Origin of the sequence: Pantoea sp. EABMAA-21 (genome assembly GCF_030053335.1) — a bacterium.
In the GTDB taxonomy this organism is placed as follows: Bacteria; Pseudomonadota; Gammaproteobacteria; order Enterobacterales; family Enterobacteriaceae; genus Pantoea; species Pantoea communis.
Genome location: NZ_JASGBX010000001.1, coordinates 1 through 57,671 on the forward strand (window position 1 = coordinate 1; position 57,671 = coordinate 57,671).

50 protein-coding genes (1 of these 50 running past the window's edge) are annotated in these 57,671 nt (G+C 55.5%); 28 read left to right on the forward strand and 22 right to left on the reverse strand.

The genetic code is table 11. The annotated features are described in order from the left end of the window. Positions 1–881: hypothetical protein (locus QMZ65_RS00005; RefSeq protein ID WP_283215145.1), on the forward strand; the 881-nt coding region annotated here is incomplete at its 5' end. Positions 882–886: 5 nt separating this feature from the next. Here the strand turns inward: QMZ65_RS00005 and araA are convergent. Then, positions 887–2,377: an L-arabinose isomerase gene (gene araA, locus QMZ65_RS00010; RefSeq protein ID WP_097117237.1), complete on the reverse strand. Its 1,491-nt coding sequence runs from the start codon at positions 2,375–2,377 to the stop codon at positions 887–889. A gap of 11 nt (positions 2,378–2,388) precedes the next feature. Then, the gene (locus tag QMZ65_RS00015; RefSeq protein WP_283215146.1) at positions 2,389–4,074 is read right to left on the reverse strand and encodes a ribulokinase; all 1,686 of its coding nucleotides are present in this window, start codon (positions 4,072–4,074) and stop codon (positions 2,389–2,391) included. 366 nt (positions 4,075–4,440) lie between these two features. Here QMZ65_RS00015 and QMZ65_RS00020 point away from each other — a divergent pair, with 366 nt between their 5' ends. The 5 genes from QMZ65_RS00020 (at position 4,441) to QMZ65_RS00040 (ending at position 10,217) form a co-directional block, all read left to right on the forward strand. After that, a complete protein-coding gene (locus QMZ65_RS00020; RefSeq protein WP_034827390.1) occupies positions 4,441–5,424 on the forward strand; it encodes an arabinose ABC transporter substrate-binding protein in 984 nt (327 codons plus the stop codon). Between the two features lie 144 nt (positions 5,425–5,568). Next, complete coding sequence (araG, locus tag QMZ65_RS00025) at positions 5,569–7,089, forward strand: L-arabinose ABC transporter ATP-binding protein AraG (RefSeq protein ID WP_097117235.1); 1,521 nt, start codon at positions 5,569–5,571, stop codon at positions 7,087–7,089. A 17-nt stretch (positions 7,090–7,106) separates the two neighbouring features. Further along, entirely contained in the window at positions 7,107–8,093 is a 987-nt protein-coding gene (araH, locus tag QMZ65_RS00030) for an L-arabinose ABC transporter permease AraH (RefSeq protein WP_034827386.1), read from the forward strand. A gap of 88 nt (positions 8,094–8,181) precedes the next feature. Beyond that, positions 8,182–9,099, forward strand: a complete 918-nt coding sequence (gene araC, locus QMZ65_RS00035) for an arabinose operon transcriptional regulator AraC (RefSeq protein WP_283215147.1) — start codon at positions 8,182–8,184, stop codon at positions 9,097–9,099. 77 nt (positions 9,100–9,176) lie between these two features. Continuing rightward, complete coding sequence (locus QMZ65_RS00040; protein WP_283215148.1) at positions 9,177–10,217, forward strand: oxidoreductase; 1,041 nt, start codon at positions 9,177–9,179, stop codon at positions 10,215–10,217. Between the two features lie 112 nt (positions 10,218–10,329). Here QMZ65_RS00040 and add read toward each other — a convergent pair whose 3' ends face one another. From add to malX, 3 genes are all read right to left on the reverse strand, one after another. Further along, positions 10,330–11,328 carry an adenosine deaminase gene (gene add, locus QMZ65_RS00045; RefSeq protein ID WP_283215149.1) on the reverse strand — a complete coding sequence of 333 codons (999 nt, stop codon included), beginning with the start codon at positions 11,326–11,328 and terminating at the stop codon, positions 10,330–10,332. Positions 11,329–11,446: 118 nt separating this feature from the next. Beyond that, positions 11,447–12,625, reverse strand: a complete 1,179-nt coding sequence (locus QMZ65_RS00050) for a MalY/PatB family protein (RefSeq protein WP_283215150.1) — start codon at positions 12,623–12,625, stop codon at positions 11,447–11,449. Next, entirely contained in the window at positions 12,622–14,211 is a 1,590-nt protein-coding gene (gene malX, locus QMZ65_RS00055) for a maltose/glucose-specific PTS transporter subunit IIBC (RefSeq protein WP_283215151.1), read from the reverse strand. The genes QMZ65_RS00050 and malX overlap by 4 nt, the downstream gene beginning before the upstream one ends. 179 nt (positions 14,212–14,390) lie before the next feature. Between malX and malI the strand changes: the two genes are divergently transcribed. Beyond that, positions 14,391–15,416 (forward strand): Mal regulon transcriptional regulator MalI, encoded by a 1,026-nt coding sequence (gene malI / locus QMZ65_RS00060; RefSeq protein WP_283215152.1) that lies wholly within the window; start codon positions 14,391–14,393, stop codon positions 15,414–15,416. 34 nt (positions 15,417–15,450) lie between these two features. Here malI and QMZ65_RS00065 read toward each other — a convergent pair whose 3' ends face one another. Both QMZ65_RS00065 and manA read right to left on the reverse strand, forming a co-directional pair. Then, positions 15,451–16,950, reverse strand: coding sequence for a YdgA family protein (locus tag QMZ65_RS00065; RefSeq protein ID WP_058960012.1), 1,500 nt, complete (start codon positions 16,948–16,950; stop codon positions 15,451–15,453). Positions 16,951–17,078: 128 nt separating this feature from the next. After that, entirely contained in the window at positions 17,079–18,254 is a 1,176-nt protein-coding gene (gene manA, locus QMZ65_RS00070; protein ID WP_283215153.1) for a mannose-6-phosphate isomerase, read from the reverse strand. A gap of 196 nt (positions 18,255–18,450) precedes the next feature. On the opposite strand from manA, the gene fumC reads away from it, so the two are divergent. Next, positions 18,451–19,848, forward strand: coding sequence for a class II fumarate hydratase (gene fumC / locus QMZ65_RS00075; RefSeq protein ID WP_283215154.1), 1,398 nt, complete (start codon positions 18,451–18,453; stop codon positions 19,846–19,848). Between the two features lie 82 nt (positions 19,849–19,930). On the opposite strand, the gene tus is transcribed toward fumC, so the two are convergent. Beyond that, positions 19,931–20,857, reverse strand: a complete 927-nt coding sequence (gene tus, locus QMZ65_RS00080; protein WP_097117227.1) for a DNA replication terminus site-binding protein — start codon at positions 20,855–20,857, stop codon at positions 19,931–19,933. A gap of 155 nt (positions 20,858–21,012) precedes the next feature. Here tus and QMZ65_RS00085 point away from each other — a divergent pair, with 155 nt between their 5' ends. Next, positions 21,013–22,212 (forward strand): MFS transporter, encoded by a 1,200-nt coding sequence (locus tag QMZ65_RS00085; RefSeq protein ID WP_097117226.1) that lies wholly within the window; start codon positions 21,013–21,015, stop codon positions 22,210–22,212. A gap of 159 nt (positions 22,213–22,371) precedes the next feature. Then, positions 22,372–22,857, forward strand: coding sequence for an RrF2 family transcriptional regulator (locus QMZ65_RS00090; protein ID WP_034827354.1), 486 nt, complete (start codon positions 22,372–22,374; stop codon positions 22,855–22,857). A 45-nt stretch (positions 22,858–22,902) separates the two neighbouring features. On the opposite strand, the gene QMZ65_RS00095 is transcribed toward QMZ65_RS00090, so the two are convergent. Genes QMZ65_RS00095 through QMZ65_RS00105 form a run of 3 tightly spaced genes read right to left on the reverse strand, consistent with a single transcriptional unit; the run spans position 22,903 to position 24,592 of the window. Continuing rightward, positions 22,903–23,157, reverse strand: coding sequence for a pentapeptide MXKDX repeat protein (locus tag QMZ65_RS00095; protein WP_160867222.1), 255 nt, complete (start codon positions 23,155–23,157; stop codon positions 22,903–22,905). 29 nt (positions 23,158–23,186) lie between these two features. Then, entirely contained in the window at positions 23,187–23,975 is a 789-nt protein-coding gene (locus QMZ65_RS00100) for a molybdopterin-dependent oxidoreductase (protein ID WP_097117223.1), read from the reverse strand. A gap of 2 nt (positions 23,976–23,977) precedes the next feature. Continuing rightward, positions 23,978–24,592: a cytochrome b/b6 domain-containing protein gene (locus QMZ65_RS00105; RefSeq protein ID WP_283215414.1), complete on the reverse strand. Its 615-nt coding sequence runs from the start codon at positions 24,590–24,592 to the stop codon at positions 23,978–23,980. A 137-nt stretch (positions 24,593–24,729) separates the two neighbouring features. On the opposite strand from QMZ65_RS00105, the gene QMZ65_RS00110 reads away from it, so the two are divergent. Further along, the gene (locus tag QMZ65_RS00110) at positions 24,730–25,449 is read left to right on the forward strand and encodes a response regulator transcription factor (protein WP_283215155.1); all 720 of its coding nucleotides are present in this window, start codon (positions 24,730–24,732) and stop codon (positions 25,447–25,449) included. After that, a complete protein-coding gene (locus tag QMZ65_RS00115; RefSeq protein ID WP_283215156.1) occupies positions 25,446–26,888 on the forward strand; it encodes a sensor histidine kinase in 1,443 nt (480 codons plus the stop codon). Before QMZ65_RS00110 ends, QMZ65_RS00115 begins: the two co-directional genes overlap by 4 nt. A gap of 45 nt (positions 26,889–26,933) precedes the next feature. Here QMZ65_RS00115 and oqxB read toward each other — a convergent pair whose 3' ends face one another. After that, positions 26,934–30,086 carry a multidrug efflux RND transporter permease subunit OqxB gene (oqxB, locus tag QMZ65_RS00120; protein WP_283215157.1) on the reverse strand — a complete coding sequence of 1,051 codons (3,153 nt, stop codon included), beginning with the start codon at positions 30,084–30,086 and terminating at the stop codon, positions 26,934–26,936. An 18-nt stretch (positions 30,087–30,104) separates the two neighbouring features. Next, positions 30,105–31,259 carry an efflux RND transporter periplasmic adaptor subunit gene (locus QMZ65_RS00125; protein ID WP_283215158.1) on the reverse strand — a complete coding sequence of 385 codons (1,155 nt, stop codon included), beginning with the start codon at positions 31,257–31,259 and terminating at the stop codon, positions 30,105–30,107. A 295-nt stretch (positions 31,260–31,554) separates the two neighbouring features. Between QMZ65_RS00125 and QMZ65_RS00130 the strand changes: the two genes are divergently transcribed. The 3 genes from QMZ65_RS00130 (at position 31,555) to QMZ65_RS00140 (ending at position 32,694) form a co-directional block, all read left to right on the forward strand. Beyond that, entirely contained in the window at positions 31,555–31,902 is a 348-nt protein-coding gene (locus tag QMZ65_RS00130; protein WP_034827340.1) for a helix-turn-helix domain-containing protein, read from the forward strand. An 88-nt stretch (positions 31,903–31,990) separates the two neighbouring features. Further along, positions 31,991–32,425 carry a ribonuclease domain-containing protein gene (locus tag QMZ65_RS00135; protein WP_283003512.1) on the forward strand — a complete coding sequence of 145 codons (435 nt, stop codon included), beginning with the start codon at positions 31,991–31,993 and terminating at the stop codon, positions 32,423–32,425. 2 nt (positions 32,426–32,427) lie between these two features. Next, positions 32,428–32,694: a barstar family protein gene (locus tag QMZ65_RS00140; protein ID WP_058959999.1), complete on the forward strand. Its 267-nt coding sequence runs from the start codon at positions 32,428–32,430 to the stop codon at positions 32,692–32,694. Here the strand turns inward: QMZ65_RS00140 and QMZ65_RS00145 are convergent, their stop codons facing one another. The 4 genes from QMZ65_RS00145 to QMZ65_RS00160 all read right to left on the reverse strand — a co-directional run bounded on the left by QMZ65_RS00145 (position 32,695) and on the right by QMZ65_RS00160 (position 40,714). After that, complete coding sequence (locus QMZ65_RS00145) at positions 32,695–35,067, reverse strand: virulence factor SrfC family protein (protein ID WP_283003510.1); 2,373 nt, start codon at positions 35,065–35,067, stop codon at positions 32,695–32,697. It lies immediately after the preceding gene. Then, on the reverse strand, positions 35,064–38,036 hold the full coding sequence (locus tag QMZ65_RS00150; RefSeq protein WP_211727867.1) for a virulence factor SrfB: 2,973 nt from the start codon (positions 38,034–38,036) through the stop codon (positions 35,064–35,066). Before QMZ65_RS00150 ends, QMZ65_RS00145 begins: the two co-directional genes overlap by 4 nt. Positions 38,037–38,038: 2 nt before the next feature. Next, positions 38,039–39,382, reverse strand: a complete 1,344-nt coding sequence (locus QMZ65_RS00155) for an SrfA family protein (RefSeq protein WP_283215159.1) — start codon at positions 39,380–39,382, stop codon at positions 38,039–38,041. 153 nt (positions 39,383–39,535) lie between these two features. Continuing rightward, the gene (locus QMZ65_RS00160; protein WP_283215160.1) at positions 39,536–40,714 is read right to left on the reverse strand and encodes a benzoate/H(+) symporter BenE family transporter; all 1,179 of its coding nucleotides are present in this window, start codon (positions 40,712–40,714) and stop codon (positions 39,536–39,538) included. 97 nt (positions 40,715–40,811) lie between these two features. Here QMZ65_RS00160 and QMZ65_RS00165 point away from each other — a divergent pair, with 97 nt between their 5' ends. The 3 genes from QMZ65_RS00165 (at position 40,812) to QMZ65_RS00175 (ending at position 42,443) form a co-directional block, all read left to right on the forward strand. Continuing rightward, on the forward strand, positions 40,812–41,357 hold the full coding sequence (locus tag QMZ65_RS00165; RefSeq protein WP_097117214.1) for a helix-turn-helix domain-containing protein: 546 nt from the start codon (positions 40,812–40,814) through the stop codon (positions 41,355–41,357). Positions 41,358–41,445: 88 nt separating this feature from the next. Next, a complete protein-coding gene (locus QMZ65_RS00170; RefSeq protein ID WP_097117213.1) occupies positions 41,446–41,871 on the forward strand; it encodes a MarR family winged helix-turn-helix transcriptional regulator in 426 nt (141 codons plus the stop codon). Positions 41,872–41,888: 17 nt separating this feature from the next. Next, positions 41,889–42,443 (forward strand): isochorismatase family protein, encoded by a 555-nt coding sequence (locus tag QMZ65_RS00175; RefSeq protein ID WP_097117212.1) that lies wholly within the window; start codon positions 41,889–41,891, stop codon positions 42,441–42,443. 110 nt (positions 42,444–42,553) lie between these two features. Here QMZ65_RS00175 and pqqU read toward each other — a convergent pair whose 3' ends face one another. The 4 genes from pqqU to QMZ65_RS00195 all read right to left on the reverse strand — a co-directional run bounded on the left by pqqU (position 42,554) and on the right by QMZ65_RS00195 (position 46,444). Next, positions 42,554–44,677, reverse strand: coding sequence for a TonB-dependent receptor PqqU (gene pqqU, locus QMZ65_RS00180; RefSeq protein ID WP_283215161.1), 2,124 nt, complete (start codon positions 44,675–44,677; stop codon positions 42,554–42,556). 336 nt (positions 44,678–45,013) lie between these two features. Then, a complete protein-coding gene (locus QMZ65_RS00185; RefSeq protein WP_306439518.1) occupies positions 45,014–45,235 on the reverse strand; it encodes a DUF3606 domain-containing protein in 222 nt (73 codons plus the stop codon). Positions 45,236–45,497: 262 nt separating this feature from the next. Further along, positions 45,498–45,737, reverse strand: a complete 240-nt coding sequence (locus tag QMZ65_RS00190) for a biofilm development regulator YmgB/AriR family protein (protein WP_097117211.1) — start codon at positions 45,735–45,737, stop codon at positions 45,498–45,500. Between the two features lie 89 nt (positions 45,738–45,826). Further along, the gene (locus tag QMZ65_RS00195) at positions 45,827–46,444 is read right to left on the reverse strand and encodes a TetR/AcrR family transcriptional regulator (protein ID WP_097117210.1); all 618 of its coding nucleotides are present in this window, start codon (positions 46,442–46,444) and stop codon (positions 45,827–45,829) included. Positions 46,445–46,744: 300 nt separating this feature from the next. Here QMZ65_RS00195 and QMZ65_RS00200 point away from each other — a divergent pair, with 300 nt between their 5' ends. Both QMZ65_RS00200 and QMZ65_RS00205 read left to right on the forward strand, forming a co-directional pair. Next, complete coding sequence (locus tag QMZ65_RS00200; protein WP_097117209.1) at positions 46,745–47,608, forward strand: NAD(P)-dependent oxidoreductase; 864 nt, start codon at positions 46,745–46,747, stop codon at positions 47,606–47,608. Further along, on the forward strand, positions 47,609–48,391 hold the full coding sequence (locus tag QMZ65_RS00205) for an AraC family transcriptional regulator (RefSeq protein ID WP_097117208.1): 783 nt from the start codon (positions 47,609–47,611) through the stop codon (positions 48,389–48,391). It abuts the gene before it with no gap. Here the strand turns inward: QMZ65_RS00205 and leuA are convergent. Then, complete coding sequence (gene leuA / locus QMZ65_RS00210) at positions 48,342–50,027, reverse strand: 2-isopropylmalate synthase (protein WP_097117207.1); 1,686 nt, start codon at positions 50,025–50,027, stop codon at positions 48,342–48,344. The two genes, QMZ65_RS00205 and leuA, sit on opposite strands and share 50 nt — an antisense overlap. A gap of 299 nt (positions 50,028–50,326) precedes the next feature. On the opposite strand from leuA, the gene QMZ65_RS00215 reads away from it, so the two are divergent. From QMZ65_RS00215 to pqqF, 8 genes are all read left to right on the forward strand, one after another. Beyond that, the gene (locus tag QMZ65_RS00215) at positions 50,327–51,259 is read left to right on the forward strand and encodes an ABC transporter substrate-binding protein (RefSeq protein WP_097117206.1); all 933 of its coding nucleotides are present in this window, start codon (positions 50,327–50,329) and stop codon (positions 51,257–51,259) included. A 78-nt stretch (positions 51,260–51,337) separates the two neighbouring features. Then, a complete protein-coding gene (locus QMZ65_RS00220; RefSeq protein ID WP_097117205.1) occupies positions 51,338–52,363 on the forward strand; it encodes a dipeptidase in 1,026 nt (341 codons plus the stop codon). 150 nt (positions 52,364–52,513) lie between these two features. Next, the gene (gene pqqA, locus QMZ65_RS00225) at positions 52,514–52,585 is read left to right on the forward strand and encodes a pyrroloquinoline quinone precursor peptide PqqA (RefSeq protein WP_010617686.1); all 72 of its coding nucleotides are present in this window, start codon (positions 52,514–52,516) and stop codon (positions 52,583–52,585) included. A gap of 55 nt (positions 52,586–52,640) precedes the next feature. After that, positions 52,641–53,567, forward strand: coding sequence for a pyrroloquinoline quinone biosynthesis protein PqqB (gene pqqB, locus QMZ65_RS00230; RefSeq protein WP_097117204.1), 927 nt, complete (start codon positions 52,641–52,643; stop codon positions 53,565–53,567). After that, positions 53,564–54,319, forward strand: a complete 756-nt coding sequence (pqqC, locus tag QMZ65_RS00235) for a pyrroloquinoline-quinone synthase PqqC (RefSeq protein WP_097117203.1) — start codon at positions 53,564–53,566, stop codon at positions 54,317–54,319. Before pqqB ends, pqqC begins: the two co-directional genes overlap by 4 nt. 1 nt (position 54,320) lies before the next feature. After that, positions 54,321–54,602, forward strand: a complete 282-nt coding sequence (gene pqqD, locus QMZ65_RS00240; RefSeq protein ID WP_064511334.1) for a pyrroloquinoline quinone biosynthesis peptide chaperone PqqD — start codon at positions 54,321–54,323, stop codon at positions 54,600–54,602. After that, positions 54,589–55,728 carry a pyrroloquinoline quinone biosynthesis protein PqqE gene (gene pqqE / locus QMZ65_RS00245; RefSeq protein ID WP_097117202.1) on the forward strand — a complete coding sequence of 380 codons (1,140 nt, stop codon included), beginning with the start codon at positions 54,589–54,591 and terminating at the stop codon, positions 55,726–55,728. Before pqqD ends, pqqE begins: the two co-directional genes overlap by 14 nt. Further along, positions 55,728–57,671: the 5' portion of a pyrroloquinoline quinone biosynthesis protein PqqF gene (gene pqqF / locus QMZ65_RS00250; protein ID WP_097117201.1), read on the forward strand. It continues 375 nt past the right edge of the window; 1,944 of the gene's 2,319 nt are visible here — the first part of the coding sequence; its start codon is at positions 55,728–55,730; its stop codon lies off the right edge, out of view. Before pqqE ends, pqqF begins: the two co-directional genes overlap by 1 nt.

A 57,671-nucleotide genomic window follows, 5' to 3' on the forward strand; every position in this document is an offset into this window, starting at 1 on the left:
CGAGGCTACAGGGATGTATTCACGCCGACTTTACGCAACGCCCACCTTTGTCGACTGAACCGCGCGTTTTTAGCCACAGCCCTCATCTTGGCAAGTTAGGTGGAGTTGCTGATGGTTGGTTGCGAAGCCCCCTAAAGGCCAGCCCGATCGCAAAGGAACCCCGCATCCATGCAGATCGGCCGCGCCATCCCTGGCGCGAACGCTTTGCTCTTCGGGCTGGCCTTTATGGGGCAATTGAGACTGTCATTGCTGTAGTCCCTGCAAACTTGAAAGTTCTGTTCAGTACTGAACTAATAAAACATCGCATCAAGCCTCCGTATAGAGACAACGGTGGTCAGGGCTCTTATTGCTGTAGTCAGTGTGAACCTGAGCGTTCGATTCAAATTCAGCGCCAAAAAACCGCAACGAACCTGCATAAAGGAGACAAAGGTGGGCAGTGGAGTAAAGCGTACGCCGCAGGGATGCGGCGTCCGAGGCTACAGGGATGTATTCACGCCGACTTTACGCAACGCCCACCTTTGTCGACTGAACCGCGCGTTTTTAGCCACAGCACCCATCTTTGTAAGTTAGCTGGAGTTGCTGATGGTTCGGTGCGAAGCCCCCTAAAGGCCAGCCCGATCGTAAAGGAACCCCGCATCCATGCAGATCGGCCGCGCCATCCCTGGCGCGAACGCTTTGCTCTTCGGGCTGGCCTTTATGGTGCAATTGAGACTGTCATTGCTGTAGTCAGTGCAAACCTGAAAATTCGATTCAAATTCAGCGCCAAAAAAACCGCAACGAACCTGCATAAAGGAGACAAAGGTGGGCGTTGCTATGCTGCCTGGATCGCAGGTTTTAGCCACAAAAAAGCCGCGACTCAACGCGGCTTCAACAGGTCATAACACGATCAGCGCGCTAACCGGTAATACGCCTCGTTCCAGCGCAATGCATCTTTAAACGCCGGCAAACGCGTATCCTCATCGATTACCAGAACCTCGATGCCGTTCAGCTCGCCGTACAGGTACATATCATCCAAATCCAGTGCCTGACTAAACACCGTATGGTGTGCGCCGCCGGCAAGAATCCATGCCTCGGAAGCGGTAGCCAGTGAGGGCTGGGCACGCCACAAGGCACGCGCGACCGGCAATTTCGGGAGCGGTTTCGGCTGCTCAATCGCATCTACCACATTCACCAGCAAACGGAAACGATCGCCCATATCAATCACACTGGCATTCACCGCGCGACCGGCTGGCGTGGAGAAAATCATGCGCGCCGGATCGGCTTTGCCACCAATGCCGAGGAACTGAACATCAATCAACGGCTTCACCTCTTTGGCAATCGATGGGCACACTTCCAGCATATGTGAACCCAGCACCAAATCATTGCCCGGTGAGAAGTGATAGGTGTAATCCTCCATAAATGAAGTACCGCCCGCACGATTCCCGGCTTGCACCTTCAAAATATGCAGCAGCGCAGCGGTCTTCCAGTCACCTTCACCGGCAAAACCATAACCCTGGCCCATCAAACGTTGAACGGCCAAGCCTGGCAACTGCGTCATGCCGTGCAGAGTCTGGAAATTAGTGGTAAAGGCTTTGCAGCCCTCATCATCGAGGAAACGCTTCAAACCTAATTCAATGCGCGCCGCATCCAGCACGTTCTGACGCTTCTCGCCATTCACGGCGGCAGCCTCGCTGAACAAATACTGGCTCTCGTATTCATCGATCAGCGCATGCACATCGCCATCGCTGACGCTGTTCACCACCTCAACGAGATCGCCGACGCCCCAACCGTTGACCGAATAACCAAACTGAATCTGTGCCGCCACCTTATCGCCTTCGGTCACCGCCACTTCGCGCATATTGTCGCCAAAGCGCGCCACTTTCAGCTGCTGACTGGCCTGCTTCGCTAGTGCCGCATTGATCCAGCGTCCGATGCGTTGCTGGCTGGTCTTATCCTGCCAGTGGCCGGTCACCACGCTGTGCTGTAAGCCCATGCGCGCGCCGATAAAGCCGAACTCTCGGCCGCCATGTGCGGTCTGGTTCAGATTCATAAAGTCCATATCCATACTGTCCCACGGAATTTCTGCGTTGAACTGGGTATGGAATTGCAGCAGCGGCTTATTCAGGATGCTCAGTCCACCAATCCACATCTTGGCCGGTGAGAAGGTGTGTAACCAGGTCATGATGCCGACACAACTATTGTCGTGATTGGCCTCGCGGCACAGCGCCAGCGCTTCATCCGGTGATTTCACCAGCGGCTTCAACACCAGCGGTACCGGCAGTGTGCCCGCTTGATTCAATCCGTCCATCACCTGGCGTGCGTGATGTTCAACCTGGCGCAAGGTTTCCGCTCCGTAGAGATGCTGCGTTCCAATCACAAACCAAACGTTCTGTTCCATTTCTCGCTCCTTTACTTAGCGGATGTGGCGCGGGCGGCATACTGAGGTTCAGCGGCCTGGCACCAGTTTTGATAGCGTTGATAAAGTTGTTGATAGCCCGCCACGCGCAGACTGTTGGGCTGCAAGGTCACGGCGATCGGACTCGCCATCACCTGCTGTGCGGCAGGCACATCGGCATACACGTTTGCGGCGACGGCGGCAAAAATGGCAGCACCCAGCGCGCAGCACTCGTCAGAAGCCACGATATCCAGCGGACGGTTCATCACGTCGCAACAGGCTTGCATAATGGCGGGGGACTTCCGTGCGATACCGCCGAGCGTCAGAATGCTCTCCACCGGAATCTGCTGCTTCTCGAAACACTCCATAATGGCGCGGGCACCAAACGCCGTGGCGGCCACCAGACCACCAAATAACGCAGGCGCGTCGGTGCCAAGATTCAAATCGGTGATCACGCCTTTCAGGCGCTGATTGGCATCCGGTGTGCGACGCCCGTTGAACCAATCGAGCACCACGGGCAGATGATCAAGCTGGGGATCGGCAGCCCAGGCTTCAGTAAGGGAGCGGATTAAATCCTGCTGCATCTCAGCAAGTTGCGGCTGCAACTCAGGATGGCGCACCACGGCCTGCTGCAGCGGCCAGCCCAGCAAGCGGCTAAACCAGGCGTAGATATCACCAAACGCTGATTGACCCGCTTCGCAGCCGATGGCGCCCGGCACCACGCTGCCATCGACCTGGCCGCAGATACCTTTGATGGCGCGATCGCCGACTTTCTCGCTGTCGGCAATTAAAATGTCGCAGGTTGAGGTGCCAATCACTTTCACCAGCGTATAAGGCTGCGCGCCCGCACCGACCGCGCCCATATGACAGTCGAAGGCCCCACCGGACAAAATTACCTGCTCAGACAATCCCAAACGCTGCGCCCATTCGCTGGAAAGCGTGCCCACCGGTACATCAGCAGTTAAGGTGTCGGTAAACAATGGAGAATCCAGCTGCTCGACCAACATCGGATCGAGTGCACGGAAAAAATCTGCGGGCGGTAAACCCTGCCATTCAGGATGCCACAGCGATTTATGCCCGGCGGCGCAGCGTCCGCGCCGCAGCTGCGTCGGGGCAGTGCGACCGCTCAACAGTGCCGGTACCCAATCGCAGAGTTCCACCCAAGACACTGCCGCATCACGCACTGCTGCATCCTGGCGTGACACGTGCAGAATCTTGGCCCAGAACCACTCCGACGAATACACGCCGCCGATATAGCGGGTGTAATCGGTGAAATGACCGTTGCGGCACAGCTGATTAATCTCTTCCGCTTCTTCAATCGCGGTGTGATCTTTCCACAACACAAACATAGCGTTGGGGTTGGTGGCGAATTCCGGGCGCAAGGCTAACACGTTGCCGTCACGGTCAATCGGTGCAGGGGTTGAACCCGTTGAATCCACGCCTATCCCCACCACGGCAGCGCGTTGTTCGGGAGTTAACGCTTGCACCACCGCGACCACCGCCTGCTCCAGCGCGTCGATATAGTCTTGAGGATGATGACGAAAACGGTTGGCATGTGCGTCACAGAATTCTCCCTTCGCCCAGCGTGGGTAGTTCACCACAGCCTTTTCCAGCTCTTTACCACTGTGGCAGTCCACGGCGAGGGCACGCACCGAGTCACTGCCAAAATCCAGCCCAATTGTTATGGCGCCAGCACCCATTGGGATTCTCCTGTGTGAGTTATCTGGCTCTATCCTGGAATGCGGGTGCATAAGCGGTTAGTCATCGCTGGCTGAGAATATGCACTTTTCTGTCATCGGAACCGTTCTGTGATCGGCAGCAAAAGTTAATGACTGGTTAATTTCGCTGAATATATGGAGGAATTAGTCATCGTTTTGGGATGTGATACCGCTCTACATTTTTCTTCGCCATTACCGCTACAACTAGCCCAGCGTTTGCACAGCCTTTGTACAACCTTTGAGCTAACGCGCTGATTTTGCGCTGTACCCAAACGTGAAATCCAATTGGTAGCGTTTACACCGATTCGTTATTAACAGCGATAAAACATCATTGTGCCGGAGAGCATCATGCATAAATTCACTAAAGCGCTGGCGGCGGTAGGTCTCGCCGCGGTTATGTCACAATCCGCTATCGCCGAGACCATGAAACTCGGTTTCCTCGTCAAACAACCGGAGGAACCCTGGTTCCAGACCGAATGGAAGTTCGCAGATAAGGCTGGCAAAGATCTTGGCTTTGACGTGATCAAAATTGCCGTGCCCGACGGTGAGAAAACCCTGAATGCCATTGATAGCCTGGCGGCGAGCGGGGCCAAAGGCTTCGTGATCTGCACACCGGACCCAAAGCTGGGTTCAGCCATCGTGGCGAAAGCGCGTAGCTATGGCCTGAAAGTGATTGCGGTTGATGACCAGTTTGTTACCGCCAAAGGCAAGCCAATGGACACCGTGCCGCTGGTGATGATGGCCGCAACCAAAATCGGTGAGCGCCAGGGCCAGGAACTCTACAAAGAGATGCAGAAGCGCGGCTGGGATGCGAAAGAGACCGGCGTCATGGCGATTACCGCCAATGAGCTGGACACTGCGCGTCGTCGCACTGGCGGTTCGATGGACGCCCTAAAAGCCGCCGGATTCCCGGAGAAACAGATCTATCAGGTGCCGACCAAATCCAACGATATTCCGGGGGCATTTGATGCCGGTAACTCGCTGCTGGTGCAGCATCCAGAAGTAAAACACTGGCTGATTGTCGGCATGAATGACAACACCGTGCTGGGTGGCGTGCGCGCGACCGAAGGCCAGGGCTTTAAAGCGCCCGACGTGATTGGCATTGGCATCAACGGTGTGGACGCGGTGAGCGAGCTGTCTAAAGGCGCACCAACCGGCTTCTACGGTTCGCTGCTGCCCAGCCCGGATGTGCACGGTTATAAGAGCAGCCAGATGCTCTACAACTGGGTGACCAAAGGCGAAGAGCCCGCGAAATTCACCGAAGTCACCGATGTGGTGCTAATTACCCGCGACAACTTCAAAACTGAGTTGGCGAAGAAAGGGCTGATGTAAGTCGCCTGATTGATAAACGCAGCCTCCATCCCGGGTGTTGCAGCAGGTTGGCCATCGCGTTTGCGCCCGTTTCATTGATGGCTGGGGCAAAGCGCGAAGACAACACAGCAACGGCGCGAAAGATGGAGGCGAAGAGGAGTTTCCATGGAAACTGATCAAGCTTTTCTGTCCTTTCATGGCATCAGTAAAACCTTTCCTGGCGTGAAAGCGCTGCAGGATATCTCATTCCAGTGCCGCGCCGGGGAAGTGCACGCGCTGATGGGCGAAAACGGCGCGGGAAAGTCCACGCTGTTAAAGATTCTCAGCGGCAGTTATCAGCCGACTGAAGGTGAGATTCGCATCAAAGGTGAAGTGAAAAGCTTCAACAACACCGTGGATGCGCTGGATGCGGGCGTAGCGATCATCTATCAGGAACTGCATCTGGTGCCGGAGATGAGCGTGGCGGAGAACATCTATCTCGGCCAGCTGCCGCACAAACGTGGGTTGGTGAATCGCAAACTGCTGCGCTACGAAGCGGATTTGCAGCTTAAAAATCTCGGCATGGATATCGATCCTGATATGCCGCTGAAATATCTGTCGCTCGGCCAGTGGCAAATGGTGGAGATCGCCAAAGCGCTGGCGCGCAATGCGCGCATTATCGCTTTTGATGAGCCGACCAGTTCACTTTCAGCGCGTGAAATCGAGCATCTGTTCCGCGTCATTCGTCAGCTGCGCGATCAGGGCCGTACGGTGCTGTATGTGTCGCACCGTATGGAGGAGATCTTTGCCCTGAGCGATGCCATCACCGTGTTCAAAGATGGTCGCTATGTGCGCACTTTCACTGATATGCCGAATACGCATCATGACGACCTGGTGCAGGCGATGGTCGGTCGTAACCTTGGCGATATCTACGGCTATGCGCCGCGCGCCTTGGGCAAAGTGCGTTTGCAGCTTGACCAGGTCGAAGCCAAGGGCGTGCGTATGCCGATTTCACTCACGGTACGAGCCGGTGAAATCGTCGGCCTGTTTGGTCTGGTGGGCGCAGGGCGCAGCGAATTGATGAAAGGGCTGTTTGGTGCCACCAAACTGCGCGGCGGTAGCGTGTCGCTGGATGGTAAAAAGCTCAACATCCGTCAGCCGATCGATGCGATCCGCGCGGGGATCATGCTGTGTCCCGAGGATCGTAAATCCGAAGGGATTATTCCGGTGCACTCGGTGCGCGACAACATCAATATCAGCGCGCGCCGCCACAATCTCACGGCGGGGTGTCTGATTAAACCCGGCTGGGAGGCGAAAAACGCCGATCTTCACATCCGCTCATTGAATATCAAAACGCCAGGCCCGCAGCAGCTGATCATGAACCTGTCAGGCGGCAATCAGCAGAAGGCGATTCTGGGTCGCTGGCTGTCCGAAGAGATGAACGTGATTCTGCTGGATGAACCGACGCGCGGTATTGATGTGGGTGCCAAGCATGAGATTTATAACCTGATATACCAACTGGCAAATAAAGGGATCGCGGTGCTGTTTGCCTCCAGCGATTTGCCCGAAGTGATGGGCCTGGCTGACCGCATCGTGGTGATGCGTGAAGGAGAAATTGCCGGAGAACTGCCACACGACGCGGCCACGGAGCAGTTGACGCTGAGCCTGGCGATGCCGAAAACCCCTCAAGCGGCCGCCGTGGCCTGATGTAAAGGAGAGCAACAATGGCTTCATCTACCACTTCCAACACTCCACCGGTGCAGCGTAACGGCCTGCAGCTGGGGCGTATTTGGGATAACTTCGGCATGCTGGTGGTCTTCGCGCTGCTGTTTATCGTTTGCGCCATCTTCGTACCCAACTTTGGCACGTTCATCAATATGAAAGGGCTGGGGCTTGCCATGTCGATGTCCGGCATGGTGGCCTGCGGCATGCTGTTCTGCCTCGCGTCGGGCGATTTTGATCTTTCCGTCGCCTCGGTCATCGCCTGCGCAGGCGTGGTGACCGCCGTGGTGATCAACATGACGGAGAGTCTGTGGCTGGGCGTCGCGGCCGGTTTAGTGCTCGGCATGGCCACCGGATTTATTAATGGCTTCGTGATTGCCCGGCTGAAGATCAATGCGCTGATCACCACGCTGGCGACGATGCAGATAGTGCGTGGTCTGGCCTATATCTTCTCTGACGGTAAAGCCGTCGGCATCGAGGATGAACGCTTCTTCACCCTCGGTTATGCCAACTGGCTCGGCTTGCCAGCGCCGATCTGGCTCACCATCGCCACCATGATTGTGTTTGGTTTCGTGCTGAATAAAACCACCTTTGGCCGCAACACGCTGGCGATTGGCGGTAATGAAGAAGCAGCTCGCCTGGCCGGGGTGCCGGTGGTGCGTACCCGCATCATTATCTTCATTCTTTCGGGACTGGTTTCGGCAGCGGCGGGCATTATTCTGGCCTCGCGCATGACCAGTGGTCAGCCGATGACTTCACTCGGTTATGAATTGATCGTGATTTCAGCCTGTGTGCTGGGCGGCGTTTCGCTGAAAGGTGGCATCGGTAAGATTTCGTATGTGGTGGCGGGCGTGCTGATTCTGGGTACGGTTGAAAATGCGATGAATTTATTGAATATCTCGCCGTTCTCACAGTATGTGGTGCGCGGTTTGATACTGTTAGCGGCGGTGATTTTTGACCGCTACAAACAGAAAAACAAAGCGGCCTGATTCCAGCCGTAAAAGATGAGGCAGGGCGGCCAAATGGTCGCCCTTCTGGCGCGCGGCACTGCGCATTTACAGGTTACCGTGAGGCACTATGTATCATCGTGAACCCCCTGGTGAGCAGCAGAACCCACTGCTACCCGGCTATCCCTTCAATGCCTGGCTGGTGGCGGGCTTAACACCGATCAATGCCAACGATCAGCTGGACTTCTTTATCGACCGACCGCTCGGCATGAAGGGTTACATCCTTAATCTGACCATCAAAGGTCAGGGCCGCATTTTTGATGGCGAATCGGCGTTTGACTGCGAACCCGGTGACTTGCTGCTGTTCCAGCCTAAAACCCCGCACTACTATGGCCGTTCACCAGACAGCCCATGCTGGTTCCACCGCTGGGTCTATTTCCGTCCACGGGCATACTGGACGGACTGGTTGCAGTGGCAGGATGAGAGCCAGGGCGTGGGGCGGTTACGCTTGCCGGAAGCGCAACGTGCCGAGTTTGATCGTCTGTTTGCCAGCATTGAGCAAACCCACAATTCAGGCCGTCGCTTTGCCGAGGAACTGGCGATGAATCTGCTGGAGCGCTTGCTGTTGCGTGCGGTGGAAGAAGATCCGCGCAGTCATCAGCAAATCCGCGATCCGCGCGTGATTGAAGCTTGCCAATACGTCACCAACCATCTGGCAAGCGAAGTAAAAATCGAGGAAGTGGCGCGGCATGTGTGTCTTTCCCCGTCACGACTGGCGCATCTGTTTCGCGAACAGATGGGGATTAATCTGCTGCGCTGGCGCGAAGATCAGCGCGTCATCCGCGCCAAACTGTTACTGCAAACCACGCAGGAGCCCATTGCCTCGGTCGGGCGCGAAGTGGGTTATGACGATCAGCTCTATTTCTCTCGCGTGTTCCGCAAACGGGTCGGCGTCAGCCCCAGTGATTTCCGCCGTCGCAGTCAGGATGCGCACGATGCCCTGGTGGCGCAGGAAAGCTGGCAACCGGCACGGAGTGCTATCTCCTGAGTTTTCAGGTGATTCCGCCTTGTTGTTACTGGCTGATTCGTCTTAAATCAGTCTGGTAACGAACAAGAGGAATGAGAATGAGCGATAAATTACGTGTCGGCCTGATTGGCTACGGTTTTGCCAGCAAAACCTTTCATGCTCCTTTGATCGTCGGTACGCCAGGCGTTGAACTGGCAGCCGTCTCCAGCAGCGATGCCAGCAAGGTGCATGCAGATTGGCCCTCGGTGCAGGTGGTCTCTGATCCACAAGCCCTGCTGGATGACCCGACACTGCAACTGATTGTGATACCGACGCCAAATGATACTCACTTCCCGTTAGCCAAAGCGGCACTGAATGCCGGTAAACATGTGGTGGTGGATAAACCGTTTACCGTGACACTGTCACAAGCGCGTGAGCTGGATGCACTGGCCAAGGCCAAAGGGCTGCTGCTCTCCGTATTCCACAATCGTCGTTGGGACAGTGACTTCCTGACGCTGAAAACTTTGCTGGCTGATGGCGCCTTAGGTGATGTGCGTTATCTCGAATCGCATTTTGATCGCTTCCGCCCTGAAGTTCGTCAGCGCTGGCGTGAGATGAAAGGCCCGGGCAGCGGTATCTGGTTTGATCTTGGACCGCATGTGTTGGACCAGGCGCTGCAATTATTTGGTCCGCCGGTGGCGATCAATGTGGATATGGCTGAACTGCGCCCGGGAGCGCAAACCACCGATTATTTCCACGCAGTACTGACTTATCCCACTCGTCGCGTGGTGTTACATGCCAGCATGTTGGTGGCGGCTGAATCTGCACGCTTTGTGGTGCACGGCACGCGGGGCAGCTATGTCAAATACGGCCTGGATCCGCAGGAAGATCGTCTGAAAGCGGGTGAACGTCCACCGCAGGAAGACTGGGGCTACGACATGCGCAACGGTAGCCTGACGCTGGCAGAAGGCGATGTGATGGTGGAGAAAGAGCTGCTGACGCTGCCGGGTAACTATCCGGCATACTACGCGGCAATTCGTGATGCGATTGCGGGCACCGGTGATAATCCGGTACAGGCTGAAGAGGCGATTCAGGTGATGGAGCTGATTGAACTCGGTTTACAGTCCGCTGAGAAGCGCCAGACGATGTCGCTGAAGTGATAAAACGAAAGCGCACCCTGCGGGAACCGATGCTATAAAAGCTCAGTTCACCCAGGTGCGGCTTGATTAAAAAGGTGCGTAGCAATGCGCACCTTTTTTACTTTAAGGCGCGTTATCCCGCCACGCGCTGACGCAGTGCAGCTTTCTCTGCATCGCTGAGGAAGGCAATTGTCACACCATTTTCCTGCGCCTGGCGCATCTCTTCGGTAGTGAGTCCTGCCTGCGGCGCAGCGTGCTCATACTCATGCGCCAGCTCAATACCCTGAACTGCCGGATCATCGGTGTTGATGGTGGCGAGAATACCGTGTTGCAGGAAGGCTTTGAGCGGATGAGTGGCCAGTGAAGCTACCGTGCTGGTCTGAATGTTCGAGGTCATGCAGGATTCGATACCAATGCGCTGCTCAGCCAGGAAATCCATCAGCGCGCGGTCTTCAATCGCTTTCACACCATGGCCAATACGCTCCGCGCCGAGTTCGCGAATCGCCTGCCAGATGCTTTCCGGGCCAGCAGCTTCACCGGCGTGCACGGTAATACGGAAACCAGCATCACGCGCGCGATTGAAGTGGCTGAGGAACTCACTGCCCGGGAAGCCGAGCTCATCACCAGCCAGATCGACGGCGGTAATGCCATCGCGGTGTGCCAGCAAACCTTCCAGTTCGCGCAGGCAGGCTTCATCACCAAAGGTACGGCTCATAATGCCGATCAGGTTCACATCCACGCCATACTGTTTTACGCCAGCGCGCACGCCATCAATCACGGCTTCCACTACACCGGCAATCGGCAGGTTATGCGTCATCGCCATATATCCTGGTGAGAAACGCAGTTCCGCATAGTGAATACCGGCGCGTGCGGCATCTTCCACGTTTTCCAGCGCAATGCGGCGGCAGGCATCTAAATCGCCCAGCACTTTCACGCCCCAATCCAGCTTCTGCAGGAAGCTCACCAGATCGGGTTCATTGGCCGTCACTTGCACATGCGGACGTAGATCGTCGAGCGAGTTGGCTGGCAGCGCGAGATTAAACTGGCGACCTAAATCAAGAATGGTTTGTGCGCGGATGTTGCCATCAAGGTGGCGGTGGATGTCGGTCAGGGGGAGTTTCAGGTCAATCATGTCGCACTCGCTAAAGTTTCATAAAGTGCAGAGCATTATAAAAACATCTTGCGCAACAGCGCCAGTGATTTGCGCAAGTCGTGAAATGGATGCTGAATTAATCAGCATCCGAGCGCATTTAATACGATTTTAAAGCCGCAATCAGGCGATCCAGCCCGTCATCCAGCTTGCTGCGTGGACAACCCGCGTTGAGGCGCAGATAACCGCGGCTGGCATCACCGTAAGTCGAACCCGGCATGATCGCCACCTTGTACTGATGAATCAGCTGCTGTTGCAGTGCCTGCTCATCAATACCGAGCGGAGTGAGATCAATCCATGCCAGATAGGTGGCGGCAGGGGGCTGCCAGCTCAGCGCAGGAAACGCGGCATTCAGTCGTTGCGCGATGTGCTGCATATTCGCCTGCAAATAATCGCGCAGTGCATCCAGCCAGGCTGAACCTTCACGATACGCGGCAATGGTCGCCGTGACGGCCATCACCGCCGGTGACGATAAACCATCCTGCTGCTTCAGTGCGTGGAACCACGCCTGGCGATCGGCTTCATGCGGAATGATGCCCCACGCGCCGGTCAACGCCGGAATGTTGAAACTCTTTGATGCCGACGTGAATAACGCCCAGGAAGATTGCGCCACCTGGCTCCACGGGGTGTGGTGTGCGTCGCCCAACACCATATCCATATGGATCTCATCGCTGATCACTTTCACATCGTGACGCGCACAGAGCGCGGCCATTTGCTGCAACTCCTCACGCCGCCACACTTTGCCGGTAGGATTGTGCGGGCTGCACAGCAGCATCACTTTGCAATCGGGTCGCGCCAGCAGCGGTTCCAGCTGCGCCATATCACACTGCCAGTCATTACCCTGGCGCTGTAGCGGCAGTTCCAGCACGCGGCGCTGATTACCGTTGATGGTGTGATAAAACGCATCGTAGGCGGGCGTATGAATCAGCACTTCATCGCCGGGTTTGGTCCAGTGGCGCAGCAATTGCGCCACCATGTAAATCACCGACGGGCCGTAAACCAGCGATTGCGCCTCAACCTCTGTGGCAAAACGATTCTTCATCCAATATTGAATGGCCGAGGTAAAGTCCTTGTGCTGCCAGCGGCTGTAGCCCAAGACGCCATGGTTTAACCGCTGTTGCAGGGCCTCAATGATGCAGGGCGCCGTGGCGAAATCCATATCGGAGATGGTGAAGGGCAATAAGCCCTCCACACCAAAGCGGTCCGCCACGAAATCCCACTGCGTGCACCAGCTGCCGTGGCGATCCACGGCCTGGTCGAAATCAAACCTCTGCATCATGACACCGTCGCGCTCATCAGGTGTGCCATTTCATCTTTCACCGACTGCACCTGCGGACCGATCACTACTTGCAGGCTGGTTTGGTTGAGATGCACCACACCAATTGCACCGTTGGCTTTTAACGCGGCATCGTCCACCTTACTCATGTCAGCAATGGTGAGGCGCAGACGCGTCAGGCAGTTATCCAGCGAGGTGATATTTTCCACACCGCCCAGAGCCGCCAGAATCGCCGGGGTGTTGTAGCCTGATTTCCCCACGCCCGCGCGGCTGACCTGCTGTTCCACGCTGCTGGTTTCTGCTTCACGACCCGGTGTTTTGATATTGAAGCGGGTGATAGCAAACCTGAAGATCGCGTAGTAACCCACGAACCACACCGCCGCAATCACCGGCACCCAATACCATTTGGTGGAGAGGCCGTGCAGCACGCCGAACACGAAGAAGTCGATAACGTTGCCGTCGGTGTTACCGATGGTCACGCCGAGTATCGCCATCACGGTGAAGCCCAGCCCCGTCAACAGGGCGTGGATCAAATACAGTACCGGAGCCACGAACAGGAACAGGAATTCGATCGGTTCAGTAGTCCCGCCGACCACGCAAGCCACCACACCCGAAATCAGCAGCCCTTTAATTTTGTGACGATTTTCAGGACGTGCGCAGTGATAAATCGCCAGTGCGGCACCCGGCAAACCACCGAGGAAGGCCGGCATTTTGCCTTGCGACAGGAAACGCGTGGCGCTTTCCGCAAAGCCGTGGGTATCCGGGCAAGCCAGCTGCGCCTGGAAGATGGTGAGGGCACCGCTGACGCTCTTTCCACAGACGTCGAGCGTGCCGCCCGCATCGGTGAAGCGAATAATTGCCACCAGAATATGTTGCAGACCAAACGGCAGCAGCAGACGTTCGCCGGTGCCGAAGATCATCGGGCCAAATTCACCCGCACTGTTGATCATCCAGCCGAGGCCGGTGATGGCGCGCGCAAAGAATGGCCAAATCAGAGGCACCACTAAGCCGAGTAAGCCCATCACCACGGTGGTGACAATCGGCACAAAGCGCGTACCGCCGAAGAAGGCCAGCGCATCCGGCAGACGGATATTGTGGAAGCGTTCATGCAGCCAGAACACCACCACACCAACAATCACCGCGCCGAGAATACCGGTGTCGATCGACTGAATGCCAAGGATGTTTTGTACGTTGTTGGCTTTCAGCACCGCTGCGTCGGTGGTTGGCAGAATGCCATTGATATTGAGCCAGAAGTTCACGCTCAGGTTTAGCACTGCGTAGCCGACAAAACCGGCAAAGGCAGCGACGCCTTTGTTCTCCCGCGCCATGCCCAGTGGAATCGCAATCGCGAACATCACCGGCAGATAACTGAAGGCAAATGAACCCAGCTTCGCCATCCAGATAAACAGATATTGCAGGAACGGCTGATCGAGCATCGGAATCAGCGTCAGCACATCGTGGCTGCTCAGTGAACTACCGATCCCGAGCAAAATGCCGCAGAACGACAGCAGGGCAACGGGCAACATAAAGGTTTTACCCAGACTCTGGAAAAATTCCCAAAGTGACATTTTGGGTCGGCTGGCGGACATAGTCTCTCCTGGTTAAAAAGCGGCAAATTATCAAAATGGTAAAGAATGATAAAACGTTTTACCAAGCAGTTTTGCGGCTATAGTCACAAAGCGTGACTAATCCCAGGCTTTATTTTTGCGTGAATCAGTGTAACGATTTACCTCTTTGTTTCTTCATCAGTTGTTGGAAACGGAACCGGATGTCACAGCCTAAAACCACTATTCACGATGTCGCGCAGGCGGCTGGCGTATCGGTATCGACAGTCTCTCTGGTGCTGTCCGGTAAAGGACGTATCTCTTCCGCCACGGCCGAGCGGGTTAATCAGGCGATTGAACAGTTGGGTTACGTACGTAACCGTTCAGCTTCCATCCTGCGTGGCGGTGAGAGTGGTGTCATAGGTTTGATTGTGCGCGATCTCAGCCAGCCGTTTTATGCGGCGATGACGGCGGGGCTGAGTGAAGTGCTGGAGCAGCAGGGAAAAGTGTTGGTTCTGACGCAAAGCGGACAACACGGGCAGCATCTGCAACGCTGCTTCGATTCCCTGGCCGCACAGGGCGCGGATGGCATTGTGTTGGGTGGTGCCGTTGCGCAGGCGGATACGCTGGTCGCGCAGGCGCATGAGCAACAGATTGCACTCATTTGCGCCGCGCGGGCCAGTAGCCTCGATAAGGTCGATTCCTTGCGTCCGGATAACAGCCAGGCGGCGCGCATCGCCACCGAATATCTGATCCGTCAGGGGCATCAGCGTATCGCGTGGGTCGGCGGATTGGGTTCTTCTCTAACGCGCGCGGAACGTATTGGCGGCTATTGTGCGACCCTGTTGCAATACGGCTTACCGTTTCGTCCAGACTGGATCATTGAGTGCGACGATCGGCAGCAGAGCGTATCGGCATTGACGCAGGAACTGCTGCATCACCATCCGCGCATCACCGCTATCATTGCCCATAACGCCAGTACCACGCTCGGCTGCTATTTTGGTGCGATCCACAGTGGACGCTCGCTGGGCGAAGATGCGGTGGACAGCTACTTCACGCAAAAGCTGGCGCTGGTCGGCTTTAATGACGATCCGCTACGCGAGTCGTATGACTCCTCGCTAACGTTTGTCAGTAGTGAAGCGCGTGATGTGGGAAGGCGAGCGGGGGAAAGGATGCTGCAACGACTGGCGAAACCGGATGCGGAAGTGCAAACGCTGATTGTGCCGCCGCAGTTGGTGCGGGGCGTTTAGCGGCGCGATAGCTCGCGCCGCGGGTATATCGCTGTTACTCAGGCATCCCTTCGCTGGTCTGCGCGCCCAGCATATAGCGTGACAGAAACTGCTCCAGTGACATCTTGTCGCCGTTCATAGTCACCTGACCGTTGCCATATTGCAGGCTGGTGGTGATGTTATCATCCTGCTGCTGCGTCAGACGGAACATCTGGCCCATTGCCGCCAGACCTTTCACCTGCTGATCCGCCAGCTTCTGCGCATCGTCGCTCTGATAACCTTCAGCCAGCCCCACATGACGCATCGCTTCGGTAGCCATTGGCATATTGATGTTCAGTTTGCCATCCAGAGTTTTCAGCACGCGATCCACTGCTGCGCCCAACGTCTGCGCTTCACCGGTGACGGTAGCGGGATCGTTAAAGCCGATGCTGAGGTTAAAGGTACTTTCCCCTTTATCGTTTTTCCAGCTCAGCGGCGCGATGCTGACGGTCGGTGAACCCTTCAGCAGCGTCGGCAGGTTATTCTTCAGGATGGTCTGCACGCTAGCCTGATAGCGGACGGGATCCTCGACTAAACCTGGCTGGTTCAGCAGTGCCTGCATCTGCGCGTTGTAGCTGTCCGAGAAGGTTTTCACCGCTTGCGCATCAAACTGTGCAAACTTCATCGCCAGCTTAGCTTCGCCGAACGGCTGCTTCTGCAGGCTGATGTTGCCGACGTTCATATTCAGATCGCCGCCGATTTTGCCATCTTTATTATCGAAGGAGGATTGGGTGTCCAGCTTCTGCAATGACAAACCTTCCTGACCGTTAATGCTGGCGTCGAGTTTATCCAGGCTGATGGACTGATCCCCCACGCGCACGCCTTCCGGGCTGAGATGGGTATCACCCTTCAGCTTCAGGCCATTAAGGGTAAACAGCACCGGCTGCTCAACCTGGTTTTTGCTGGTAACAGCGATGCTGGAGAAATCGCCATTCAGACTGACTTTATCGCCCTTGCTGTCGGCGCTGATTTCGAGGGTGCCGCCGTTGGTGGCAAGACGGTCGCCGGTCTGCGCGTTGTTATAATCCACCGCCAGCAGATCCAGTGCGGTATCAGTGGCACCGCTGTACCCGACGCGCGTATCAGCGGTCACCAGCGATTTACCGTTGGTGAGTTCAAACAGTTTCTTCACCGCATCGGTGTTTTCCAGCTCGGTATGCACCGAAGCCATGCTCGGAATCAGGCTGCCGCGCTTCAACTGCGCAAAGGGGAAGGGACCATGGTCGATGGTTTCGTTCAGCACGATGCTTTGACCCGGCTTCAGCAGCGGGTTGTCTTCCGTCTGTGAACTGGCCTGAATCACCAGTTTGGTTTTGCTGCTGAAGATGCCGCGCTGGTAATCCTGGTAGCTAAGCGTCAGGCGAGCGTTCGGTGCATAGGCATTAAGCTGGGTGTTGGCGTTCTGCAACATCTGATCCATATGGCTTTCCAGCTGCTTGCCGGTAAACCAGGCCGCGCCTGTCCAGATCACGCCGATCGCTACAATTACACCTACGGCAACCTTGGTCTTTTTCATCGCTGAGTCGTCCTTATCCTTGGGTCCGCACGCCGCTGCTTGGGGGCGGCGGTGAAGAAAAACGCCCGCAGGCGTTTTAAAGTAATAGTTTGAAAGAATAGCAGTTAATGCTGGTATCGTCAGCCGGATCAGCTGAGCGCGTTATAAACCCGCGCCAGGCGTCCTGTACCTGCGGCATTAACCGGGGATTCATTGGCGGCAACGAAGCATGATTCACCGGGCTTCAACAGCAGTTGCTCACCTGACTTCTCAATCACCGCCTGACCTTCGATACAGAACAGCAGCGCCGCACTCTGTTGCGCTAACGGCTGTGGTGTGGCGGAAAGAGCGTGGATGGCAAAGGCAAAATCGTCCACCGGAATTGGGAAGTTCAGCGTGTCGCCCACTTGCTGAGGCTGCGTCAACAGCGTGGCAGCCGGTTTGACCTCAAACTTCAGGTTCGCCATCAACTCTGGAATATCGATGAATTTCGGTGTCAGACCCGCGCGCAGAACGTTATCGGAGTTCGCCATGACTTCGAGTGCCACCCCTTTTAAATAGGCATGCGGCGTCTCGGCAAATAGAAACATGGCTTCGCCAGGCTGCAGGGTGATGACGTTCAGCAACAACGGCGAGAACAAGCCGGTATCGTCCGGATAATCAGCCGCAATGCTTTTGATGGTCTGCCAGGGTTCGCCACTACGCGAGTTAAGTGCAGATTTCAGCACCGCCAACGCCAGTGATTTAGGCTCGTCTTTTAACGACAGCAGGGTGGAGAACAGTTTGGCGAGGCTTGCCTCATCAGGTTTTTCGAGGAAGTGAGCGATCTGCGGATGGGCACCGGCCACCGGCTCAAGCAGTGAGACGATTTCGTGCATCTCGCGGAAGCCGTTCATCGCCTGGAATGGGGTCAGGGCATACACCAGTTCCGGCTTGTGATTCGCGTCTTTATAGTTGCGCTCAGCAGCGCCAATCGGAATACCGGCGGCATTCTCGCGCGCAAATCCCTCTTCGGCTGCGGCTTTGCTTGGGTGAACCTGAATCGATAAGGCCTGATCGGCACACAGCACCTTAAACAAAAACGGCAACTCACCAAAACGCTGTGCGACGGCCGCGCCTAAGGCTGCGGTTTGGTCATCATTGATGACATCGCGCAGGGAACGTGTTTCACCTTTGATCTCAACGGTTGACGGGCTCTTCGGATGGGCGCCCATCCACAGCTCCGCCATCGGTAATCCTTGTGGGTTCTCAATGCCGTAAAGTTCGGTCAGCGCAGTTTTGCTGCCCCAAGCGTAATTTTGCAGCGAATTGTTCATTTTTTGCATCGTTTACCCTTAATAACCGTAAGTAAATAGGCTTATTAAAGCAGAAAGTGCCATACAAAATACATCAACAAGTGCAATAAACGCGATGGGCTCGCATAATGTTAATTTCTTGTGTGTGACAATCTTGCTCGCTCAACGGCGTCGCGGGAAGACGACCTGAGCGGAAACCTCTAATCTGAGCTAAGGAGACGTAGTCATGGCAGCGAATCGCATTGAAAAAGATTCAATGGGACCGATCGAAGTACCGGCAGATAAGTTGTGGGGGGCACAAACCCAGCGTTCGCTGGAGCATTTCCGTATCTCAACCGAGAAGATGCCCGTTGCACTGGTGCATGCTTTGGCGTTGACCAAACGCGCTGCAGCACAGGTGAACCGCGATCTCGGCCTGCTTCCGGCTGAGCGTGCAGAAGCGATTATGAAAGCGGCTGACGAAGTGCTGGCTGATAAACACAGTGAAGAGTTTCCGCTGGCCATCTGGCAGACCGGTTCCGGTACCCAGACCAACATGAACATGAACGAAGTGCTGGCCAACCGCGCCAGTGAAATTCTCGGCGGCGAGCGTGGCATGTCGCGTTTGGTGCACCCAAACGACGACGTCAATAAGAGCCAAAGCTCCAACGATGTGTTCCCCACCGCCATGCACGTGGCCGCGGTCATCGCCGTGCGGGAGCAGCTGATTCCGCAGATTCATGTGCTGAAAAAGACCCTGAGCGAGAAGTCTGAAGCCTTTAAAGACATCGTGAAGATTGGTCGTACCCACCTGCAAGATGCCACGCCATTGACGCTGGGCCAGGAAATTTCTGGCTGGGTGGCAATGCTGGAACATAACCTCAAGCACATCGAACACAGCATTCCACACGTGGCCGAACTGGCACTGGGTGGCACCGCCGTAGGCACCGGTTTAAACACCCATCCCGAGTATGCGGTGCGCGTGGCGAAAGCGCTGGCCGATCTGACACAGCAACCGTTTGTGACTGCGCCGAATAAATTTGAAGCGCTGGCAACCTGTGATGCGCTGGTGCATGCACATGGCGCATTGAAAGGTCTGGCGGCTTCACTGATGAAGATCGCTAACGACGTGCGCTGGCTGGCATCGGGTCCGCGTTGTGGTATTGGCGAACTTGCCATTCCAGAGAACGAACCGGGCAGCTCCATCATGCCAGGTAAAGTGAACCCAACCCAGTGCGAAGCATTGACCATGCTGTGCTGCCAGGTGATGGGTAACGATGTTGCGGTGAATATTGGTGGTGCTTCGGGCAACTTTGAGTTGAACGTGTTCCGTCCAATGGTGATCCACAACTTCCTGCAGTCCATTCGCTTGCTGGCCGACGGGATGGACAGCTTCAACCATCACTGTGCAGTGGGCATCGAACCGGTGCGCGAGCGTATCGATCAGTTGCTGAACGAGTCGCTGATGCTGGTGACGGCGCTGAATACCCATATCGGTTATGACAAAGCGGCGGAAATCGCCAAGAAAGCCCATAAAGAAGGGCTGACGCTGAAAGGCTCGGCGCTGAAGCTCGGTTATCTGACTGAAGAGCAGTTTGACGAGTGGGTACGTCCTGAAGAGATGGTTGGCAGCATGAAGCAATAATTATTGCGATAACTGAGGGGTAATTCCGCTCAGTTCAGCGATGATTGGCGATGACAGAGGCGGCCTGAGGGCCGCTTCTTCATTAAAGCTTGTCACTCCACAAGTGCAGCCGTGGGATCACCAGATGCAGCGGCTGCGCTAGCGGCTTATGACGATGCGTGACGTTATCGGCATCGTAGTCCAGCAATTCCCCTAGAATCGGTACCTGAGTTTTATCCCGACACAGCACCAGCAGCGGTGAAGGGCAGGCGAGTTGCACCTGCTTCTTATTACTGGCGCGCCAGACGCGGGCAATCGGTTGGACCTTAACCGGGCGCTTGATCTTCAGTTTGGCATCGACGGGCAGTGACAAAATCATCTCCAGTTCTTGCTGCACCTTCTCGGCCCACTGTTCGCGCGTCCAGGGCGCTTGCGCACGGTTTGCCTTTAGGCTGCGTTCCAGCTGCTCGACCACGGCTTCACGGGTCAGGTTTTTAATGATGTTCTTGTTGGCCCAGCCAAAGCGCAGGCTATCCGGCGCGTGCAGCAGGGTCACACTGCGATAGGCGTTCAGGGTGATTAAACCGCGCAAATGTTGGTGAACAAATTCAAAGCGCGCCTCACTCGGCAGCCCCGACTCCACGGTAATCAGGTGTTCCAGGCGCAGCTTAAGCGCATTGATATTGGCCACCTGCTGACTGATGTGCTCGCTGACGGCTTCATCCGCTTCTATACAGATGGCGCCAGGCAAACGCACCGCAGCCTTGGTGCTGAGTTTTTCCGACTGATGCTGCATAAACAGACGACAGTAGTGAGCCAGCGCCATGTCTCGCGCTTTCTGCCCGAGATGTTGAGTCACTGCGATACGCTCAATTTCATCATTCTCGTGGCCTTTCTCGATTTCGGGCAAGCTGAATGCGCGCGCGATCAGCAACGGCTGCTGTTCGACTTGCTGGCGCAGGCTACTTAAACCGCGTTCCAGTGCGTTGACGCACTCGTGCAAATCAGCCACTAGATCATAGCGAGACATGTTACGCTCCATAGTTACAACATACCATTTACCTTATCGTATTTGGTGCCAATCTTCCACTCTGAAACGTGATTTCGCTAAGCAGGGCACACAAACATTTTTCCAGCAGGATGAACATGTTATAACAATGCTTTGCCTGCTAACGGAAACCTGTCGTGGAGCATCACCCTAAACCTGCGGTTCCTGCCATTGTGACACTGGGAGGCGTTCAAATCCTTTCGTGGGGCGGTTCGTTTTATCTTATGGCCGTGATGGCGAATCCGATCGTTGCGGAAACCGGCTGGTCGCAGCAGTGGGTGTATGGCGCATTATCCTTAGGTATTTTGGTTTCTGGCCTGCTAGCACCCTTAAGTGGCCGCCTGATTGCCGGCAGTTATGGCCGCGCGCTGCTGGCGTCGAGCGGGGCGGTGATGGCGCTGGGCCTGGTGATTATGGGATTCAGTCACCATTTGCTGCTGTTTCTGTTTGCCTGGCTGATTATCGGCATCGGAATGGCGATGGGTTTATATGACGCCCTGTTTGCCACCCTCGGAACGCTTTATGGTGGACAGGCTCGTGGCGCGATTACCGGCATTACCTTAATCTCCGGCTTTTGCACCACGCTGGTGTGGCCGGGGATTGCGCTTCTGATTCACTGGCTTGACTGGCGCGGCGCCTGTTTCGCCATTGCCGCGCTGTTATGTCTCACCGTGTTGCCAGCCTACTGGTATGCACTGCCTGCGCCGATTAAACCCATCGTGAAAACGGCGAAAAAGCAGCATAACGCCAGTGGTGAGTTGGCACCGGCGCTATTCTGGCTGCTATGCAGCATTTTTACCCTTGCTTCAGTGATCATGACCGCTATTTCGGTGCAGTTGATTAGTCTATTACAAGCCAGCGGCCACTCATTGACCGCCGCCTTAGCCATCAGCGCGATTCTGGGTCCTTGTCAGGTTGGGTCACGTATTGTGGATATCGCGTTCAAACGGGGACATCCGATCTGGACGACGTTTTTCTCGGTAGGACTGGTGGCCATCGGATTGTTGTTGTTGACCTTGTTTCCGCAGTTCGCGCTGGTCAGTATGGTGCTATACGGTGCTGGAAACGGTTTGCGGGCGATAGTGCGGGGAACTTTACCGCTGGTCATGGTCAAACCAGAGGCCTACGCCATTGTGGTAGGGCGCATGGCGCGTCCGGCTCTGATTGGTCAGGCATTAACGCCGCTGGTAGGGGGATATGTTTTTCAGCAGCTCGGGGCGAATGCCACATTGTGGCTGTTGTGCCTGTTGGCGTTAGTGAATGTGGTGCTGGTGGGCGTGCTAAAGCAAAAATTGCCCGCGCCCAATCCGCAACCGCAAAAGGGAGCCGTAAACTAAGCAGCCTGTGCGCTTCTGCCTGATCAAATGATGAATACGTGCCTTGATCCCAGCAGCTCGCTTCTAAAAAGCAACAGTGTTTGTTATATTTATTGCTCATTGATTACTCACTGCCGCGGCAAAAAAACAATAAGATAAACCGCAACTCAGGATACAGAAATGCTTGATTACCGCTTCCCGACAGCTTTGCAGATGGTTTTGAGCGTAGCGATGGCGGAGCAACTGGGCAAACGCTCGACCAGTGCTATTTTGGCGTATGGTCTTGAAGCGAACCCCAGTTTCATTCGGAAACTGATGGTTCCGTTAACTCGCGATGGCATCATTGTCTCTACGCTTGGCCGTACTGGTTCGATTCACCTCGGGCGTCCGGCCGCAGAGATCACGCTGCGCGATATTTATACCTCTGTGATTGAAGACAAAAAGCTCTGGGCTTCACGCCCTGATGTCGCACCGCGTTGTCTGGTGAGTGCCAACCTGTGCTGGTACTTCAAATCGATTGCTGAAGAGGCGGAAGAAGCCTCGTTGAAAGTGCTGGAGACGCGTACGGTGGCTGACGCACTGGCTGAGCTGAAAAAACACGACACCAGTAGCTGCGATGAACTGCCCGATCTCGAAATCGAAGACCTTTGTAAAAAATCCCGCTGATATTAGTATAACAGTTACCGGGCATACGCCCGGTAACTGACACTGTTACTTAGACATCCCGTCCTTAGACATCTCATCCTTCGCCATACCGTCTTTAGCCATGCCATCTTTAGACATGCCATCTTTCTTCATGCTGTCATGTTTCTTCATCGGTTTTTTCATGTGGTCTTTTTTCATGCCGTCGTGCGACATACCGCTTTCATTCTGCATACCATCTTTGGCCATATTGTCAGCAGCATAAGCGCCAGAGAAAGCCATCAACAGTGCGCCAGCGAATACAGTTGCAATAATCTTTTTCATCTTCATTTCCTTACAGGGTTTTGGGGAGATTAACTGCCGCCAAACCAGTTATAGCCCTGGTCTTCCCAGTAGCCACCGGTAAAGCGGTTGGTGATTTCAATTGAAATAATATGCTTGGGGTTTTTGTAGCCCAGTTTGGTCGGAATCCGTAATTTCATGGGATAACCGTATTCCGGCGGTAATATCCGACCATCCCAACTCAGTGCTAATAAGGTTTGCGGGTGCAATGCCGTCGCCATATCAATGCTGGTGTAATAATCATCGGCACAGCGAAAGCTGACATATTTCGCTTTGGTGTCAGCCCCAATCAGTTGCAGGAAGTCGCTGAATCGAACGCCGCCCCAGCGGCCAATGGCACTCCATCCTTCTACACAAATATGGCGGGTGATTTGTTCATGCTGAGATAATTTATATAACTCAGGCAGTCGCCAGCTGCGTTTATCACGTATCAGTCCGCTCAGTTGCAACTGGTAATCATCACCGTTTACCTGCGGAATATCTTCTTCACCGTAAAAGGCATTAAACGGGAAGGGCCGCGTAATATCTTTCAGGGTATATTCTGGCGCCATTTGATAACCGCTGAATAACCATCCCTGAATACGGTCATTAAAACGTGACATGCGGCTTAAAATATTTTCGATGTCAGGATTATTGTCGATGTCGCATCCGGTGAGTAACGCCACACCGCCCGCAGTCAAGCCCATGCGCAGAAATTGACGTCGTGAATGGCCAGACATTTTTTTCGCCAGAATAGTGGTGGCGTCTTTTAATAGGGCGTCAGTTTCACTGCTGGGACGTTCAATCTTTTTTATCGTCATTTTTAGCGTCCGCGTGTCATCAATAATAATGTTTTAGGTACCAGTGCCACCATGATCAGATGGATAACAACAAAGGCACATAAAAAGGCCATGGCAAAAAAGTGAATGAAGCGAGCCGTGTCATAGCCGCCCAATACTTCTCGCAAAAACGGAAATTGCACCGACTTCCACAAGACTAACCCTGAAAAGGCTAATAACATGCCATCAATGACCACCAGAAAATACGCAATTTTTTGCACCATATTATATTGGCGTAAATCGTGATGGCTAAGATGTCCTTTTAATGCAGATAGGCCATCTTTTACTAATTGAGTCATGCTTAAGGGCAGAAAACGTTGGCGAAAACGTCCGCTCAGAAGATTCAGCGTCAGATAGAGCACGCCATTACCGGCAAAAAGCCACATTGCCGCAAAATGCCATTGCAGTGCACCACCCAGCCATCCTCCCAGGGTATAGCTATTGGGAAAATCAAATGGAAATAAAGGAGACGCGTTATAAATCCGCCAGCCACTGAGAATCATTAATGTCATCGCAACGGCATTGATCCAGTGAGTCAATCTCAACCACAACGGATGAACCTTTTTATCGGGAGCACATTTCACTCTGCACCTCTGCATATTGCTATGCCGTCTGGAATGAAGAGACTTTGCGCCGATATTGATCACAGAGTCCTCACGCAGAGTTAAACAAAATGTGATAACTCCGGGGGGCAATTCTGTATAAGATTTAAAGGATGTTCATTGAGGCGGTCAACATGGCGAAGAATATCTTAATCGTTGAAGACGATGGCAATATTGCCGAGCTGTTGCACATTCATCTGCGTGACGAGGGCTTTGATATTACGCATGCTGCGGATGGTGATAGTGGCAGTCAACTGCTGGAAAGCCAGCGTTGGGATGCCTTAATTTTTGACATTATGTTGCCTGGTGTTGATGGGCTGGAACTGTGCCGTCGTGCACGCAATATGCCGCACTACACGCCCATTGTGATGATCAGCGCTCGCGCCAGTGAAGTGCATCGCGTACTGGGGTTGGAACTGGGCGCGGATGACTATTTGACCAAACCCTTCTCGATGCTGGAACTGGTGGCGCGCGTTAAAGCACTTTTCCGCCGCCAGGAAGCGATGAGCCAAAATTTACGTCAGGACGCGGGAAACCTGCGTCTTGGCAGCCTGAATATTGATCCGGTTGCCCGAGAGGTTCGGCTGGCTCAGACGTTAATTGAGCTGACGCCTCGTGAATTCGAGCTGCTCTACCATTTTGCCCGTCATCCAGGAAAGGTCTTTTCGCGACTTAGCTTGCTGAATCTGGTGTGGGGCTACCAGCACGAAGGTTATGAGCACACGGTTAACACCCATATCAACCGATTACGCCTCAAAATTGAAGCGACGCCAGCTGAGCCACGCTGGATTCTTACGGTGTGGGGACAGGGCTACAAATTCGTGGTGCCGGGTGAGGGAGATCAGGTTACATGAAACGTCTGTCACTCACTCAGCGTTTGACGCTGGTCTTTGCCCTGATGCTACTGATCAGTAGTGCGCTGATCCTGTTGATTCAGGACAACAACCGCCAGCAATACAGTGATGCCATGATGCAGAATTTATCGCGAGATCTGGCCGCTTCTATTGCCAAAAGTAGCGCATTGATGAATGCCGGAAACACCGATGCTCCGGTACTCAAGCAGCTGTTCGGCCAGATGATGTCCTACAACCCGAGCGTTGAAGTTTACCTGCTGGATGCGCAGGGACAGATTCTGGCCAATGATGCGCCAGCCGGCCATGTCCATCGCGATCGGGTCGACGTGCGTCCACTGCAAAAGTGGCTGAACGAGGCGCCACTGCCGGTGTATGGTGACGATCCTCGTTCACCTTCCGCGCTCAAAGTGTTCAGCGCTGCGCCTATTCTGGATGGCAACAGAACGGTGGGTTATCTCTATGTGATTTTGCAGGGGGAGAATTATCAACATCTGCAGCAGGGAGTAAAAATGTCCGTGCTGCGCAGCGCCATGCTTTGGTCGGTGGTGGTTATCGTCCTGCTTGGATTGATGGCGGGTGCAGCGGCCTATTATTGGGTCACAAGACCGGTGCGACAGCTGACACAAAAGGTGACAGCGGGTGAGGATGCGCTACAACGCCTTGCTACGCTACCTCATTCCCCGCAACAGGATGAAGTGGCGCAGTTGCAAAACGCCTTTATCGATATGGCGCAGCGTATTGACGTTCAGGTACAGACGCTGGAGTTGAAAGACCAGCAGCGTCGTGAGTTTGTCGCCAACATTTCGCATGACTTGCGCACGCCGCTGATGTCGATTCAGGGTTATCTGGAGACGCTGGCAGTTAAAGCTGGCAGCTTGACTGAAGCGGAGCGCAGCCGATATTTACAGATTGCCCTGACGCAAAGTGAAAAGGTCGGCATGCTCGCACAGCAACTGTTTGAGTTAGCGCGGCTGGAACATGGTGTTGTCACGCCACAGTACGAACGGTTTTCGCTGCCGGATTTGGTTCAGGACGTGATACAGAAATTTGAGCTGGCGTTGGAGAAATCCCGCCTGAATTTGTCGGTTGATATCGCGTCGGGTTTGCCCATGATCGACGCGGATATGTCGATGATAGAGCGTGTTCTGACCAACCTGGTGGATAATGCCATCCGTCATACGCCGTCGGGTGGGAACATTACCCTGCGTTTATGGCTGGAAGGGGAGAACGTGATGATGGAGCTGGAAGACAACGGCCCAGGTATCTCACCGGAAGTCAGTCAGACCCTGTTTGAACGCCCCTCCATTATCGATCCTGACCGTCGTGACAATGGTGGATTGGGGTTGGTCATCGTTCGTCGTATGTTGCAATTGCATCGCGGTGATATTGCCCTGAAACCCGCGCCGGGGGCCTGCTTCCAGCTCTTCGTTCCCTTATAAAAAAGGCGGCCATCTCTGGCCGCCGCAATTTAACCTAAAACAGATTTACACCGTCTGCACTTCCGCTTCCGGCTGCTTTCGCGTCACCAGTTTACGTAACGTCACATAGAACACCGGCGTCAGGAACAGACCAAACAGCGTCACGCCCAGCATGCCCGAGAACACGGTAATCCCAGTGACACCACGCACTTCGGCACCGGCACCTTCACCCAGAATTAGCGGAACGGTACCGGCAATAAAGGCAATCGAAGTCATCACGATCGGGCGCAGACGCAGGCGGCAGGCTTCCAGCGCCGACTCGACAATCCCTTTGCCTTGCATCTCCAGTTCACGGGCGAACTCGACAATAAGAATCGCGTTCTTACATGCCAGTCCCATCAGTACCACCAGACCAACCTGCACAAACACGTTGTTATCGCCGCCGGTGAGCCACACGCCAACCAGCGCGGACAGCATGGTGACCGGCACAATCAGGATCACCGCCAGCGGCAGCGTCCAGCTCTCATACAATGCCGCCAGTACCAGGAACGCCAGCAGTACCGCAACCGGGAAGACGATAAACGCCGTGTTGCCCTGAGTGGCTTGCTGATAGCTCAGGTCGGTCCATTCGATGTTCATGCCATTCGGCAGCACCTGGCCCGACATCGCTTCCAGCTTCTCCATTGCCTGCGCTGAAGAGAGCACGCGTGGATCGGCATCACCTATCAAGTCCGCCGCCGGATAGCCGTTGTAACGAATCACCGGATCGGGGCCGTAGGTGGTTGTGATGTTGACCATACTGCCGATTGGCACCATCTCGCCCTGATTGTTGCGGGTACGCAGATTGGCAATATCCTGCACGCTGTTACGGAAATCCCCGTCTGCCTGCGCCATCACACGCCAGGTACGACCAAACTTGTTGAAGTCGTTGACGTAAGAAGAACCCAGATACACCTGCAAGGTGCTAAACAGATCGGTCAGCGAAACGCCTTGCGCCTTAGCTTTATCACGATCCACCTGTACATCCAGTTGCGGCACGTTGGCCTGATACGAGGAGATCGGGAACATCATGCCGGGCGTCTGCATCACCGCACCGGAAAGGGTATTAATGGCGGTTTGCAACGCACCGTAACCTAAGCCCGCACGATCCTGCACATACAGCGAGTAACCCGAACCCTGACCCAGCCCCAGAATCGGCGGTGGCATAATCGAGAAACCAAAGCCTTGCTGGATTTTGGAGATTTTCGCGTTGATTTCAGCGTTTATCTCCGCAGCCGTACGGGTACGTTCATTAAACGGCTTCAGGCCGAAGAATACGGTGCCGGTATTCGGTGTATTGGTGAACTGCAAGGCATTCAGGCCAGGGAAGGCGACCGAATAGGCCACGCCTTCGGTGTTCATGCCGATTTCGCTCATCTTGCGAATCACTTCATCGGTACGCGCTAGTGACGAACCTTCTGGCATTTTCACGCCGCCAATCAGATACAGCTTATCCTGCGTCGGAATAAAGCCGCCCGGCACGATGTGGAACATAAAGCCCGCGCCCGCCAGCAGTATGACGTAAACGCCAAATACCGCACCGCGACGACGCAGGGTTTTGCCGACCATCGACTCGTAGCCATCCGAACTGCGCTGGAAGAAGCGGTTAAACGGACGGAAAATCCAGCCGAGTAAGCGATCAATCAGACGCGTCGGCATATCTTTCGGTGCATCATGCGACTTCAGTAGCTTGGCCGCCAGCGCTGGAGAGAGCGTCAATGAGTTAATGGCAGAGATCACCGTGGAGATGGCAATCGTCACCGCAAACTGCTTGTAGAACTGACCGGTCACACCGGACAGGAACGCCATCGGCACGAATACCGCACACAGCACTAACGCAATCGCGATAATGGGCCCCGACACTTCGCGCATCGCCTGATGCGCAGCCGCCGTCGGAGAGAGTCCCATCGCGATATTACGCTCAACGTTCTCCACTACCACAATGGCGTCATCCACCACGATACCTATCGCCAACACCAGCCCGAACAAACTGAGGGTGTTAAGCGAGAAACCCAGCAGGTAAAGCACGCTGAACGTTCCCACCACCGAAACCGGCACGGCCAGCAACGGAATGATCGATGCACGCCAGGTCTGCAAGAACAGGATTACCACCAGCACCACCAGCACAATCGCTTCAAACAGCGTTTGCACCACGGCACGGATCGAGTCACGCACGAACACGGTTGGATCGTACGGTGCCGCCCACTGCACATCGTCCGGGAAGCGGGTGGCCAGTTCGGCCATCTTGTCACGCACGGCGTTAGACAGGTCGATGGCGTTGGCACCCGGTGCCTGGAAGATACCGATGCCGACCGCGTCCTTGTTGTTCAACTGAGAGCGCAGGGCGTAGCTACCGGAACCCATCTCGATGCGCGCCACGTCACGCAGGCGCACCAGCGAGCCGTCATCGGCGGTTTTCAGGATGATATTGCCGAACTGCTCTTCGCTCTCCAGACGGCCCTGGGTGTTGATCGACAGCAGGAAGTCACTGGCCTTTTTGGTCGGCTCTGCGCCCAACTGACCGGCAGACACCTGCACGTTCTGCTCCTGCATAGCGCTGACCACATCAGAAGCGGTCATGCCACGTGCGGCCACCTTATTCGGATCGAGCCAGACGCGCATCGCATACTCGCCCGCCCCGAAGATCTGAATCTGACCAACGCCTGGCAGGCGCGCCAGCTCATCTTTCACCTTCAGGGTGGCGTAGTTACGCAGATAGAGTGAGTCATACTTGCCCTTCGGCGAGAACATGTGCACCACCAGCGTTAGCGTCGGTGACATCTTCTGCGTGGTCAAACCGAGTTGACGCACCTCTTCCGGCAGGCGAGCTTCTGCCTGCGCCACACGGTTTTGCACCTGAACCTGTGCCTGGTCTGGATCGGTACCTGGACGGAAGGTCACGGTGGTGACCAGCACGCCATCCGAACCGGCCACTGACTTCATGTACATCATGTTTTCGACCCCGTTGATCGCCTCTTCCAGCGGTGTCGCCACCGAATCAGCAATCACTTTGGGGTTGGCGCCAGGATATTCTGCGCGCACCTGCACACTGGGTGGCACCACGTTGGGGTATTCACTGATCGGCAGCAGTGGTATGGCGATCAGTCCGGTGGTAAATATCAAAATCGACAGTACCGCCGCAAAGATCGGTCGGTCGATAAAAAAGCGGGAGAAATCCATAACAGGCAGTCTCGATTATTATTGAGCGGAGCGCATTGCCACCGGCTGAGCTTTCACCGGCATGCCAGGCATGAAGACTTTCTGCAGGCCATTGACGATCACTTTGTCACCCGGCTTCAAACCGGATTGCACAATGCGCAGGCCATCAGCCAGCTCGCCAGCCTGAATATCGCGACGCTCGGCTTTACCCTGCGCATCGACCACATACACGTATTTACGATCCTGATCGGTCAGCACCGCTTTATCGTCGATCAACAGCGCGTTAAACGCGGCGCTGCCGGGTAAACGCACGCGGGCAAACAGACCTGGGGTGAACTGACGTTCATGGTTATCCAGCGTGGCACGCATGCGAATGGTGCCAGTGCTGGCGGTGAGTTGGTTGTCGAGGAAGTCAACGGTGCCACGATGCGGATAACCTTGCTCGCCGGTCAGCGCGATTTCCACCGGTAGCGAACCGCGATTTTGTCCCTGACGTGCCATCGCCTGATACTGCAGATAGGTGGCTTCATCGACGTCGAAATAGACGTACAGACGATCCTGCGACACCAGCGTGGTCAGCACGCTGGCACTGTCACCGGCGGTCACCAGGTTACCGGTGGTGATCATCGCGCGGCTGGCACGGCCATCAATCGGGGCAGTGACGCGGGTAAAATCGAGATTCAGCTGCGCCATATCAACGGCGGCCTGCGCGGAGAGCACATTGGCCTGCGCCTGACTCGCTGCAGAACGACGCTGTTCCCACTCTTCACGGGATACCACATTGGTGCCAATCAGTTTATCGGTTCGTGCCGACTCACTGCGCGCCAGCGATGCCTGACTGCGCGCGGTCGCGAGTTCAGCTTGTGCCTGCTCTAACGTCGCGCGATAGGTGCGGTCATCAATGGTAAATAGCACCTGACCCTTTTTCACGTCATCGCCTTCGCGATAGTTAACCTGATCGATATAGCCGGAAACGCGAGGGCGCAGTTGCACACTTTGCACCGCTTCAAAGCGACCATTGAAGCTATCCCATTGGCTGACTTTTTGTTCGACCACCTGCGCGACACTCACTTCGGGCGGCGGTGGCGGGGCGTTTTGCGCCACACCCCGATCGCAAGCGGCCAGCAGGCTTCCCAGCAACATCACTCCTGACAGGCTTACTGCCCGACGAACCCCATATGTTTGCAGATGCATTGTTGTTATTCCGCGTTGGTGTGAAAAAAGAAAGGACATGTACGAAAAATCTGCAACTTTTAAGATTGCATTAAAACGCGATGAGTGTAGGCTGCTGCAAACTGCATCTGCAAGAATATCTGATACACTTTATGTGCTGTTTTGATCAATTCGTTTCAGCGGGGGAAAGCCCCTACGGCGAGTGCGGCATTTAATGCAATAATAAAACTTGCATTAAATGTCATAGTCAGTCACCCTTAAAGTGTAATTGCAACTGATACTGATACTGTTCGTTAAGGCGACGGGAGAAAATGGGATGATGAGCGACGCATTTATTCACGATCTGATCGACTGGATTGATAACAACATTGAAGCACGTCTGGATCTGGACACCGTAGCAGGGCGCGCCGGTTATTCGAAATGGCACCTGCAGCGTATGTTCAAAGAGCACACCGGCTACCCGCTGGGCGAGTACATTCGTAATAAGAAACTGAAAAAATCGGCGGACCGTTTAACGACCACCAACGAACCGATCCTTAATGTGGCGATTTCACTGGGGTTTGATTCGCAGCAGTCGTTTAATCGCAGCTTCAAACGTCAGTATGGCGTGGCGCCAGGCGCATGGCGTCGACATGCCGTGCCAGCCGCGAGTGCGATGCAGTAACACCTCCGCCAGGGCCAGCCATGCTGGCCCGCGTTCTTCTTCACGATAATCCTGCTATTATCGGCGTCCTGCACTTCGGGATGTCACTATGTCAAAGAAACTCTGGATTGGACTCATTTTCGCGCTGGCCGCTCTCTGGGCCGGGCTTAAGCCGCATTTCACCGGTAAAACCGCTGCACAGGGCACAGATATTGCCAAACTCACCGATGCCCACACGGTGGCGCAGTGGTTACAGCAAAATCATCAGTTGCCGGATCTTTATCTCACCAAAAGTGAAGCACGCCGTCAGGGCTGGAACCCGAGCAAAGGCGACTTGTGCAACGTATTGCCTGGCCGGGCGATTGGTGGCGATCGTTTTAGCAATCGTGAGCAGCGTCTGCCGATGAAACAAGGGCGTCAGTGGTATGAAGCCGATGTGAATTACGACTGCGGCCACCGCGATGCCGATCGTCTGCTTTACTCTTCAGATGGGCTGATCTTTCTCACCACCGATCACTATCGCAGCTTCAAACAGGTGAACTAACCATGTTGACCCTCTCTTTTGATTTCCAGCAGTTGGCCGATCGCCAGGCGTTTTACAGTGAGTTTGTGGCGCAAAGCGGCTGCAGCGGGGAGTTTGGCTGTAATCTGGATGCGCTGTGGGATTGGCTGACGGGCGGGATTGCGCTGCCGGCTGAACTGCATTTACGTCATGTTGCACTGGCCAGTGAGGCGGAATTTGCGCCGGTGCTGGCGCTGATGGAAGAGGCGGCGCAGCAGCTGCGAGGCGAGCTGCGCCTGATTCATGACTGATTACGCGTGCAGCGGCAGCAGTAGAATCGCCAGCATCTGACGGGCATTGGCGGGCAGGTCGCTGCCGCCGGTATAGCCGTTGTTTTCCACAATGACCGAATTTAATCCCACCAGCCAGTCATAGATATAATAGGCGGTATGATTGGCGGGTGCGGCTGACAAACGTGTTAAACGTTGACCAGGCGAGAAGCTCACGCTCGGCGCAGGTGGTCGGGCGAAGATGGTTTGTCCGCGATTAACACGACTCTCAGGCCGCTCGCTCTCCGGACGCTGCAGGAAGCCGAGCCAGGCGACAAAATCACCCAACACCGTCATCGCGCGCGAGACCTGACGATCGGTCCGCGCTTCATGCGCGCTGGCCTGCGCATCCGGTTCGTTAAGCGCGCTTTGCAGCTTACTTAATACCTTCAGGCGGAAGCTGGCGGTAATCAGCTCTTCTACCAGCAATTCCATGGTCGGCTTATCCACGTTCAGCAGCGTCAGCAAACTCCGGCTTTCCGGCAACTGTCGCAGATGTTCAAGCCACAGCGCAAACACCTGCTGCGGGAATTGCTGATCGCGCTGGCCGCTGCTGTTACGCGGTTCCGCAGGGGCCACCGGTTCATCTTTGAACAGGTCAAACTCAAAGCCAATACCAAAATAGCTCTGCTCAGCCGCAGCGGTTTTCGCGCTGTGCTGCACGACAGTGCCACTGCTCTGGCTCAGCCACAGCTGACGCACCGCTTCGCGCGAAGGCTGCAAGCGCTCCAGCAGTTCGCCGTGCAGGCCAGTGCGATGTTGCAAGCATTTCAGCAAGGTATCGGAAATCGCCTGCTTGCGTGCCGCCTGTTCTGGCGTGGCAGTGGATTCGGTCCACGGTTGCAAACGCTCTACCAGCTTTTGCTGCAAAGTGCTTAATTGCTGGGCCAGACGATCACGACGTGCTTCTGGCTGCATTTCATCCTGCAACCAACTGCCCATGCGATCGACACCGGCACGATCGAGTGCCAGCATGGAACCCCAGCTCTGTCCTGGTTGCCCGATCTGACGTTGTACGGCTTCATCAACATTAATCTGCTGCTGCTGATAGCGCGCATCGTGCGGGGTAATCGCCCAAATCAGGCGTGGCTTCTCGCCGCTGGCCGCTACGGTTTGATGGATATGCCATTCACGCAGTGCGTTAACCGCAATGTCGGTATCCTGACGCTGGCTGGCGGCGGTACAGATCAGCATAAGGTCGATGCCCTGACGCGCGGCATACAGTCCCGGCAGCAGTGCGCGTTTCTGCTCCAGCAGCGCCGCCCGCAGAGGATCGCGTTTGCGCAGCTGGGCTAAATCTTCTTGCTGACCCACGTCGGCAGGCTGGCCGGGCGCTGGCAGCTCCAGCATATCGGCTTCGTCATACAGTGCCTGACGCGGCGTTGAATTCAGCGGAACGGTGATTTCCAGCGTTAGCAACGCCAGCAGGCCCAACGGCACCTGCTGTGGTTTAGCGACACGATTGGCGACAATCGGGCAGACTTCAATCATTTCCTGCCAGTCGGCATCGTTGCTGATCAGTTTTTCCGCAGGCAGCGAGGCGTCATCGGTTAACAGGCTCAGCGGTGCCAGCAGGCGCGGTGCCTGGCGCAGCTGATAGCGCAGGTGCATCAGATTACGCAGCTGTTCGTTGAGTGCCACCTGATTAGGCCACAGCAACGCAAACAGCTGAATGCGGTCATCGACGTTTAACCACGGAGCAAGTTCCACCGCCTGTGGCCAGAAGTGACGATCGAGTACCTCGGCGTGACGATGCTGGCGGCGGCTCCACGCCCACAATGTAATCAAAGCATCGCTGTCGAGGCCCGGCTGCGGCTCGTCCTGACGATGGCGCTGTAAACGCTGCAGCGCGGCATCGATCACCGCACTGTCTGGCTGTGCTTCAGTTTTGGCACAGGCCAGCACCAGACGAATCAGCTCCACGTCATTGAGCAGCGTCATCTCCAGTGGCCAGGCGCTGGACTGGGTTTCACGCTGGTGGCTGAAGCGGGTGGCAATGGCAAAATCGAGATTGCCGGGATTGATGTTCTGGAAATGGTTCACAATTCTATCGCCCAGACGCGCCATCAGTTGGCCCTGCGCATCGCCCACCATTTCACTCAACAGCCAGGCTTTGCCCGCCTGTGACTGGCCAAACATCGCCAGCGTCACCGGACGTGCCAGTTGACGCGCCAGCGCATGACTTTCCACGCGCGCGCGGCGCAGTTGCAGCCGCAGCGTATCCGCTTCCAGTGCCAGACGCGGTGCCTGCGCCTGATGGGTTTCAATCCAGTTCAGTGCACCGTCCAGCGTCTCCTGCATTAGGCTCAGACGTTTGGCGGGCGTAACAGAGGTGGCTCTCTTGGCAGTTCTCATCGTTTGCAGACGCTCCCGCTGTCAATCCAATACTGCGCGTTGGCATTGCCGGTCGCAGACAGCGTATTCAGTTTCAGACTCAGTTGTTCCAGCGGCACGCGAGTACCGTCATCCATGCGGGCATCGCTCAGCACCAGACGCTCCGGACCAAAGTTGTCCGGCCCCGGCTGTACCGCCAGCTTGATACGCAGGATGCTTTCGCCGGCGACTTTACGTGCCAGATGCGGATCGGTGATGCTCAGACTGTACAGCGGTGAAGCTGGCCAGCGGTCATTATCCAGCTGACGGAAACCGAGGCAGACATTGCCGCGAATGCGGAAGCTGCTTTTACGATCCAGTGCGAAATCCCCTTTGTCGAGGTCGATCTCGCTGTAACACAGGTTGTCATCGCTCAGCGTGGCCGTTTCATCCAGCACGCCGAGATAGCGAATGGTGGAATAAGGCTCGAAATCACCCGCACGGAACCAGAAGCTGCTGAGACGCAGATCGAGCGCCAGCAGGCACAGCATCGCGCCGACGGCAGCAGTGGATTTCGGGTTATCAATGCGGCCTTGTTTGTTGAACGGATACCAGTCGCTGGTGTGATAGCCTTCCAGCGACAAAATACGGCTGCCCGGCAGCGGCTGCAGATGGCGTACCAGTGCCTGAATGCCGGGGAAGCGCGAAGGACGGCCGGTTAACAGCAGTACATCGCACTGATACAGCGACACCACTTCGCACATGGCACGCAGGGCCGGGATGATCGCCATACGATGCTGCAGGAACTCACCGTGCAGCTGCGCCATGCTGACCACCAAAGGCACATCCAGCAGATCGAAGCGGTTGTCGCCGCCCAGCGTGCGCTGAATCTCACCGTTAACAAACGCCAGCACGCTGCTGGCCGGTTTTTGTGGCACCAGCTCACCGAACAGCGCATTGATTTCGCTGTGGCTGTCGAGCGGATCCCAATTTTCGTAGCGTTCCAGCACGGCCTGCGCCAGCGGGATGAACAGCTGCAGGGTGACTTGCTGACGCAGCGTGGCTTGCCCATCCATGCGGCTGTCGTGACCAAACAGCTTGTTCATCAGCGGTTCAGCCAGCGTCAGCCCAGCCTTCTGCAGACTTTGTTGCAGTGCAGGCAGAATCCAAAGCTGAATCACATCCAGCAGAATATCGTCGCCTGCGACTTTAAAGCCTTCACGGAACAGCAGGCGCGGGGTGATTTTAACGTTATTACCCTGGCCGTCATCGAGACGATATTGGGTGATGGCCAGATCGGTGGTGCCGCCGCCAATATCGATAGAAGCGATGCGCAGGCTTTTGCCTGGTACTTCGTCGACTTCACGTGGACGATCCGGACGCGCCATGCTGCTGAAGAAATCTTCCGCACGCCCGGCAAAGTTCACCTGGGTTTCATTGAACAGCCACACCATTTGTCCGCAGGTGGCTTCATCCCATTCCATCTGCACATCCGGCACCGGGCGCAGGCTTTTCGCCTGACTCTGCACGCTGAAATCTTCCTCAGCCGGATGCCAGCCTTCGGCTTTCCACACCAGCGCGATGGCTTCCTGCATGCGACGACGGAAAATCTCGCGTTCCGGTTTCGGCATCGCGGAAGGCAGCGTGAGGATCACATGACGCAGCTGGCGCGGAGCCTGGCTCTGCGGCATGCGCTGACGCTGTGCCACGCTGTTCATCTGCATCATCGCCTGAGCCAGCAGCTCACACAGCATAAAGGTCATCAGCGAACTGCGGCTGTAGCTGGCAGAGAACACCGGCAGGCGATCGTCTTCCGCCAGCGCGTGCAGCGGCTGGCCTTCGTCATTCAGCAACAGGGTGAAAGGCAGCGCAGTTGCCTGTGGCTCATCACTGCTGCCATGGGCGTTAAAGCGCCAGCCTGGCTGATATCGTGCTTCATCCCACAGATAGCGGCGCGGGCTGGAGAGACCGGTGCTGCCTTCGGTACCCGCGCGCAGCAGGGCAAGGCGGCTGGCTTCACGGCCAACGCGCGTCAGCGATGGCCACATAAAGGCGTTTTCGCGGCCGCTTTCCAGTGAGAAGTTTGCTTTACCAAAGCGGGTTTCTGCGAATTCGAGACGGCTGTCAAACAGCTCGTTGTAGACCTGATGTGGCTCAGAAAGGTCGCGCAGTTGCAGTTCGTAAGTCTGGCGCAGACCGTTGCTCTCTTCAGCGTGGTCTTCCACCAGAATGCCGCAGGTGTGCGAGTTGCCAACGTCGAGGATGATATCGACATTCACCGCCGGGGTTTGCAGCGAGGTGGCCTGAATGTAGATCTCGGCCAGATCCAACTGCTCACCCAGCAGCTCCAGCAGGTTGAGATAGTGTGCCTGATACTCAAACTCACGCAGCGCCTGATTCAGCTCCTGCTCGCGGCGAGATTCCAGCGCGTTGACCTGCTGAGTAAAGGTTTCACGCAGCCAGCCATCCACCCAGGTGTGGTCCAGAAACTCACCCAGTTCATAGTTGTGCCAGGCAAGGGCGAAACTCACGCCGTTTTGCGCATCGGCTTTGCTCAGACCGTGCTGTTCGCCGCCGTCCTGTTCCGGCACGATACGGGTGTCAAACGCCAGCGTAATGCGATGGGTGTTACCTGCGGCATCGGGCTGTGCCAGCGGTGCCAGGTGCAGGCGTGCCCAGTTATCCGGGCCGCCAATAAAACGGCGACCGCTGGTGCAGCGCAGCACCGGCAGCGGCAGCCACTGGTGTGCCAACAGCGTTAACGAATCTGCCAGTGCAATGTCCGACTCGGGACGTACCACCTCTGCTGCACCGCCATCTTCGGGATAGAGCAAAAATTTGCCGCTGTTACCGTCCACGTTCAGTCGCAGCAGCGGACCGTTAGCGGTTTGACGAACGAACTGGCGGCGCGCCTGCAAGGCAGGCAGACGTAAGCCAAAATCGAGAAACTGCACACCGCTATCTTCAATCAGCGTGATTTTTTGTTTGTCATCGATGAGGGGAGCCAACATGTTTACTTACTCTCACGCTTAATCGTCAACGGGAAGACCTGATCTGCGCCGTACTGCGCAGTACAACTGGCAATGCCATCACCGGCTTTACACACCAGTTCCGGCATGCGGTAGCGCGATTTGTCGCTGCAGGTCGCAGTATAGCGGCTGCGAACCACCATGGTGCCGTCCACCGTCATTGCGGCAGTCACATCGGCTTTACAGCGGATATTGTCGCCCTGTGTAATGGTGGCGATGCCTTTACCGTTACGGAGCTGGTAACGCAGGCTCGGTGGCTTACCGGTTGGCAGGTTAGTCTGTCGTAATATCACGCGCCAGGTGCCGTTAATAAATTTCACAGATCCGATACGCGCATCTTCGGTAGTCATCACCAGGTCATCGGCCTTGGCCGGTTCAGTATGTTCAGCAATCACCTCAGGCGGCGCAGGAGGCGCGGCAGGCACAGGCGCAGCGGTGACCGTGGCGGTTTTTTGTGGCAGCGTGGCGGCCAGTTTCTCAGCTTTCGCGACCACTGGCGGTGGCGTGAAAACGGGAGCCGGTGCATCGGCAACCTGGGCAGGCGGTGTGGCTTCAGGCGCTGAGCTGTGCAGCCAGAACGCTACGCCAGCCGCAGCCACGGCGGCAACCGGCAGCAGCAATGCCAATGGACGCAATGCGGAAGGGCGGCGAACAGGCGGCTGTTCAACTTTAGGCTCAGGCTCAGGTGCGGGTTGTGGCGCTTCAGGTTCAGGCTGGGCGATCTCAACGGGCTCTTCCACCACGGGTGCAGCCACAACGGCAGGCACTTCAATCAAAGGCGCAATAACCGGCGCCACGATAACCGCAGCCGGTGGTTCTGGCAGCAACGGCGGTAAATCCTCTTCGAGGCTGTCGCGCAGACAGGCCAGTGCGTCATCGCGTGAGCGCGCCTGCGGATCGACAAAGCCCCAGAAGGTGATGACGGGTTTGCCATCAACCAGATAAACATATTGCTGATCCGGGAACTGCAACGTCTTGCTCAGTAAGGCGCCAAACAGGCGCATCGCCGGATTCTCCGCGTCACGCGCGCGTAAACTTGCGGCCAGTAAATCCTGCTGGTTGAGCGTCAGGAGTTCCAGCGCTTTTTGCCGCTCATGATCGCTGGCACCGCGCCAGGATTTTACTTTGCCGTTAAAGGGCGCATACCAGTCGAGGCGGTCCCCACGTTCGTTAGCCTGGGGAATGGCAAGGCAGTTTGCCAGCGCCGTCTGGCGACGTAAACGCAGTGTTTCACGGATTTGCAGGGCAGAAGCCCAGACCGGCTGGCCGTTTTCACCCAGTGCCAGTACCGAATCCAGATTGCCGCTGCGCAGAAAAGTTTTTGCCACTCGTAGGGCCCTTATCGGTGGTTGCCTGAAGCAAAATAGTGTGTGTATTTGGCGATACTGGTGATCTTAAGCCAAATGCAGGGGAATCAAACGGCTGATAAAGGGGGAAAAACAGGGTGTTTTTCCCGCGTGTAAGCGTCGGTTGCTGAAATTTTAAGCGCGTGCGCGGTGGCTCAGCACCAGATGGGTGATCATGCCGCCGATTAATCCCCAGAAGGCAGAACCAATCCCCAGCAGAGAGATACCACTGGCGGTGATTAAAAAGGCGACGATGGCGCTGTCACGGTGATCGGGCTCGGCGAGAGCGCGTTGCAGGCTGCCGGAGAGGGTAGCCAGCAGCGCCAGCCCGGCCAGCGTGGCGATCAGCACCTGCGGCAAGGCACTTAACAGAATGGCAATCAGCGCGCCGGTAAAGCCAGTCAGCAGATAGAAAATCCCGGCAATCGCGGAGGCCATCCAGCGTCGTTTCGGATCGGCATCCACATCCTCCCCCATGCAAATGGCAGCGGTAATGGCCGCTATGCACACCGAAAAGCCGCCGAAAGGAGACAAGATCAGCGCAATAAAACCGGTCCAGCCAGTAAGAGCGGAAACCGGCGGTTGGTAGCCATGCGCCTGTAAGGTCGCAATGCCCGGTGCATTTTGTGAGGCCATGGTGACCAGAAAATAGGGCAATCCAACCCCAATCAGCGATGCCAGCGTGAACTGCGGCATGATAAATTCCGGCACGCTCAGCGTCAGAGCATGCGGCGGGAAATGAATCGCCTGCTGACCCACCGCCACCAGCACGCCAGCGATCAGCGCCAGAATGATGGCATAGCGTGGCAGCCAGCGTCGGCTTAACAGCCACACCAGACACATACTGCCGCACAGGGCGAAGTTGCCTTGTAAACCGATGAAGGTGCCGATCCCGAAGCGCAGTAAAATCCCCGCCAGCATCGCTGCTGCCAAAGATTGCGGAATGTGGTTCATCAAGCGGGCAAACAGTCCGGTCACGCCACTCAGTACGATCAGCGCATTGGTCGCTACAAACACGCCGACCACTTCATTTAAGGTCAGGCCCTGCACGCTGGTGGCCAACAGTGCCGCCCCCGGCGTCGACCAGGCGGCCAGAATGGGCATGCGTGTCCACACCGAAAGACCGAAAGAGGCGAGACCCATGCCAATGCCGAGCATCGACAGCCATCCGCCGATCTGTTCCGGCGAGGCGCCTGCAGCCTGAGCGGCCTGGAAAATCAATGCGGCAGTGCTGCTGTATCCCACCAGCACCGCAATAAAGCCGGAAACCAGCATAGGGAAAGAGAAAGCGTTGCGCGAAGTGGCGGTGATCATCGGTTTGCATCCTGCTGTGCGTTATAACGCACACTATCGCACGAGTGTGTTATAACGCACAAGTGCTACACTGCGCGCGAATTTGCCAGGAGATATCATGGAAAATCTGCATCAACATTTGAGTCAGGCGTTAAAACAACTGCGCCAGGCGAACGGCTGGAGCCTGACACTGGCAGCGGATCGCACCGGCGTCAGCAAAGCGATGTTGGGCCAAATCGAACGCGGTGAATCCAGCCCAACGGTGGCAACATTGTGGAAAATCGCCACCGGGTTCAATGTGCCTTTCTCGTTTTTTGTTCAGGGTAGCGATCAACCGCCGGGTATCGCCGCGACTTTTAGCCAACCCAATGCGCTAATGCAGGTGAAGCCGCTGCTGCCATATGATGCCGCGTTGCGTTTTGATCTGCTGGAAGTCACCCTTGCTGGCGGTGCACAAAGCGACTCTTCCGCACACGAAAGTGGCGTGATTGAGCAGGTGGTGGTGCTGGAAGGTGAGCTGCTGCTGTGCGTGGAGGGAACCTGGCGTCGTCTGCTCAACGGCGAAGCGCACCAGTTTGCGGCGGATGTCGCGCACAGTTATCGCAATCCCCTCAGCACACCGCTGCGTTTTCACAGTTTGATTCATTACATAAAGCGGCCGTGAGTGCCAATTACAAATTGATACGAAGGTAAACTACACAGTTTGCCTTCGTATTTATATACTCGCGCTTCATCAGTAAGGAGAAGGTGCCATGAGCGACCTGAATAGCGCGGCTGCGACTCTACGCAGCGTGAATGGCAAACTGGCGCGACGTCTGCGCGAATCGGCCCCACCGGGCGATCTCACCTGGCCACAGGTTTCTGTATTGGGTTATCTGGTGCGCGATGGCGCAATGACGGTAACCGAATTGGCCGGGTTGGAAGGCGTGCGCAGCCAGTCGATGGGTGCGACCGTTGCCAGCTTGCAGGCGCAGGGACTCGTGAAAGGGGAAGCCGATCCGCTGGACGGCCGTAAAACCCGCTATCTGCCGACCGAAAGCTGCCTGAGGCTGATCGCCGCCAATCGTGCACAACGTGATGACTGGCTACTCCAAAGCATGGCAACCACGCTTAATAGTGCGGAGCAGAAAATTTTAATGGCCGCTATTCCCTTACTGCAACGTATTGCCGACCAATAATCCTGAGAGGAATTCCCATGGCTTTAACGACCTTAGACGCAAAAACCGCCCTGATTGTGATTGACCTGCAGCACGGTATTGTCCGTCTTCCTGTTGCGCCTTTGTCAGCCGATGTCGTGGTTGAGCGTTGTGCACAGCTGGTTAAGGCGTTTCATGACAAAAACCTGCCGGTGGTGAAAGTGAATGTCGCCGGTGGCGCACCAGGCCGTAACGAGCAGGCGCGTCATAGTGGCGAACTGCCAGCCGACTGGGCTGTGCTGGTACCGGAAATGGCGCTGAAAGCCGATGAAATTGCCGTGACGAAAAAGACCTGGGGTGGTTTCCACAATACGGATCTGCACGATCAGTTGCAGCAGCGTGGTATCACTCAGGTGGTGGTGTGCGGTATCGCCACCAGCATTGGCGTGGAATCCACTGCGCGTCAGGCTTACGAGCTAGGTTACAACGTCACGCTGGCAACAGATGCGATGACCTGTCTGAACGCTGATACCCACCAAAACAGCGTTGAGCGTATCTTCCCGCGTCTGGGCGAAACCGGCTCAACCACCGACGTGCTGGCTCTGCTGAAGTAAAACGACTGGTCAGGCATGCTCATGCACTGCATGCGCATTGTCAAAACGGCATAAAAAAAGCCCTGCAATCCGAATAAGGTTGCAGGGCTTTTTATCAGGCGCGATGTCAGTTACTGAAACGCATAACTTACCGTCAGACCAACACTGTAGTTGCGTCCTGGCGCCGGCTCGTAATAGCGACCGTTGCTCTCATTGACGATCACTGAACCCACATAGGTGCGGTCAAACAGGTTATCCACGCGACCAAACAAGTCCAGCGTCCAGTTCTGTACCAGCCACTTATAACCCGAGTTCAGGCCAAATACGGTATAAGAGGGTGCTTTGACATCATTTTCATCGTCCGCTGCAATGTCGCTCATGTAGCGCACATCACCGCCGGCATACCAGCCATGATCCGGCGCATAGGCTAACCCGGCATAGGCCATATTACGTGCGATGCCTGGAATACGGTTGCCGTCACAGCTTTCAGTGCCACAGGCGTTAGAGCGATAGCGCGCATCCAGCAAGGTCCACGCCGCTTTCAGGTGCCAGTCATAACCAAACTCCTGATCCAGACCCAACTCCAGCCCGCGACGACGGGTTTCACCGGCATTTTTATAACTGGTGCGGCCTTCATAGCTGCTGTCAGAGACGATTTCGTTTTTGGTATCGGTCTGGAACACGGCGGCGGTAATTAAACCGTTACCGATACGCTTTTTAGTGCCCAGCTCAACCGTATCGCTGGTCGCCGGCTTCAGATTGAGGTTCAGGCCAGACTGATCGGCTGAGCGATAAGACAACTCATTTAGCGTAGGCGTTTCAAAGCCACGGCCCGCAGACACATAGGCATTCCAGCTATTATCAATCGCATATTTCAGTGAGGCGGCAGGCAGCCAGCGGTGATAACGTCGATTACCGCTGTCATCGGGATCGCTGGAAGTGACGTAATAATCGTTGGAGTCGAAATTCACCGTGCTCAAACGCACACCAGCATCCAGTGACCACTTATCGGTGAACTGCCACGCCGTTTGCAGATAAGGATCGAGGTTCCACATCAGGTTGCGTTCATTGCGGCGCATATCACCCTGCACGCCGTAATCCGTCACGCCATTGCTGGTGGTGAAATTCTGATAACCCTTACGCTTTTCGGTCATGGTTTCATAGTCGAGACCGGCGGTCAGCGTCACAGGAAGGGTGAACACGGTATCGCGATGGGTCCAGCGCGTATCAATCCCCTGATAGTGGCGAGCCAGCGAAATCACGCCGCCGGGATAGCCTGCTTTCAGCTGGGTCGCCATCGGAATCGATTGATACTGCGTGGTTTCACGCTCACCGGCGTACATCATCACGCTGAGATCGTCATTCTCGCTCATCTGGCGCTGATAGTGCAGCCCAGCCTGCGTTTGGTCGACGGTTTTGCGCGCGTTGTAAAGCGTCACGTTACTTGCAACCTGACGCGGATTATCTTTCCATTGCGCCTCGGTCAAACCGCCGGGATCCTGCGCATCCACGTGAACGCTGTTAAACAGTAGCGTCAGGGTGCTGACATCATCAATGCGCACACCGAGTTTGGCGTTACCGAGGTTTTTCTCTGCCGAGCTGTGATCGCGATAGCCATGGGTGGTAAAGCGCGAGGCCGACACGGTGTAATTCACGTCACCGGCGTGCGTGCCATCACCGGTGGCACCGCTGGCTTTGACGCTGTTGCGCCAGCTGCCGTAGCTACCGTACCAGGTGCTGGCTTCCAGCGTGGTGGGTTGCTGACCGGTTTGGGTTTCAACATTAATGACACCGCCCGACGAGTTGCCGTACAGGGCTGAGAAGGGGCCGCGCAGTACTTCAACGTGATCAATCGAACCAATGTCGATATTTGAGGTTTGTCCCTGACCATCTGGCATCGTGGCGGGAATACCGTCGACATACAGACGGATACCGCGCAGGCCAAAGGTTGATCGCGAGCCAAATCCGCGCACGGAAATTTGTAAATCCTGCGCATAATTTTGACGGTTCTGAATCTGCATGCCCGGCACGCTGGCGAGGTTTTCCGAGAGGTTGACGCGTGGTGCTGCATGACGCATATCCTCGCCAGACACCACACTCACCGCCGCGGGCGTATCCAGCTCTGACAAACCGGTGTCCGCGGGCGCGGCACTGACGACCATGGTATTGCTGGCATTATCCGCCGCCATCAATTGCAAAGGGAATAATGCAGGCAGCATCAGCAACGGTGCCTGTCGCAGTAAAGCAATTTTCATTATGAAAGACCGTATAAAAGACGTGGAATGAACCAAATGGAACATTAATCGCGCATATGTTAATAGTTTTGCCGATAAATGGTATTACATTTTCACGCATTATATTAAATAAATGCTGTTATTAGCGTTTTATACCTCAGGCAGGGAGAGGGCTGTGACGTTTGATGTGTAAAGGCCGTTGACTCATGGCTATTTTGTTGGCTATGGGCTGAACAGGGACAACGCAAACGACTGAGCGGCTGCCGGATGGATTCATAAGCCATAACGATAATGAAACTGCGCTCACGTTGTCCTTATGCGTCTATCCCGCCAGTGTCATGACGATGGCCTATCACCTTAATAAGACTGAGGTTGTCGGGCAGGAGGATGCTCAGTGAGCCATCGGCGAACAGCTTCGGTCTCTGATCCTACTTCTCGCACCGCCCGGGTAAGTCTTTCCTGAGTCGTATGCAGAGTGAGCGTCCAGTAAGTGATTTGCCACTGTTCAGATAATTCAATGCGCGACAAATTTGACGGGATGCGACGCTGTATAGGGTCTTTCATTTTTATTATCCTCATGACTTAAAAACATAATTAATTCTTATCTGATGAGGAGGTGATTTTGTTTTTTTCTGCGCTGGGGAAAGCAGATTATTCCCTATTACTTTGTTTGAGCCATGATTGGGATGTTTCTTATACAGAAACGAGAAGAATAAGCGTAACGGCAAGCACTGGCTCATGATGTTATCGAATACAAAAAGGATGTCGGCGACACGAAACGATGATTGCTCAAAATAGAGATATTAAAAGCAATCAAACGGATGCGCTTTTTATTTATAAGCTAACAAGACAATAATTTCTTAAAAATATTTGAATAGTGCCTTTTAACTGATGATTCTTCAGCTTCATCCAGCTTTTTGAGCAATTCAAAACACAGTGTTTTACGACTGAGCGTTTTTCCCGCGCTTAAAATTTCGCCCACAACGCGCCCCAGGGCTTCCTCTTCTGAAATATCTTTTGGAGGTGCCACATCCTGCTCCATAGCCATTCTGTGATTCTTCGCTACATCATTGATGCACATATCAATTCCTCTTAGGGATCACAGGCGTCAGGAGAGCGCTATGATTAAATTTAATTAGGAAATGACTATTTCCTAATATGGCAAATGAATCATTCCAGAACCTTCATCACCATAGTAATGGTTTTTTTCCCATTAGTCACATCCTGAACTTTACCTACCACACGCATGCCGAATGCCACGCACAGCAATAAGCCTGCCGCAGTTTCAGCATCCAGTTGAGAGGAAATAGATCCGTCTTTCTGGCCTTCAATAATAAGCGAAACGAGAAAGTTTTGATTACGCAACACGGCCTGCCTGACTAACGCTGAAAGTTCTTCATCCAGCGTTTGCAGTTCAACCGTGCTCCCAACAACCAAACAACCTCTACGCCCTTCAATCTCAACCGCAGAGTCTAAATAAAATTGCAGTAATTCCTCAATCCGCGATCTGCCATCCGGGAAATGTTGCAACCGCTGACGTAAATCGGCATTACGGAGGGCAATGTAGCGTTCAAATACCCGCAAAAAAAGGGTGCGCTTATCAGTAAACGCCTTATATATACTTCCAGCCGTTAAACTCATGGCTTCGCCCAGGTCGGCTATTGATGAAGCGTGATAACCTTTCTTTCTGAATACTATCATTGCTTTATCTAAAACGTCGTCCATATCGAAGACTCGGGGTCTTCCACGTTCTCGAGTGACTTTTAAACTTTGGTTTTCTGATGACATCGGTAATTATTTATAGAGTGTTAGTTTCCCATTTATCATATGCGAACTTTTTCCAATAATCGAATAGCGATGAATACGAATTCTTGTGTCATTGCCGCAATGATAAAATTAACCCGGTAAATCGTTATCCCATCCTACTCGCCAGAAAGCGCCCAGGGTTGTTTAAAAGCATGCTGATTAACCCTGTGCCTTGTCGGGGTTGAGATTAAAAAATGCCTTTCGGCGCACCTCTCGCCTGGCTGCGCGCAGAAATTTCTGTCAGTCTGACTGTTTTGTCTGAATGCATAAAAGGGAATCAAGATGAGTCAGCAACCGGTTGTCGCGGTATTAGGTTTAGGCGCAATGGGGCACGCTTTTGCCGCCAACTTACTGAAAAAAGGGTTCGTGGTGCGTGGCTGGAATCGCACGCGTGCCAAAGGTGAAGACCTGCTGGATGCTGGTTTGCAGCTTAGCGACAGCGCGGCACAGGCGGTGGAAGGCGCAGATGTGGTGATCGCCATGCTGTCTGACGGCGACACCACGCGCCAGACCCTGACCGAAGCGAGCAGCGCACTGAGGCAGGGCGCGACCGTCTGCCAGATGGGGACTATTGGCGTGGAAGCGACTGATGCGCTGATTGCCGACCTGCAACACGCACGTCCGGACGTGCTCTTTATCGATGCGCCGGTTTCCGGTACCAAAGCGCCTGCCGAAAATGCGCAGATTCTGGTGATGGCCAGCGGCGATCAAAGCAAAGCGCAGGCCGCTGAGCAGGTGTTTGCTGCAATTGGAAAAGGCACACAGTGGCTGGGTGAGGCGGGTGCCAGCTCGCGTATGAAACTGGTGGTCAACAGCTGGCTGATTGGCCTGATGCAAAGTCTGGCGGAGAGTACACGCCTGGCGGAGCAGTTTGGTTTCAGCACCGACGATCTGTGGAAAGTGCTGGATGGTGGCCCGCTGGCAGCCCCGTACGCCAAAATGAAACTGGGTATGATCGCCAGTGGTGATTTCACCCCGCAGATGCATCTGGTGTGGGCCTTGAAAGATGCCAGACTGGCACTGGATGCTGCGGGTGAGACCAAACTGTCCGCGCTGGAGAACATCGTCGATGTCTGGCAGCAGGCGGTCGATGCCGGTTACGGCGAGCAGGACCTGGCGGCGGTTTACCAATACCTGAAGCGCTAAATGAGCCAGCGCCTCAACTTCGATTTTAGCCAGCGTCCGCTGGTGCCTTATGCGCACGATTATGTGCACGGTGATGCTGAGTCATGGCATCACCACGATTGTGCACAGTTGATCCATACCTTAAGCGGCGTAGTGAAAGTCGAAACCCGGCAGGGCAGCTGGATTGTGCCGCCGAGTCGTGGCGTGTGGTTACCGGCGGGCACCGGGCATGCACTGCAGATTGTGGGTGCCGTGGCGGCACGCACGCTGTTTGTCGATCCGCTCGCACGAGCGGATCTGCCTGCCAGTTGTCAGGTGGTGCAGATTTCCCCGCTACTGCGAGAGCTGATCGTCAGTGCTCTGGCATTGCCGGACGCTTACGCCTCTGGCAGTCGTGCGGAACGCATTTATGAATTGATTCTCGATGAAATTCGCGTAATGGATGTGCTGCCCTTCGGCCTGCCGTGGCCGGAAAGTGAGCGGATGCGTGCACTGTGCCAGCAAATTCATCAGCAACCGGGCGAGAGCTGGACACTCGCGAGAGCGGCCAGCGAACTCTGTGTCGCTGAACGCACGCTGGCGCGTCATTTTAACCGCGAAACGGGCTTGCAGTTCAGCGATTGGGTGCGCCGCGCACGCCTCAGCGTGGCGCTGGCGCGGCTGGCGCAGGGCGAAACGGTGTTAACGGTGGCGCTCGAACTCGGTTATGACAGCCCGAGCGCCTTCAGTGCGATGTTCCGCCGCGTGCTCGGCGTTACACCGGCAAACTACTTTCCTGCGGCAGAAAAGCGTGGGCTGCGTTGAGTAGCGCCTGTAATGAGGCGCGTGTCACATCATTATCGATGCCCACACCCCAGGCACGTTCGCCGCGTGCATTGGTACAGCTAATATAGGTAACAGAGCGGCTATCACTGCGTTTACCCAGCGTATGCTCGTGGTAATCCTCAATGCTGATTGCCAGATCATAGCGCTGACGCAGTGCCGCGACCGCCGCCGACAGCAGTCCGTTGCCTTTGCCTTCCAGCGTCAGCGTTTGTCCGCCATCCTGCAGGCGCGCTTTAAATCGTGTTTCACCTTTCTCATCGCTATGGCTTTCCGCGTCCAGCAAGCGGCGTGCAGGCTGCGTTAAGCCGTAATGCTGGCAGAACAGTTGCCACAGTGCGTGATGCGTCATCTCCTGTCCGTGAGCATCGGTTTGCTGCTGCACAATGCGGCTGAACTCCTGCTGCAACCCGCGCGGTAACTGCAGGCCATGGTTTTGCTCCAGCAGCCAGGCGGCACCGCCTTTACCGGACTGACTGTTGACGCGAATCACCGCTTCGTAGCTGCAACCGATGTCGATCGGATCAAGTGGCAGATACGGCATTTGCCAGATCGCCTCCTGACGCTCATTGCGTTCGGCAAAGCCCTTACGAATCGCATCCTGATGCGAACCCGAAAACGCGGTAAACACCAACTCACCAGCGTACGGATGGCGCGGATGCACCGGCAACTGGTTGCAGCGTGTCACCACTTCCAGCACCTGCTGGATATCGCTGAAATCGAGTTCCGGCGCTACGCCCTGAGTATATAAATTCAGAGCCAGCGTCACGATATCGACATTGCCAGTGCGCTCACCATTACCGAACAAACAGCCTTCAACGCGATCGGCTCCGGCCAGTATCGCCAGTTCGGCGCAGGCCACGCCGGTGCCGCGATCGTTATGCGGATGCACGCAAATCGCCACCTGCGATCGCTGGCTAAAGTGGCGGCAGAAATACTCAATCTGATCCGCATACACGTTCGGAGTATTCACTTCCACCGTGGCGGGCAGGTTAATAATCATCGGGCGTTCAGGCCCCGGCTGCCAGATCGCTGCGACTGCTTCACAAATCTCCAGCGCGAATTCAGGTTCGGTAAAGCAGAACGTTTCAGGTGAATACTGGAAGGTCCAGGCGGTGTCGTTTTGTGCTTCACATTGGGCGCGGATTTGCCGTGCCCCAGCGCAGGCCAGCTCAATGATCTCTGCTTTGCTCTGGCGGAATACGCGTTCGCGGAACAACGGTGCCGTGGCGTTGTACATATGAATAATCGCCTGCGGTGCGCCGCGCAGGGCTTCAAAGGTGCGATCAATCAGATCGCTGCGTGCTTGCGTCAGTACCTGAATCGCAACGCCTTGCGGAATATGATGCTGCTCAATCAGCAGGCGTACAAAGTCGAAATCAGTTTGTGAGGCGGCAGGAAACGCCACTTCAATCTCTTTGAAGCCGCAGCGCAGTAACAGCTGCCAAAACTCCAGCTTGCGGGCGCTGTCCATGGGTGTCGCCAGCGCCTGGTTGCCGTCACGCAGATCGGTGGACAGCCAGCGCGGTGCCTGGGTGAGCTGGCGCGAGGGCCACTGACGGTCAGGCAACTCAATCACCGGAAAGGGGCGGTATTTTTCAGCAGGGTGGTTCAGCATGAGGTTCTCCTTATGGGTCTGTACTCAGTCTGGACCACATCGCCGCACGCTGCTCACGCATAACTGACAAGCCACATTGCGTAACTGACATTTCGTTGCGAAGTTGCCGCAGCAGCCGGGCCCACATTCTGTGAACCCTCGCTATCCCAACCGTTCACAACAAATGTGGGATGATGAGAATCGACGGCCAAAAGCGTTGTGCTGCTTATGCGCAGGATGATTTTCCTCAGACGAAATCGGCATCTGGGCTTTTAGCACAACAGGGTAGTCTGGGGTTTTGCGCTATAAGAGAAAATAGAATGAAAAGAAAAGCTTTAGCCCTGTTAGTGATGCTTGCCAGTGGAACCGCTGCGGCGGAAACCGTCACACTGCGCATTGCCGACCAGAAGGGCAATATGCATGCCGAGATGGAAGCGGCGCAGCAGCTCAATAATCTCAATTATAAAATCGAATGGGCGGAGTTCCCGGCAGCGGCACCGCTGGCGGAGGCACTGAATGCGGGCGCCGTCGATGCGGGTATTATTGGTGATGCGCCGCTGCTGTTCTCGCTGGCGGCCGGTTCGCAGGTGAAAGCGGTGGCGGTAAGTAAATCTGTGCCTGAAGGCTTAGCGGTATTGGTTAGCCCGGATTCAAAAATTAAAACCGTGGCCGATCTCAAAGGGAAAAATATTGCCACCGGGCGTGGATCCATCGGCCATTTTGAAGCGCTGAAAGCACTGGAAAAGGCCGGTTTGACGGATAAGGACGCCAACTTTCGTTTCCTGACACCCGCCGATGCGCGCATCGCATTAGCCAATGGATCGGTAGATGCCTGGTCAACCTGGGATCCTTATACCGCGCTGGCGGAAGTCACGCATACTGGACGTGTGCTGATCAATGGCGTTGGCCTCTCCAGCGGCAACAGCTTCCTCGCGGCCACCGATGCGGCAATCAATGACGAGGCCAAACGTGCAGCGCTGCAGGATTACGTTAATCGCCTTGCGGCGGCGGATCGCTGGGCGAACAGCCATGTTGATGCGTACTCCACCACGCTGGCGAAAATCATCGGCTTCCCGAAAGAAGCCGCGGCGAAGTCCTTTGCACGCCGCCAGTCGCATTGGCAAACCATTGATGACGCCACCATTGCGCAGCAGCAGGACACCGCCGATTTTTATCAAAAACAGGGCCTGATTAAGCAGCATCTCGACGTCAAACCCACCTTTTATCATGGCCTAAAGGTTGCACAAAACTAACGCTTTGTGCCCCTTTGTTTGGCGAATCAACCGGGCGCGAGTAGCATAGCGCCTATATATCTCGCTGTGTGATCCCCTATGTTATTTAAAACCTTCGATGGTCATAACGACCTGCTGCTTAATCTGTGGCTGCATCATCGTGACGATCCCGCTGGCGCCTTTTTTTCTGGCATTGAGAAAGGGCATCTGGATTTTCCACGTATGCAGCAGGGTGGTTTTGCCGGTGGGCTCTTTGCGCTGTTTGTCCCGCCGCAACGTTACATCAACGAAGTGGCACCACAACGTGCAAACGAGCAGTGGCAGCCGCTGGATATTATCTGGCAGCAACTCGACATCCTCAAGACGCTGGCAGCGCAGTCCGGCGGGCGCGCCCGCTTATGCCTGACGGCTTCGGATATTGCCAGCTGTCGCCAGGATGGCGTGCTGGCGATGGTCGCGCATATTGAAGGGGCGGATGGATTCGATGCCGATGGCGAAGATCTGCATGCCTTTTATCAGGCAGGTGTGCGCAGCATCGGGCCTTTCTGGAACTTACCTAACCGATTTGGTGAGGGAGTAAACGGTGCTTTCCCGCATTCGCCAGACACCGGACCGGGCCTGACCTCCGCCGGTGAGCAGTTGATCCTTGCTGCCAATCGCCATCACATGATGATTGACGTGTCGCACATGAATGAGAAAGCGTTTTGGGACACTGCACGGCTCTCAACGGCACCGCTGGTGGCCAGCCACTCTAACGTGCACGCGCTTTGCGCCCAGCCGCGTAACCTGACTGACGATCAACTGCGTGCCATTCGCGATCGTGGCGGAGTGGTAGGGATTAATTTTGGTAACGCTTTCTTACGGCCGGATGGCAAGCGCGATAGTGATACGCCATTGATTGAAATTGTTAAACATCTGGATCATTTAGTTGAAATAATGGGGCCAGAAAACGTAGCATTTGGTTCGGATTTCGACGGCATTAGCGTGCCCGATGCGTTGAAAGATGTTTCAGGGCTACCGCATCTCTATGCGCTGCTCACGTCGCTCGGCTATGATCAAGTCATGATTGAGCAGTTTGCCTGGGGGAACTGGCTGCGCGTCCTGCAACAGATTTGGCAGGATTAGCACAATTCCCTTACCGAATCAGGGTTGATCTGCCCGCTACATTGGCGCAACATCAGCCCGCGTCGTGCCTTGCTGCCAGAAAATTCGTTTACTGGTGCAAGCATTTCCAGCAGAGCCTGCTCTGCGTTATTTGTTTTGAGGAAGAAAGTTATGTGGAAAAAACCTGAATTTGTTGACCTGCGTCTGGGCCTGGAAGTGACTCTGTACATCTCCAACCGCTAAGACTTTCTGCCCGCCATTCGTGCGGGCATTTTATTTTTCATTCTGGTTATCTCTCATGTTTATTAAAGTGCTCGGTTCAGCGGCAGGCGGCGGCTTTCCGCAGTGGAACTGTAACTGCGCCAATTGCAGCGGCCTGCGCAACGGTACGATTCAGGCTCAGGCGCGGACGCAATCCTCGATCATTGTCAGTGACAACGGCGAAGATTGGGTGCTGTGTAACGCATCGCCAGATATCAGCCAGCAGATCGCCCACACACCCGAGCTAAATAAAAAAGGGGTGCTGCGCGGCACGGCGATTGGCAGCATCATTCTTACCGACAGTCAGATCGATCACACTACCGGTTTACTCAGTCTGCGCGAAGGCTGCCCGCATCAGGTGTGGTGCACGCCCGAGGTGCATGCCGATCTCACCAGCGGTTTCCCGATTTTTACCATGTTGCAGCACTGGAATGGCGGGCTGCAGCATCATGGTCTTACGCCACTCGAACCGTTCCGCGTCGATGTATGTCGTAATCTGCAGTTCACCGCGATTCCTATTCTCAGCAACGCGCCGCCATACTCGCCGTATCGCGATCGTCCGTTACCGGGCCACAACGTCGCTCTATTTATTGAGAACACCGCCAATGGCCAGACCCTGCTGTATGCGCCAGGTCTGGGCGAGCCCGATGCGGTGATCATGCCGTGGCTGGAGAAAGCCGATTGCCTGTTAATTGACGGCACCGTCTGGCAGGACAATGAGTTGCTCGCCACTGGCGTCGGTAAAAACACCGGCAAAGCGATGGGGCATCTGGCCCTCGCGGAAGAGCATGGCCTGATGGCGCTGCTGGCTGCATTGCCGGCAAAACGCAAAATCTTAATTCATATTAATAACACCAATCCGATCCTCAACGAGCAGTCGCCGCAGCGTCAGTATCTGACGCAGCAGGGCATTGAAGTGAGCTGGGACGGGATGGCGATTCATCTGCAGGAGAGCGCATCGTGATTATCACCGAAGCCTTATCGCCTCAAGAGTTTGAGCAGGCGCTGCGTGCCAAAGGCGCGTTTTACCACATTCATCATCCATACCATATCGCGATGCATAATGGTGAAGCGACGCGTGAACAGATTCAGGGCTGGGTCGCGAACCGCTTCTATTACCAGACCAATATTCCCCTGAAAGATGCGGCGATCATGTCGAACTGCCCGGATCCCGCAACCCGCCGTAAATGGGTGCAGCGCATTCTCGATCATGACGGCAGCAACGATCAGGAAGGCGGTATTGAAGCCTGGCTGCAACTGGGTGAAGCGGTGGGATTGGATCGTGAAGTCCTGCTGTCTGAGAAACTGGTACTGCCGGGTGTGCGTTTTGCCGTGGATGCCTACGTTAACTTCGCCCGTCGCGCCAACTGGCAGGAAGCAGCCTGTAGCTCATTAACTGAACTGTTTGCACCGCAAATCCACCAGTCGCGCCTCGACAGCTGGCCGCAACACTATCCGTGGATCAAAGAAGAGGGTTACTTCTATTTCCGCAGCCGCCTGAGCCAGGCAAACCGCGATGTGGAGCACGGGTTGGCGCTGGCGCTGGAAGTGTTCACCACTGCTGAGCAGCAGAACCGCATGCTGGAAATTCTGCAGTTCAAACTCGATATTCTCTGGACGCTGCTGGATGCCATGACCATGGCGTATTCTCTGCAACGCCCGCCTTATCACACGGTCACCGATCAGGTGTCCTGGCACAGCACAAGACTGGTGTAACATGATAAAAGATAATCTGATTCCCGCCTTCCGTCGTGGCTATCGCATGCAGTGGGAAGCGGCGCAGGATAGCCATGTGGTGCTGTATCCCGAAGGCATGGCGAAGCTGAATGAAACCGCGACGGCGATCCTTGAACTGGTCACCGGCAAACAGGATGTGGCCGCCATCATCGCCATTCTCAACAGCCGTTTCCCGGAAGCGGGTGGCGTGGATGATGACGTGAAGGAATTCCTGCAATCCGCCGTAGAACAGAAATGGATCCAGTGTCGTGAACCTGAATAAAACCGCCACGCCGCCGCTGTGGCTGCTGGCTGAGCTGACTTATCGCTGCCCGCTGCAGTGCCCATACTGCTCGAATCCGCTCGACTTCTCGCAACAGGAGAAAGAGCTGACGACTGAGCAGTGGATCGGGGTGTTCCGTCAGGCGCGCGCCATGGGCAGTGTGCAGATGGGCTTCTCGGGCGGCGAACCGCTGACGCGGAAAGATCTGCCCGAGTTGATCAAGGCAGCGCGCGATCTCGGTTTCTACACCAACCTGATTACTTCCGGTATCGGTCTGACGGCGAAAAAACTCGACGCTTTCGCGGATGCGGGTCTGGATCATATTCAGATTAGCTTCCAGGCGAGTGATGAAACCCTCAATGCCGCGCTGGCCGGTTCGAAAAAAGCTTTCCAGCAGAAGCTGGAGATGGCGAAAGCGGTTAAAGCGCACGGCTATCCGATGGTGCTGAACTTCGTGCTGCATCGACATAATATCGACCAGATCGATAAGATCATCGACCTGTGCATTGAGCTGGAAGCGGACGACGTGGAACTGGCAACCTGCCAGTTCTATGGTTGGGCGCATCTTAACCGCCAGGGCTTATTGCCGACGAGGGAACAGATTGCCCATGCCGAATCGGTAGTGGCGGAGTACCGTGAGCGAATGAGCGAAACCGGTAACCTCACGAATCTGCTGTTCGTCACGCCGGATTATTACGAAGAGCGGCCAAAGCCTTGTATGGGCGGTTGGGGTTCGATTTTCCTCAGTGTGACACCGGAAGGTACGGCGTTACCTTGCCACAGCGCACGCCAGTTACCGGTTGAGTTCCCATCAGTGCTTGAGCACAGTCTGGAAGACATCTGGTACAATTCGTTTGGTTTTAACCGTTATCGCGGCTATGACTGGATGCCGGAGCCGTGCCGCTCCTGTGATGAGAAAGAGAAAGACTTCGGTGGTTGCCGTTGCCAGGCCTACATGCTGACCGGCAATGCGGATAATACCGATCCGGTGTGCAGTAAGTCACCCCATCACGGTAAGATCCTGGAAGCGCGCCGCGAAGCCACCTGCAGCGATATCAAAATCGCCCAGCTTCAGTTCCGCAATCGCTCCAACTCTGAACTGATCTTCAAGCAGCGAGTCACCTGATGACCTCTCGCCAGCTGGTGTTAGCCAATGGCCTGCGTTGCCACCTGCATCATCAGGCCGATGCGCGCGACGCTGCAGCCCTGATTCGCGTGCAGGCGGGCAGTCTGAATGAACCCGACCGCTGGCCGGGTCTGGCGCATTTGCTGGAGCACCTTTTGTTTTGCGGCAGCGAGCGTTTTAAAGATAGCGAGCGCCTGATGCCGTGGGTGCAACAGCTCGGCGGGCAGGTCAACGCCACCACGCAACTTAGCCACAGCGCCTTTTTTTTCCAGCTTCCCGCAACGAACCTGTCTGAGGGTGTGCAGCGGTTGAGCGATATGATCGCCGCACCACTGTTAAGCCAGCAGGCTATTCGGCAGGAAGTGGCGGTGATTGATGCGGAATGTCAACTTCTGCAACAGCATGCCGACACGCTTTGCGAAACGGCGCTGGTGGATAGGTTGGGCGGGGCATTTCAACGTTTTCGCGTCGGCAATCAGCAGGTTTTTGGTGACAATGTCACTTCATTGCAGGTTGCGTTGCGCGTCTTCCATCAGCGCTTTTATCACGCGAATGCCATGGAGTTGTGGTTGCAGGGACCGCAATCGTTAGATGAGCTGGCGGAACTGGCGCTGCATTTTTCTTCGATCAGCTCGGCAAAAATCTTACCTTCAAATCTCACACTCACACAGCCTCCCGGCGACGTGATGTTGCTGCTGGCAGGTGATGAAAGCTTCTGGCTGACGTTGATGTTATCCGGCGATGAACGGACTTTACGTGACAATGTCACCTTGCTCAGCGTGTTCTGGCAAGATGAGGCACCGGGCAGCCTGCTGAGCGCGCTCAGAGAGGCTGAATTATGCGATACGCTGCAGGGACAATGGCTGTGGCAGGATGCGCAACACGGTTGGCTAGCACTGCGCTTTAGCGGGCCTAAAATCAGTGCGGAGCAGGCTCATCACATTGAACACTGCTTCTGGCAGCATTTAGACGCCATCAAACTCTGCTCTTCGGAGCAACAGCAGCATTATGCGCAGCTGGCACGGCATGATTTTGCCTGCTTGTCGCCACTGGAGCAGTTGCGTGGCCGGGCGCTGGGCTTTGCGCCTGCCGATTATGTGCCGCAGGGTTTCAGTGCTTTTATCGCCGCATTGGCGCAGGCGCCTTGCTCACGCTTGCTTACTCAGCAGCAACTGGACTCGCCAGAAAGCGTCCAGACGCAAGGTTTCACGCTGCTGCGCAAAAAAGGGCTGCCGCAAAGTCCGAGCACATTCTCAACGCCGGCATTCTTTTTCTATCCCACTGCGCAACCGGCCGTATTGCCACTGTTATCACCGATAGCAATGCCGCTGCCGCGTTTTGCGCCCCGGCAACAGGTTGAAACCTTGCTGTTGCGACCCGCTTTTTATCACACGATGAGTGATGCCGAAGCGCAGGCCCGGCAAACCCGGCTGCGTCCAGTGCTGGCGGCGTTGCGGCATGCTGGAGGAAGTGGCAGTTGGCAGCAGAAGCAGGGGGTCTGGCAGTTGGTGCTGAATCAGCCTGTCTGTGAGTCACACGCTTTGCTGGCTGTGCATCATGCACTTGAGGCACTGAACCTGACGCCCCAGCCAAAACCGCTGCCGCATGCCCAAACGATTGTGATTCGGCAGCTTCTTGCCGCCTTGCCCGCTCAATTGATTGCCCCGGCCGGTGACACTCGATGGCTGGCAGCATGGTGCGGTAAGCACACGTCATTGCATCAGCGAGTATCGCATCTGCTCAGCGACTTCACGCCTGATTTAGTAAGCGGTGCACAGCCGCCGCGCTTGCAGCGGGGCATTAAGCCGGTCCCTTGTACCGGAGGCGATCAGGCGCTGTTGCTGTTTATTCCGCTGCCGCTAGCTGATGACAGGCAATTAGCCGCACTGCGCGCGCTGTCGTTGTTGCTGGAACCGCGCTTTTTCCAGCGATTACGGGTCGAT

Coding starts and splice junctions, on each gene's coding strand:
- QMZ65_RS00145 (WP_283003510.1), bottom strand. CDS start 35,067: ATGAGAACTGCCAAGAGAGCCACCTCTGTTACGCCCGCCAAACGTCTG.
- oqxB (WP_283215157.1), bottom strand. CDS start 30,086: ATGGATTTCTCCCGCTTTTTTATCGACCGACCGATCTTTGCGGCGGTA.
- QMZ65_RS00200 (WP_097117209.1), top strand. CDS start 46,745: ATGAGTCAGCAACCGGTTGTCGCGGTATTAGGTTTAGGCGCAATGGGG.
- QMZ65_RS00110 (WP_283215155.1), top strand. CDS start 24,730: ATGGCGAAGAATATCTTAATCGTTGAAGACGATGGCAATATTGCCGAG.
- QMZ65_RS00100 (WP_097117223.1), bottom strand. CDS start 23,975: ATGACGATAAAAAAGATTGAACGTCCCAGCAGTGAAACTGACGCCCTA.
- QMZ65_RS00125 (WP_283215158.1), bottom strand. CDS start 31,259: ATGCATCTGCAAACATATGGGGTTCGTCGGGCAGTAAGCCTGTCAGGA.
- pqqU (WP_283215161.1), bottom strand. CDS start 44,677: ATGAAAATTGCTTTACTGCGACAGGCACCGTTGCTGATGCTGCCTGCA.
- QMZ65_RS00165 (WP_097117214.1), top strand. CDS start 40,812: ATGGAAAATCTGCATCAACATTTGAGTCAGGCGTTAAAACAACTGCGC.
- pqqD (WP_064511334.1), top strand. CDS start 54,321: ATGATAAAAGATAATCTGATTCCCGCCTTCCGTCGTGGCTATCGCATG.
- leuA (WP_097117207.1), bottom strand. CDS start 50,027: ATGCTGAACCACCCTGCTGAAAAATACCGCCCCTTTCCGGTGATTGAG.
- QMZ65_RS00215 (WP_097117206.1), top strand. CDS start 50,327: ATGAAAAGAAAAGCTTTAGCCCTGTTAGTGATGCTTGCCAGTGGAACC.
- QMZ65_RS00105 (WP_283215414.1), bottom strand. CDS start 24,592: ATGCAGAGGTGCAGAGTGAAATGTGCTCCCGATAAAAAGGTTCATCCG.
- malX (WP_283215151.1), bottom strand. CDS start 14,211: ATGTCCGCCAGCCGACCCAAAATGTCACTTTGGGAATTTTTCCAGAGT.
- QMZ65_RS00140 (WP_058959999.1), top strand. CDS start 32,428: ATGTTGACCCTCTCTTTTGATTTCCAGCAGTTGGCCGATCGCCAGGCG.
- manA (WP_283215153.1), bottom strand. CDS start 18,254: ATGCAAAAAATGAACAATTCGCTGCAAAATTACGCTTGGGGCAGCAAA.
- araA (WP_097117237.1), bottom strand. CDS start 2,377: ATGGAACAGAACGTTTGGTTTGTGATTGGAACGCAGCATCTCTACGGA.
- QMZ65_RS00220 (WP_097117205.1), top strand. CDS start 51,338: ATGTTATTTAAAACCTTCGATGGTCATAACGACCTGCTGCTTAATCTG.
- QMZ65_RS00115 (WP_283215156.1), top strand. CDS start 25,446: ATGAAACGTCTGTCACTCACTCAGCGTTTGACGCTGGTCTTTGCCCTG.
- tus (WP_097117227.1), bottom strand. CDS start 20,857: ATGTCTCGCTATGATCTAGTGGCTGATTTGCACGAGTGCGTCAACGCA.
- QMZ65_RS00185 (WP_306439518.1), bottom strand. CDS start 45,235: ATGAGGATAATAAAAATGAAAGACCCTATACAGCGTCGCATCCCGTCA.
- fumC (WP_283215154.1), top strand. CDS start 18,451: ATGGCAGCGAATCGCATTGAAAAAGATTCAATGGGACCGATCGAAGTA.
- QMZ65_RS00190 (WP_097117211.1), bottom strand. CDS start 45,737: ATGTGCATCAATGATGTAGCGAAGAATCACAGAATGGCTATGGAGCAG.
- QMZ65_RS00170 (WP_097117213.1), top strand. CDS start 41,446: ATGAGCGACCTGAATAGCGCGGCTGCGACTCTACGCAGCGTGAATGGC.
- QMZ65_RS00160 (WP_283215160.1), bottom strand. CDS start 40,714: ATGATCACCGCCACTTCGCGCAACGCTTTCTCTTTCCCTATGCTGGTT.
- QMZ65_RS00015 (WP_283215146.1), bottom strand. CDS start 4,074: ATGGGTGCTGGCGCCATAACAATTGGGCTGGATTTTGGCAGTGACTCG.
- QMZ65_RS00020 (WP_034827390.1), top strand. CDS start 4,441: ATGCATAAATTCACTAAAGCGCTGGCGGCGGTAGGTCTCGCCGCGGTT.
- add (WP_283215149.1), bottom strand. CDS start 11,328: ATGATTGACCTGAAACTCCCCCTGACCGACATCCACCGCCACCTTGAT.
- QMZ65_RS00095 (WP_160867222.1), bottom strand. CDS start 23,157: ATGAAAAAGATTATTGCAACTGTATTCGCTGGCGCACTGTTGATGGCT.
- QMZ65_RS00040 (WP_283215148.1), top strand. CDS start 9,177: ATGAGCGATAAATTACGTGTCGGCCTGATTGGCTACGGTTTTGCCAGC.
- QMZ65_RS00205 (WP_097117208.1), top strand. CDS start 47,609: ATGAGCCAGCGCCTCAACTTCGATTTTAGCCAGCGTCCGCTGGTGCCT.
- QMZ65_RS00090 (WP_034827354.1), top strand. CDS start 22,372: ATGCTTGATTACCGCTTCCCGACAGCTTTGCAGATGGTTTTGAGCGTA.
- QMZ65_RS00135 (WP_283003512.1), top strand. CDS start 31,991: ATGTCAAAGAAACTCTGGATTGGACTCATTTTCGCGCTGGCCGCTCTC.
- araC (WP_283215147.1), top strand. CDS start 8,182: ATGTATCATCGTGAACCCCCTGGTGAGCAGCAGAACCCACTGCTACCC.
- QMZ65_RS00195 (WP_097117210.1), bottom strand. CDS start 46,444: ATGTCATCAGAAAACCAAAGTTTAAAAGTCACTCGAGAACGTGGAAGA.
- QMZ65_RS00150 (WP_211727867.1), bottom strand. CDS start 38,036: ATGTTGGCTCCCCTCATCGATGACAAACAAAAAATCACGCTGATTGAA.
- araH (WP_034827386.1), top strand. CDS start 7,107: ATGGCTTCATCTACCACTTCCAACACTCCACCGGTGCAGCGTAACGGC.
- pqqB (WP_097117204.1), top strand. CDS start 52,641: ATGTTTATTAAAGTGCTCGGTTCAGCGGCAGGCGGCGGCTTTCCGCAG.
- malI (WP_283215152.1), top strand. CDS start 14,391: ATGTCACAGCCTAAAACCACTATTCACGATGTCGCGCAGGCGGCTGGC.
- QMZ65_RS00130 (WP_034827340.1), top strand. CDS start 31,555: ATGATGAGCGACGCATTTATTCACGATCTGATCGACTGGATTGATAAC.
- araG (WP_097117235.1), top strand. CDS start 5,569: ATGGAAACTGATCAAGCTTTTCTGTCCTTTCATGGCATCAGTAAAACC.
- QMZ65_RS00065 (WP_058960012.1), bottom strand. CDS start 16,950: ATGAAAAAGACCAAGGTTGCCGTAGGTGTAATTGTAGCGATCGGCGTG.
- QMZ65_RS00175 (WP_097117212.1), top strand. CDS start 41,889: ATGGCTTTAACGACCTTAGACGCAAAAACCGCCCTGATTGTGATTGAC.
- QMZ65_RS00050 (WP_283215150.1), bottom strand. CDS start 12,625: ATGATGCAGAGGTTTGATTTCGACCAGGCCGTGGATCGCCACGGCAGC.